General features: G+C 35.8%; 58 protein-coding genes and 1 tRNA gene (2 of these 59 running past the window's edge). 27 read left to right on the top strand and 32 right to left on the bottom strand.

Annotated features, from left to right (window positions below):
• Nucleotides 1-904, top strand: the 3' portion of a protein-coding gene (locus tag RQM59_RS07975; RefSeq protein WP_349241573.1) for a DUF6607 family protein. The gene continues 5 nt to the left of window position 1, outside the view; 904 of the gene's 909 nt are visible here — the last part of the coding sequence; the start codon falls outside the window, past its left edge; the stop codon is at nt 902-904.
• A 47-nt stretch (nt 905-951) separates the two neighbouring features.
• Here the strand turns inward: RQM59_RS07975 and RQM59_RS07980 are convergent.
• Nucleotides 952-1,033 (bottom strand) — tRNA-Leu (locus tag RQM59_RS07980).
• Nucleotides 1,034-1,146: 113 nt separating this feature from the next.
• Here RQM59_RS07980 and RQM59_RS07985 point away from each other — a divergent pair.
• The gene (locus RQM59_RS07985; protein ID WP_349241574.1) at nt 1,147-2,535 is read left to right on the top strand and encodes a dipeptidase; all 1,389 of its coding nucleotides are present in this window, start codon (nt 1,147-1,149) and stop codon (nt 2,533-2,535) included.
• A gap of 24 nt (nt 2,536-2,559) precedes the next feature.
• On the opposite strand, the gene RQM59_RS07990 is transcribed toward RQM59_RS07985, so the two are convergent.
• On the bottom strand, nt 2,560-3,189 hold the full coding sequence (locus RQM59_RS07990) for a peptidylprolyl isomerase (RefSeq protein ID WP_349241575.1): 630 nt from the start codon (nt 3,187-3,189) through the stop codon (nt 2,560-2,562).
• A 120-nt stretch (nt 3,190-3,309) separates the two neighbouring features.
• On the opposite strand from RQM59_RS07990, the gene RQM59_RS07995 reads away from it, so the two are divergent.
• The 3 genes from RQM59_RS07995 to RQM59_RS08005 all read left to right on the top strand — a co-directional run bounded on the left by RQM59_RS07995 (nt 3,310) and on the right by RQM59_RS08005 (nt 6,697).
• Complete coding sequence (locus RQM59_RS07995; protein WP_349241576.1) at nt 3,310-3,681, top strand: BlaI/MecI/CopY family transcriptional regulator; 372 nt, start codon at nt 3,310-3,312, stop codon at nt 3,679-3,681.
• Nucleotides 3,678-5,396 carry a M56 family metallopeptidase gene (locus tag RQM59_RS08000; protein ID WP_349241577.1) on the top strand — a complete coding sequence of 573 codons (1,719 nt, stop codon included), beginning with the start codon at nt 3,678-3,680 and terminating at the stop codon, nt 5,394-5,396. The genes RQM59_RS07995 and RQM59_RS08000 overlap by 4 nt, the downstream gene beginning before the upstream one ends.
• Nucleotides 5,397-5,596: 200 nt before the next feature.
• Nucleotides 5,597-6,697, top strand: a complete 1,101-nt coding sequence (locus tag RQM59_RS08005) for a DUF4407 domain-containing protein (RefSeq protein WP_349241578.1) — start codon at nt 5,597-5,599, stop codon at nt 6,695-6,697.
• On the opposite strand, the gene RQM59_RS08010 is transcribed toward RQM59_RS08005, so the two are convergent.
• Together RQM59_RS08010 and RQM59_RS08015 are read right to left on the bottom strand one after the other, a co-directional pair.
• Nucleotides 6,698-7,276 carry a PhnA domain-containing protein gene (locus RQM59_RS08010; protein ID WP_349241579.1) on the bottom strand — a complete coding sequence of 193 codons (579 nt, stop codon included), beginning with the start codon at nt 7,274-7,276 and terminating at the stop codon, nt 6,698-6,700.
• Nucleotides 7,277-7,326: 50 nt separating this feature from the next.
• The gene (locus RQM59_RS08015) at nt 7,327-8,334 is read right to left on the bottom strand and encodes a beta/alpha barrel domain-containing protein (protein ID WP_349241580.1); all 1,008 of its coding nucleotides are present in this window, start codon (nt 8,332-8,334) and stop codon (nt 7,327-7,329) included.
• 171 nt (nt 8,335-8,505) lie between these two features.
• Here RQM59_RS08015 and RQM59_RS08020 point away from each other — a divergent pair, with 171 nt between their 5' ends.
• Nucleotides 8,506-9,009 carry a GNAT family N-acetyltransferase gene (locus tag RQM59_RS08020; protein ID WP_349241581.1) on the top strand — a complete coding sequence of 168 codons (504 nt, stop codon included), beginning with the start codon at nt 8,506-8,508 and terminating at the stop codon, nt 9,007-9,009.
• 1 nt (nt 9,010) lies between these two features.
• Here the strand turns inward: RQM59_RS08020 and ade are convergent, their stop codons facing one another.
• A complete protein-coding gene (gene ade, locus RQM59_RS08025) occupies nt 9,011-10,633 on the bottom strand; it encodes an adenine deaminase (RefSeq protein WP_349241582.1) in 1,623 nt (540 codons plus the stop codon).
• Nucleotides 10,634-10,722: 89 nt separating this feature from the next.
• Between ade and RQM59_RS08030 the strand changes: the two genes are divergently transcribed.
• The 3 genes from RQM59_RS08030 to RQM59_RS08040 all read left to right on the top strand — a co-directional run bounded on the left by RQM59_RS08030 (nt 10,723) and on the right by RQM59_RS08040 (nt 15,170).
• Entirely contained in the window at nt 10,723-13,998 is a 3,276-nt protein-coding gene (locus RQM59_RS08030; RefSeq protein ID WP_349241583.1) for an amidohydrolase family protein, read from the top strand.
• A 107-nt stretch (nt 13,999-14,105) separates the two neighbouring features.
• On the top strand, nt 14,106-14,549 hold the full coding sequence (locus RQM59_RS08035; protein ID WP_349241584.1) for an SRPBCC family protein: 444 nt from the start codon (nt 14,106-14,108) through the stop codon (nt 14,547-14,549).
• A 192-nt stretch (nt 14,550-14,741) separates the two neighbouring features.
• A complete protein-coding gene (locus tag RQM59_RS08040; protein ID WP_349241585.1) occupies nt 14,742-15,170 on the top strand; it encodes a nuclear transport factor 2 family protein in 429 nt (142 codons plus the stop codon).
• 100 nt (nt 15,171-15,270) lie between these two features.
• Here the strand turns inward: RQM59_RS08040 and RQM59_RS08045 are convergent, their stop codons facing one another.
• Genes RQM59_RS08045 through RQM59_RS08070 form a run of 6 tightly spaced genes read right to left on the bottom strand, consistent with a single transcriptional unit; the run spans nt 15,271 to nt 24,065 of the window.
• Nucleotides 15,271-16,515, bottom strand: a complete 1,245-nt coding sequence (locus RQM59_RS08045; protein WP_349241586.1) for an NAD(P)/FAD-dependent oxidoreductase — start codon at nt 16,513-16,515, stop codon at nt 15,271-15,273.
• Between the two features lie 12 nt (nt 16,516-16,527).
• Nucleotides 16,528-18,792 (bottom strand): S9 family peptidase, encoded by a 2,265-nt coding sequence (locus RQM59_RS08050; protein ID WP_349241587.1) that lies wholly within the window; start codon nt 18,790-18,792, stop codon nt 16,528-16,530.
• Between the two features lie 25 nt (nt 18,793-18,817).
• On the bottom strand, nt 18,818-19,828 hold the full coding sequence (locus RQM59_RS08055) for a 4-hydroxyproline epimerase (RefSeq protein WP_349241588.1): 1,011 nt from the start codon (nt 19,826-19,828) through the stop codon (nt 18,818-18,820).
• Entirely contained in the window at nt 19,821-21,554 is a 1,734-nt protein-coding gene (locus RQM59_RS08060; protein ID WP_349241589.1) for a DUF885 domain-containing protein, read from the bottom strand. Before RQM59_RS08060 ends, RQM59_RS08055 begins: the two co-directional genes overlap by 8 nt.
• A gap of 11 nt (nt 21,555-21,565) precedes the next feature.
• Nucleotides 21,566-23,149 (bottom strand): aldehyde dehydrogenase (NADP(+)), encoded by a 1,584-nt coding sequence (locus RQM59_RS08065; RefSeq protein WP_349241590.1) that lies wholly within the window; start codon nt 23,147-23,149, stop codon nt 21,566-21,568.
• A 1-nt stretch (nt 23,150) separates the two neighbouring features.
• The gene (locus RQM59_RS08070; RefSeq protein WP_349241591.1) at nt 23,151-24,065 is read right to left on the bottom strand and encodes a dihydrodipicolinate synthase family protein; all 915 of its coding nucleotides are present in this window, start codon (nt 24,063-24,065) and stop codon (nt 23,151-23,153) included.
• A 157-nt stretch (nt 24,066-24,222) separates the two neighbouring features.
• On the opposite strand from RQM59_RS08070, the gene RQM59_RS08075 reads away from it, so the two are divergent.
• Nucleotides 24,223-25,062 (top strand): AraC family transcriptional regulator, encoded by an 840-nt coding sequence (locus RQM59_RS08075; RefSeq protein WP_349241592.1) that lies wholly within the window; start codon nt 24,223-24,225, stop codon nt 25,060-25,062.
• On the opposite strand, the gene RQM59_RS08080 is transcribed toward RQM59_RS08075, so the two are convergent.
• Nucleotides 25,059-25,451 (bottom strand): MmcQ/YjbR family DNA-binding protein, encoded by a 393-nt coding sequence (locus RQM59_RS08080; RefSeq protein ID WP_349241593.1) that lies wholly within the window; start codon nt 25,449-25,451, stop codon nt 25,059-25,061. The two genes, RQM59_RS08075 and RQM59_RS08080, sit on opposite strands and share 4 nt — an antisense overlap.
• A gap of 88 nt (nt 25,452-25,539) precedes the next feature.
• Here RQM59_RS08080 and RQM59_RS08085 point away from each other — a divergent pair, with 88 nt between their 5' ends.
• The 5 genes from RQM59_RS08085 to RQM59_RS08105 all read left to right on the top strand — a co-directional run bounded on the left by RQM59_RS08085 (nt 25,540) and on the right by RQM59_RS08105 (nt 29,199).
• Nucleotides 25,540-26,217 (top strand): hypothetical protein, encoded by a 678-nt coding sequence (locus RQM59_RS08085; RefSeq protein WP_349241594.1) that lies wholly within the window; start codon nt 25,540-25,542, stop codon nt 26,215-26,217.
• On the top strand, nt 26,192-26,932 hold the full coding sequence (locus tag RQM59_RS08090) for an SGNH/GDSL hydrolase family protein (protein ID WP_349241595.1): 741 nt from the start codon (nt 26,192-26,194) through the stop codon (nt 26,930-26,932). Before RQM59_RS08085 ends, RQM59_RS08090 begins: the two co-directional genes overlap by 26 nt.
• Nucleotides 26,933-27,033: 101 nt before the next feature.
• On the top strand, nt 27,034-27,531 hold the full coding sequence (locus RQM59_RS08095) for a hypothetical protein (protein WP_349241596.1): 498 nt from the start codon (nt 27,034-27,036) through the stop codon (nt 27,529-27,531).
• A gap of 51 nt (nt 27,532-27,582) precedes the next feature.
• Nucleotides 27,583-28,356 carry a sulfite exporter TauE/SafE family protein gene (locus RQM59_RS08100; RefSeq protein ID WP_349241597.1) on the top strand — a complete coding sequence of 258 codons (774 nt, stop codon included), beginning with the start codon at nt 27,583-27,585 and terminating at the stop codon, nt 28,354-28,356.
• A gap of 36 nt (nt 28,357-28,392) precedes the next feature.
• Nucleotides 28,393-29,199: a hypothetical protein gene (locus RQM59_RS08105; protein ID WP_349241598.1), complete on the top strand. Its 807-nt coding sequence runs from the start codon at nt 28,393-28,395 to the stop codon at nt 29,197-29,199.
• Nucleotides 29,200-29,205: 6 nt separating this feature from the next.
• On the opposite strand, the gene RQM59_RS08110 is transcribed toward RQM59_RS08105, so the two are convergent.
• The 4 genes from RQM59_RS08110 to ruvC are packed head-to-tail and all read right to left on the bottom strand — an operon-like array spanning nt 29,206 to nt 32,376.
• Nucleotides 29,206-29,952: a cyclase family protein gene (locus tag RQM59_RS08110; protein ID WP_349241599.1), complete on the bottom strand. Its 747-nt coding sequence runs from the start codon at nt 29,950-29,952 to the stop codon at nt 29,206-29,208.
• Between the two features lie 2 nt (nt 29,953-29,954).
• Nucleotides 29,955-31,082 carry a radical SAM family heme chaperone HemW gene (hemW, locus tag RQM59_RS08115; RefSeq protein ID WP_349241600.1) on the bottom strand — a complete coding sequence of 376 codons (1,128 nt, stop codon included), beginning with the start codon at nt 31,080-31,082 and terminating at the stop codon, nt 29,955-29,957.
• Between the two features lie 3 nt (nt 31,083-31,085).
• Complete coding sequence (locus tag RQM59_RS08120; RefSeq protein ID WP_349241601.1) at nt 31,086-31,823, bottom strand: DUF3667 domain-containing protein; 738 nt, start codon at nt 31,821-31,823, stop codon at nt 31,086-31,088.
• A 1-nt stretch (nt 31,824) separates the two neighbouring features.
• Entirely contained in the window at nt 31,825-32,376 is a 552-nt protein-coding gene (gene ruvC, locus RQM59_RS08125) for a crossover junction endodeoxyribonuclease RuvC (protein ID WP_349241602.1), read from the bottom strand.
• A gap of 233 nt (nt 32,377-32,609) precedes the next feature.
• Between ruvC and RQM59_RS08130 the strand changes: the two genes are divergently transcribed.
• From RQM59_RS08130 to RQM59_RS08140, 3 genes are all read left to right on the top strand, one after another.
• Nucleotides 32,610-33,350, top strand: coding sequence for a lysylphosphatidylglycerol synthase domain-containing protein (locus RQM59_RS08130; RefSeq protein ID WP_349241603.1), 741 nt, complete (start codon nt 32,610-32,612; stop codon nt 33,348-33,350).
• Between the two features lie 38 nt (nt 33,351-33,388).
• Nucleotides 33,389-34,480 carry a glycosyltransferase gene (locus RQM59_RS08135; protein ID WP_349241604.1) on the top strand — a complete coding sequence of 364 codons (1,092 nt, stop codon included), beginning with the start codon at nt 33,389-33,391 and terminating at the stop codon, nt 34,478-34,480.
• A 242-nt stretch (nt 34,481-34,722) separates the two neighbouring features.
• Nucleotides 34,723-35,445: a DUF1223 domain-containing protein gene (locus tag RQM59_RS08140; protein ID WP_349241605.1), complete on the top strand. Its 723-nt coding sequence runs from the start codon at nt 34,723-34,725 to the stop codon at nt 35,443-35,445.
• On the opposite strand, the gene mnmC2 is transcribed toward RQM59_RS08140, so the two are convergent.
• Entirely contained in the window at nt 35,442-36,107 is a 666-nt protein-coding gene (gene mnmC2, locus RQM59_RS08145) for a tRNA (5-methylaminomethyl-2-thiouridine)(34)-methyltransferase MnmC2 (protein WP_349241606.1), read from the bottom strand. The two genes, RQM59_RS08140 and mnmC2, sit on opposite strands and share 4 nt — an antisense overlap.
• 5 nt (nt 36,108-36,112) lie before the next feature.
• Nucleotides 36,113-36,619 carry a DUF4920 domain-containing protein gene (locus tag RQM59_RS08150; protein WP_349241607.1) on the bottom strand — a complete coding sequence of 169 codons (507 nt, stop codon included), beginning with the start codon at nt 36,617-36,619 and terminating at the stop codon, nt 36,113-36,115.
• A gap of 117 nt (nt 36,620-36,736) precedes the next feature.
• Here RQM59_RS08150 and RQM59_RS08155 point away from each other — a divergent pair, with 117 nt between their 5' ends.
• The 6 genes from RQM59_RS08155 (at nt 36,737) to RQM59_RS08180 (ending at nt 41,632) form a co-directional block, all read left to right on the top strand.
• On the top strand, nt 36,737-37,795 hold the full coding sequence (locus tag RQM59_RS08155) for a branched-chain amino acid aminotransferase (RefSeq protein WP_349241608.1): 1,059 nt from the start codon (nt 36,737-36,739) through the stop codon (nt 37,793-37,795).
• A 3-nt stretch (nt 37,796-37,798) separates the two neighbouring features.
• Entirely contained in the window at nt 37,799-38,734 is a 936-nt protein-coding gene (locus tag RQM59_RS08160) for an MBL fold metallo-hydrolase (protein WP_349241609.1), read from the top strand.
• A 104-nt stretch (nt 38,735-38,838) separates the two neighbouring features.
• Complete coding sequence (locus RQM59_RS08165; protein ID WP_349241610.1) at nt 38,839-39,807, top strand: NHL repeat-containing protein; 969 nt, start codon at nt 38,839-38,841, stop codon at nt 39,805-39,807.
• On the top strand, nt 39,800-40,573 hold the full coding sequence (locus tag RQM59_RS08170; protein WP_349241611.1) for a VOC family protein: 774 nt from the start codon (nt 39,800-39,802) through the stop codon (nt 40,571-40,573). The genes RQM59_RS08165 and RQM59_RS08170 overlap by 8 nt, the downstream gene beginning before the upstream one ends.
• Before the next feature lie 55 nt (nt 40,574-40,628).
• A complete protein-coding gene (locus tag RQM59_RS08175) occupies nt 40,629-41,213 on the top strand; it encodes a TetR/AcrR family transcriptional regulator (RefSeq protein WP_349241612.1) in 585 nt (194 codons plus the stop codon).
• Between the two features lie 53 nt (nt 41,214-41,266).
• Nucleotides 41,267-41,632 (top strand): hypothetical protein, encoded by a 366-nt coding sequence (locus RQM59_RS08180; RefSeq protein WP_349241613.1) that lies wholly within the window; start codon nt 41,267-41,269, stop codon nt 41,630-41,632.
• Between the two features lie 76 nt (nt 41,633-41,708).
• Here the strand turns inward: RQM59_RS08180 and RQM59_RS08185 are convergent, their stop codons facing one another.
• From RQM59_RS08185 to RQM59_RS08210, 6 genes are all read right to left on the bottom strand, one after another.
• Nucleotides 41,709-42,095: a pyrophosphohydrolase domain-containing protein gene (locus RQM59_RS08185; RefSeq protein ID WP_349241614.1), complete on the bottom strand. Its 387-nt coding sequence runs from the start codon at nt 42,093-42,095 to the stop codon at nt 41,709-41,711.
• A 10-nt stretch (nt 42,096-42,105) separates the two neighbouring features.
• Nucleotides 42,106-42,786: an HAD family hydrolase gene (locus RQM59_RS08190; RefSeq protein WP_349241615.1), complete on the bottom strand. Its 681-nt coding sequence runs from the start codon at nt 42,784-42,786 to the stop codon at nt 42,106-42,108.
• A 1-nt stretch (nt 42,787) separates the two neighbouring features.
• Nucleotides 42,788-43,510 carry an SDR family NAD(P)-dependent oxidoreductase gene (locus RQM59_RS08195; protein WP_349241616.1) on the bottom strand — a complete coding sequence of 241 codons (723 nt, stop codon included), beginning with the start codon at nt 43,508-43,510 and terminating at the stop codon, nt 42,788-42,790.
• 224 nt (nt 43,511-43,734) lie between these two features.
• Nucleotides 43,735-44,652 carry an ion channel gene (locus tag RQM59_RS08200; protein WP_349241617.1) on the bottom strand — a complete coding sequence of 306 codons (918 nt, stop codon included), beginning with the start codon at nt 44,650-44,652 and terminating at the stop codon, nt 43,735-43,737.
• 78 nt (nt 44,653-44,730) lie between these two features.
• Complete coding sequence (locus RQM59_RS08205) at nt 44,731-46,761, bottom strand: dipeptidyl-peptidase 3 family protein (protein ID WP_349241618.1); 2,031 nt, start codon at nt 46,759-46,761, stop codon at nt 44,731-44,733.
• A 42-nt stretch (nt 46,762-46,803) separates the two neighbouring features.
• Nucleotides 46,804-47,364, bottom strand: coding sequence for a DNA-3-methyladenine glycosylase I (locus RQM59_RS08210; RefSeq protein ID WP_349241619.1), 561 nt, complete (start codon nt 47,362-47,364; stop codon nt 46,804-46,806).
• 115 nt (nt 47,365-47,479) lie between these two features.
• Here RQM59_RS08210 and RQM59_RS08215 point away from each other — a divergent pair, with 115 nt between their 5' ends.
• Complete coding sequence (locus RQM59_RS08215) at nt 47,480-47,911, top strand: DUF6146 family protein (protein ID WP_349241620.1); 432 nt, start codon at nt 47,480-47,482, stop codon at nt 47,909-47,911.
• On the opposite strand, the gene RQM59_RS08220 is transcribed toward RQM59_RS08215, so the two are convergent.
• From RQM59_RS08220 to RQM59_RS08250, 7 genes are all read right to left on the bottom strand, one after another.
• On the bottom strand, nt 47,904-48,398 hold the full coding sequence (locus tag RQM59_RS08220) for a dihydrofolate reductase (protein WP_349241621.1): 495 nt from the start codon (nt 48,396-48,398) through the stop codon (nt 47,904-47,906). The genes RQM59_RS08215 and RQM59_RS08220 overlap by 8 nt on opposite strands.
• A 36-nt stretch (nt 48,399-48,434) precedes the next feature.
• Complete coding sequence (locus tag RQM59_RS08225) at nt 48,435-48,620, bottom strand: hypothetical protein (protein WP_349241622.1); 186 nt, start codon at nt 48,618-48,620, stop codon at nt 48,435-48,437.
• A gap of 73 nt (nt 48,621-48,693) precedes the next feature.
• Nucleotides 48,694-49,518: a thymidylate synthase gene (locus tag RQM59_RS08230; RefSeq protein ID WP_349241623.1), complete on the bottom strand. Its 825-nt coding sequence runs from the start codon at nt 49,516-49,518 to the stop codon at nt 48,694-48,696.
• Between the two features lie 102 nt (nt 49,519-49,620).
• Nucleotides 49,621-51,360, bottom strand: a complete 1,740-nt coding sequence (locus RQM59_RS08235) for a NupC/NupG family nucleoside CNT transporter (RefSeq protein WP_349241624.1) — start codon at nt 51,358-51,360, stop codon at nt 49,621-49,623.
• 14 nt (nt 51,361-51,374) lie between these two features.
• Nucleotides 51,375-51,986, bottom strand: a complete 612-nt coding sequence (locus RQM59_RS08240) for a bifunctional nuclease family protein (protein ID WP_349241625.1) — start codon at nt 51,984-51,986, stop codon at nt 51,375-51,377.
• Between the two features lie 89 nt (nt 51,987-52,075).
• Nucleotides 52,076-53,038 (bottom strand): electron transfer flavoprotein subunit alpha/FixB family protein, encoded by a 963-nt coding sequence (locus RQM59_RS08245; RefSeq protein ID WP_349241626.1) that lies wholly within the window; start codon nt 53,036-53,038, stop codon nt 52,076-52,078.
• 18 nt (nt 53,039-53,056) lie between these two features.
• The gene (locus tag RQM59_RS08250) at nt 53,057-53,803 is read right to left on the bottom strand and encodes an electron transfer flavoprotein subunit beta/FixA family protein (protein WP_349241627.1); all 747 of its coding nucleotides are present in this window, start codon (nt 53,801-53,803) and stop codon (nt 53,057-53,059) included.
• A 207-nt stretch (nt 53,804-54,010) separates the two neighbouring features.
• Between RQM59_RS08250 and RQM59_RS08255 the strand changes: the two genes are divergently transcribed.
• Together RQM59_RS08255 and RQM59_RS08260 are read left to right on the top strand one after the other, a co-directional pair.
• Nucleotides 54,011-54,988: a pyruvate dehydrogenase complex E1 component subunit beta gene (locus RQM59_RS08255; protein ID WP_349241628.1), complete on the top strand. Its 978-nt coding sequence runs from the start codon at nt 54,011-54,013 to the stop codon at nt 54,986-54,988.
• 61 nt (nt 54,989-55,049) lie between these two features.
• Complete coding sequence (locus RQM59_RS08260) at nt 55,050-57,554, top strand: DUF5686 family protein (RefSeq protein WP_349241629.1); 2,505 nt, start codon at nt 55,050-55,052, stop codon at nt 57,552-57,554.
• Between the two features lie 10 nt (nt 57,555-57,564).
• Here RQM59_RS08260 and RQM59_RS08265 read toward each other — a convergent pair whose 3' ends face one another.
• Nucleotides 57,565-57,671, bottom strand: partial view of a serine hydrolase domain-containing protein gene (locus RQM59_RS08265; RefSeq protein ID WP_349241630.1) — the 3' portion only. Its footprint extends 1,567 nt past the window's final position; only the last 107 of its 1,674 coding nucleotides appear in the window; the start codon falls outside the window, past its right edge — the gene reads right to left on this strand; the stop codon is at nt 57,565-57,567.

Here is a 57,671-nt window from a genome sequence, read left to right on the forward strand (position 1 = left end):
ACGTCTAACAGTATTAATCGTGATTACGCTAATCACTTCATTTCAAGCAAATTCACAACGAAAAAAGGTAAAGGATCAAAAAGCTATAAAAAGCATGTGTGGTTGTTACGAGGTAGGATTCAACTTTGCCGAAACATTCCAATATTCTAAAGATCCAGACTACAAGCCTTCCAAAATCAAGCATGACAAGGCTTTAGAATGGGTGCAACTGGTAGCTGATGAGAAAAACAAAATTGTGATGCAGCATCTACTTATAGTCGGTCCGTCAAGCAAGAGAACAGTTATTAAACACTGGAGACAAGATTGGCTCTATGAGAATACCGATTTCTATATGTTCAATGGTAATAATGTCTGGAATTATAAAAAGCTCCCAAAGTCTGCCGTTAGAAAACAATGGACCCAAAAAGTATATCAGGTAGACGATAGTCCTCGATATGAAGGAACCGCTACATGGATTCACGCAGATGGGAAAAGTTACTGGGAAAATGCGACTGATGCTCCATTGCCTAGAAGAGAATACACTAAAAGGAATGACTACAATGTTACCGTACGAACCAATAAACATGTTATAACCAACGAAGGATGGGTTCATGATCAGGATAACAATAAAGTAATACGTCAGAAAGGGAAACAAGATATAATCTTAGCCCAGGAAAAAGGGTATAACACGTATAAAAAAGTAGCAGATTCTAAATGTAAAGCGGCACAAGATTGGTGGAAAAAAAACGCATCCAATTGGACTATTATTAGAACTAAATGGGATGAAGTATTTAACAACGCACAAAACCTCCAACTTGAGAAAAAAGTAGACGGTAAACCATTATATCGTTATCTATTTTCAAAAGACTTCAACTTTACAGAAAGTAAAGTATCTGAGTTAATTGACTCTTTTGTGATTAAATAGCACTAAAGCAAAAAGCCTTCTGAATTTTCAGAAGGCTTTTTAAGTTGTACAGGCGGAGAGACTCGAACTCTCACACCTTGCGGCACTAGATCCTAAGTCTAGCGTGTCTACCAATTCCACCACGCCTGCAACTAACCAAAATCAAATTTATGATTTCGGACTGCAAATATAAGCATTCATCTGAATTCGCAAAGCGCTTTCTTCTGATTTTTACTATTTTTGAGAATCTATAAAAATTATCTATGTCCGACATAAAAAATTACATCCAGGAGCATAAAGACCGTTTCATCAATGAACTTGTCGAGCTCCTAAAAATTCCTTCTGTAAGCGCAGACTCTGCCTTTAATCAAGATGTTTTAAGTACAGCGAATGCCGTAAAAGAAAGTTTGGAAAAAGCAGGTTGCGATCATGTAGAAATCTGTGAAACGCCAGGTTATCCTATTGTATATGGCGAAAAAATGATTGACCCATCGTTACCGACAGTGTTGGTATATGGTCATTACGATGTGCAGCCGCCAGACCCATTAGATCTTTGGGATTCTCCGCCTTTTGAACCTGTGATCAAAAATACAGAACTGCATCCTGAAGGTGCTATTTTTGCCCGTGGAGCTTGCGATGATAAAGGGCAAATGTATATGCATGTAAAAGCGTTGGAATATATGACCAATACAGGAAATCTTCCTTGTAATGTGAAATTCATGATCGAAGGTGAAGAGGAAATAGGTTCTGAAAGTTTGGGTTGGTTCGTGAAAAGAAATCAAGAGAAACTATCAAACGATGTGATTCTTATTTCCGATACGGGAATGATCGCCAATGATATTCCTTCCATTACTACTGGATTACGTGGGTTGAGTTATGTTGAAGTTGAAGTAACTGGACCCAATAGAGATTTGCATTCCGGATTATATGGTGGTGCTGTAGCCAATCCTATAAATATCCTAACGAAGATGGTCGCTTCGCTACATGATGAGAACAATCATATTACCATTCCAGGATTTTATGATAAAGTTGAAGAACTTTCCACCGAAGAACGTGCCGAAATGGGAAAAGCGCCATTTTCTTTAGATGCTTATAAAAGTGCATTAGACATTAATGATGTCTATGGAGAAAAAGGGTATACTACTAACGAGAGAAATTCAATCAGACCTACCTTAGACGTCAATGGAATCTGGGGTGGTTATATCGGTGAAGGAGCAAAAACAGTGATTGCCTCGAAGGCATATGCCAAAATATCCATGCGACTGGTACCAAATCAGGATTGGGAAGAGATCACCGAACTATTCACAAAACACTTCGAAAATATTGCTCCAAAATCAGTTAGTGTAAAAGTGAATCCACACCATGGAGGCCAGGGGTATGTAACTCCTATTGATAGTTTAGGCTATCAAGCAGCGAGTAAAGCCTATGAACAAACATTTGGAAAGACCCCAATTCCGCAAAGAAGTGGTGGAAGTATCCCTATTGTTTCTTTATTTGAAGATGAATTAAAAAGTAAAACTATTTTAATGGGATTCGGATTAGATAGCGATGCCATTCATTCTCCGAACGAGCACTTTGGAATTTTCAACTATCTAAAAGGCATTGAAACTATACCCTATTTCTATAAATATTTTACAGAGTTATCTAAATAAAAAGAGCCGCACTCGCGGCTCTTTTTATTTAATGATATATGCTTTTTTGATATAATCTATTTCTGGGTAGTTCTTTCTCAGGAAAGCATTTCCTCGTGCTTGAATAGAGTCTTGTTTCCGTCCTAGCTTATCACCATGTTTATCATAAAACTTAAGTACGTTTTCGGATCCAACTGTCACTTTTGCAATTACAGGAAAGCCAGTTACTCCAGCATAAGCCAACGTATCTAGGCGGTGATTATCTTTTAGGTTGATAAAAATCTGAGTACCTCTTGTTTTTACTCCCCCTCTTGCAAAAGCAATCGTCATTTTATCATTCTTCTGCAATACCGGTTCATCATTTACTTTTACCGCATTCCATCCTTTGTTCACTAATGAATCATTGTGAATTCCAAATTGCGCCACAAAATTAGGTACTACTCTAAAAATAGCTATATCCGTATAAAAACCATTCGTTATAAGCTGATACAAACGATCAACTCCTTGTGGAGACCATGCTCTTTTAGCTTCAATATCGAAGTTGCCCTGTGTGGTTTCAAATCGCGCCTTAAAGGTTTCTGGAGCCTTCTTTTGGGTCCATTTTTCTTTAAAAACTTTCTTGCTACAAGAAGCTATTACAACTACTATCAGGATATACAATACTCTTTTTGACATTAGGATCGATTTTTGATGCTGTCAAAGATAAGAAAACAGCGCTTAACATTTTTTTAACTCTACATTTGTAGAATTAAAATATTTTATTCTATATTTGTAGAGCATAAAATTAGAAAGACCATGCAATTATCAAAAGCCGAAGAACAACTCATGCAATATTTATGGAAGCGAAATAAAGCTTTTATGAAAGATCTCTTGGAAGATTTTCCTGAGCCCAAGCCAGCAACTACAACTGTTGCAACCTTGTTAAAGAGAATGACTCAAAAAGAATTCATCAATTACAAGACTATTGGAAAATCTAGAGAATACTTTCCCTTGGTCAAAAAATCAGATTACTTCTCGAAGCATGTGAATGGGCTAATTAAGAATTTTTTCAACAATTCGGCTTCTCAATTTGCGTCGTTTTTTACTTCTGAAACTGATCTCAGCAATGAAGAACTAGAAGCCCTTCGCAAAATTATAGATGAACAGATAAAGCACAACAAAAAATGATCATATATCTGCTAAAATCGGGACTATGTTTGGCGCTTTTATTGGCGTTCTATCACTTTTTTTTAGAACGTGAAAAGATGCATCGATTCAATCGTTTTTATCTGCTAGGTAGCGTATTATTCTCATTTATTGCTCCTAGTATTATCATTTATGTAGAAGCAACTCAACGTGTTGCTGTACCCGTTGAATTTGTTAAAAGTACGGTTGCTAAGGAACTTAGTTTCTTTGATCAATATGTTACCATTCAAAATATAATACTTATCACCTATGTTTTCGTATCATCTATATTCTTGATACGTTTTATAAAAAATCTATATCATATTATTCATAAAATTAGAACAAATACAGTGGTCAAAAGTAAATTTGCCAAGTTCGTTCCTGTTCAAGATGAGATCTTACCTCATACCTTTTGGAATTATATTTTTATCAATAGCGATGAATACAAAAAAGGTGAGATTGAAGAAGAGCTCTTTACGCATGAACTAGCACACGTAACACAAAGACATACCATTGATGTACTTATTATTGAAGTATTGCAGATCTTGTTTTGGTTTAACCCTTTGTTCTTTGTACTGAAAAAAGCAGTACAACTCAATCATGAATTTTTAGCAGATGACAAGGTCATTTCTGCACATCACAATATAACCGAGTATCAGTCTTTGCTATTAAACAAAGCTGCTTGGAAAAACGAATATTACTTGGCCAGTAATTTGAATTATTCACTCACAAAAAAAAGATTATTAATGATGAAAACACCCAATTCAAGGGCAGCTATCTTAGTAAAGAAGTTAGCCTTAATACCCATTTTAGCTGGTTTAGTATTTTTATTTGCGGATCGTGTTGAAGCGCAAACTAAAAAGAAAAAACCGGAAGTTGTGGAAGTAGCCAAAATTAAAAGGGCTACGGATAAGCAAATGAAAGAGTACAATACTCTAGTGAACAAAGCACTTTCTAAGCAAATATTCAAAAAGAAAGATTATCAAAGGCTGCGCTATTTATATAGTTTAATGTCTAAAAAACAAAAAGCTACGGTAAAAAACGTGAAGGATGTGATACCCCCACCTCCGCCGCCACCAGAAAAAATTAACGTAAAGGAAGTACAAAAAAAAATCGGAAAGCTTCCAAAACCTGTAAAGATCGAGGTAATAGATAGAACAAAAAAAGGGAAGAAAATAAAGGTTCGAGAAATTCCACCGAAACCTGTCAAGATTGAAGTGATAAAAAAAGGAGGGAAAGCAGAAAAAATCATAGTAGAAGAACTTCCGCCGAAACCCAAAAAAGCGAAAAAAGGGAAGAAGCACAAAGAGCACAAAGAGAAGGAGTCTGAAAAAGAGCATGATGAACATGAAGAATTGATCGAAATAATAGAAGAAACTCCGGTACACGAATCAGAAAGAGAAGAGGTAGTAGATCTGTTAGAAAGTCCTGAAGTTGAAGAGGAGCATGAAGAAGAGCGCGAAGAATCTCCAGAAGTTATTGAAATTCAGGAGGAAACTACGATTGATAAACTCAATTCGCTTTCTAACATAGAAATTTTAAACCTTCCTAAAGGGAAGTATGATAAGAAAATTACATGCTTTTATAACGGCAAGAAAATTTCGCTTAAAAAAGCTGGAAAAATTTTAGCAAAAGATCAAAAAAGAAAAGCTAAAACATTAAAAATCAATACTGTAAAAGATAAAAGTGGACACGCTACATTATACATTACTGACTAATTTTTAGAAATTTAACATCTCCCAAATACTAATTCTAAGTTAGATACCGTTCTAGGGGAGTATTATAATTTAGTTTTTCTCAGTTTTTACAAAAAACACTATCTCCATCACAGTGAGATAGTGTTTTTAACTTTTTGTTAAGTAACAAATTATCTACAAGCACGTTATAGCCTTATAACCAATCCTTAAAACCTTTTCTTGTGCTGAAAAAATTTTTCCTTCTATGTTCCGGTGTCGATCAAAACATTATTAATGATTGCTCTAATGGTGAGCAAAACAAATATGCCGGTATAGGTGCTACTGTTTTCTTTACCGCGGTTATGGCAATGCTGGCGGCTAGCTATGCTTTATACACCGTTTTTGATAATGCATACACGGCAATATTCTTTGGCATCGTTTGGGGGTTATTGATCTTTAATTTAGATCGATATATTGTTTCTACTATTAAAAAAAGTGATTCTAAATGGAAAGAATTAGCGCAAGCTTCTCCTAGAATTTTATTAGCAATGATCATTGCATTGGTTATTTCGAAACCGTTGGAACTTAAAATTTTTGAGAAGGAGATCAATCAAGTATTGCTGACTGAAAAGAATCAAATGACCTTGGACAACAAGGAACAAATCGCGAAACAATTTGAGCCCGAGATAGCAGCACTCAATAACGGAATTACCGCACTTAAAGGAGAGATTACAGCAAAAGAACAAGAAGTAAATGACCTTTATGAAACATATATTGCCGAGGCAGAAGGTAGAAAAGGAACCTTACTTCTTGGCAAAGGACCTGTATATAAGGAAAAAAGAGACAAACATGATGCTGCACTTCTCGAACTAAGTCAACTAAAACAAGAGAATGCTGTTAAAATACAAAACAATGAAGCGGCAATAGGGCAATTGCAAGCCGATCAGAAGCAAGCCGAACTAACCACACAACCCATTATATCAAACTTTGACGGTTTTATGGCTAGAATTAATGCTTTGGGGAAACTCCCATGGCTGCCCTCATTTTTTATATTCCTATTATTTCTAGCCATAGAAACGTCTCCAATTTTTGCTAAAGTGATTTCTCCTAAAGGAGAATACGATTTCAAATTGGAAGATGAGGAGACCGCAATTAAAACTTGGGTGGCGCAAAAGGTACATCAACGTGAAGAAATGCTGCAGACCGATGTAGCTGTTAGCAGTAAAGTGTATACGGATCTAAAAGAAGATGAGGAGTTATATAATCACAAACGCCAAAAAGCAAACGAGTTGATGCAATTACAGGCCGATTCTTTCTTTGAAAAGCAACAAAAATTATTGTAGTTATATCTTTTTAACGTAGTCCGTAATAATCACTATTTGGGTTGCTCCTACTTTACCTTCAATATACTTGGCATTGTCATGGTCCAATGAAATTCTACGAACTGCTGTTCCTTGTTTTGCAACCATACTGGATCCCTTTACTTTTAGATCTTTGATCAAAACTACAGAATCTCCAGCTTGCAAAATGGTTCCGTTTACATCTCTATGAATGATCTTTTCACTTTCATCCAAACCTTCTCCTGTGGCTTCCGCAAAACGTAAATCTGCATCTTCAAGATATAGCATATCCAACAAGTCCTGAGGCCAACCTTCAGCTTTTAATCTAGATAACATTCTCCAGGCAATCACCTTTACCGCTCTAAATTCACTCCACATAGCCTCATTTAAGCAGCGCCAATGATTGGCGTCGGTGGTCTCGGAATTTTCAATTTGATTTGTACATGTTGCACATGCGAGTATACTTCCATCTACACCACCAGTAGAAACTGGAGGCACCTCATAAATAAATAGTTCTTTAGTTGAAGCACATAATTCACATTGATTTCCACTTCTATTTTGTAAGTCTTGAAGTAAACTCATTCTAGGTAATTTTGATGTGCAATGATACAGCTATTCTAAGAAGCGACAAATTATCTCCCAGTTAAAGATTTAGGAATTCGTCCATTTTTGATAGCTTCTGATCGTAACCTTCTTCCTACAATCCGCTCATTCATTTCACCAATCTCCAGTACTTTATCTACATCTAGATTCGTTTCAATTCCCATCTCGTCTAACATCACTACTAGATCTTCAGTAGATACTAATCCAACCAAATTAGGGTCTTTATAATAATAAGATCCGGTTCCTGCTACTGGAACACCATCCACAAAATTTGCAGGCTGACCTCCTATTCCGCCCATAGTAGATTCATAATGTGTCATCCCTGCCTGCAATGCTGCCAAAACATTGGCAAGCCCCCAGCCTCTGGTGGTATGAAAATGCACTATTTGTTTATCGGTCATGCCCACCTTTTCCTGAAGCATCGAATAATAGCGGTATACTCTGTCTGGAGAAGCAGAACCATCATGATCTGCATGTTCTACATCATCCGCTCCGATATCAAACCAACGCTGTGTATATTCTACAGCTTTATCTAAATCTGTTGGACCCTCAATCGGGCATCCCCAAATGGTACTTACAGTTCCGTTCACTTTCATTCCAGCATTATGTGCCTTTTTTATTTCCTCTTCTGCCATTTTCCAGTATTCCTTTAGGGACAATCCAGAATTTTTACGATGATGAGATTCGCTCGTAGACACCATCAATAAAATTCTATCTGGTCCATAACCATCTAACTTGGCTTGAATTGCTCTCTCTACCGATTTTTCTCTAATCGTAACTGCAGTTAGACATGCTTCTGGTAATAAATGGGAAATCCTTTTTGAGTTTCGTACTTTTTTAAATACTTCATCAGCATCTAAAAACTGAGGCATTCCTTTAGGGTTTCCAAAGTTGGTAACCTCCAAATTTTTAAAACCTGCCAGCAATAAGTTTTCTATCATCCAAACCTTTGCTTCAGTGGGTATAAATTTTTCTTCATGCTGATATCCATCTCTTACGGTGATATCGCCTATAGTTACTTTTTTTGGGTAGTTCATAATACCAAGACTTTAAGCGAATAAATGTATAGATAAGCACAGAATAAACCGTTAAAAAGAAATGAATAATTCGCCCATTTCATTATGAAAAAAATAAAAATAAAATCTATCAGTGAGAATACTTGAATTTCTCCAAAATTCCATTATTTTTAATCAACCAACTCCATTGTTATGATCTTAGAAACCAGACGTCTGTTAATTACCGAATTAACTGCCGATGACGCTTCATTCATTTTTAACTTAATGAATGATAAAGAGTGGAAACGATTTATTGGAGATCGAAATATCCACACGCTTCAAGATGCCGAAAATTATTTAATGGAACGATTAATTCCCAGCTACGAAAATTGGGGCTTCGGATTCTATAAGGTTGCCGATAAGAGTACCGATACGCCTTTAGGAATATCAGGTTTTGTAGACCGAAAAGAATTAACACATGTAGATGTAGGTTTTGCCTTTTTACCAGAAGGACGAAAAAAAGGATATGCCTTCGAAAGCACGCAAGCACTTTTATTTTATGCGAGTGAAGAATTGAAGTTAAAAACCATTCTGGCAATAGCGAATAAAGATAATGAGAACTCACATCGACTATTGAAAAAACTCGGGTTTCGTTTTCAGAAATATGTCAAACTATATGATGAAAACGACGAGATTAGCTTGTTTACTAATAGATAATCTATTTTATTTCTAAAGAAGTAAATTTAAAAGTACTTCCATCAAAAAGTCCTTTATCACTCAATTTCAGTGATGGAATAACTAACAGTGCCATAAAAGATAAAGTCATATAAGGTGCTCTTAAGGTACTTCCCATAGTTTTAGCCATTTTATCCAACGCAGCGTATGCTTTTCCTATTTCTTCGGCTGGTTTGTCGCTCATAATACCAGCAACGGGGAGTGAAACAATCTCTTGTTCTCTATCGTTTACAGCACAAACACCTCCTTTATTTTCAATGATTAAATTTACTGCTTTGCAGATCATTTCATCCGAAACTCCCACAGCAATAATGTTATGAGAATCATGTCCCACAGAACTAGCAATAGCTCCTTGCTTCAATCCGAAATTCTTGATAAAAGCTATGGAAGGCTCTGAATTATGATATCTATTTACAACGGTCATTTTAAGAACATCTTCAGCAGGATTAGAAATTAGATTTCCATCTTTTGTCATACTTTTTGCCGCTATTTCATTCGTGACTAATTCACCATCTAGTGCTTCAATAACACGAATCTTTTCTGAAGCAGAATTAAATTCAAAATCACTAATGTTCTTCGGTGAAGTATTGAAGTTATTCAATACTTCAAAATCTACATGCTGCACAAAAGAGGTTCCATTTTCAGCCACCAGCGTGCCATCAATATAGGTTTGCAAAACTTTAAATTCCTCTAAGTTATTAACCACAATCATATCTGCCATATCACCTTCCTTTAAGGTTCCTACATCTAGATTATAGTGTTTTACAGGGTTAATACAGGCGGCCTGCAATACTTTAAATACATCCACTCCCTTTGCCACAGCTCGTTTACATAATTCATTAATGTGATTTAATAACAAGTCATCTGGATGTTTGTCATCTGAACAGAACATCATATGCTCATAATGTTCAGGCAGCAGGTCAATTAATGCTTCGAAATTTTTGGCAGCACTTCCTTCTCGTATAATGACCTTCATCCCTTTTTGCAACTTTTCTAAGGCTTCTTCGTAAGTAAAACACTCATGATCTGTAGTGATTCCTGCTGCTATATATTTTGTAATATCAGCTCCTCTCACTCCAGGAGCATGTCCATCAATCGGTTTGTGGTACTGTTTTGCCCAGGCTATCTTTTTCATCACCTCTTCATCATCAAATAAAACACCTGGATAATTCATCATTTCCGCCAGGTATTTAATTTCAGGATTCGCCATCATTTTACGAATATCTTCAGAATCTATAACGGCACCTGCACTTTCAAAAGAGGTTGCAGGCACACAAGACGGGGCTCCAAAGTTGAACTTTAAAGGAACCTTTTTTCCATTCTCGATCATAAAATCTACTCCAGCTACTCCTAAAACGTTCGCAATTTCATGAGGATCGGAAACGGTAGCAATTGTTCCGTGGGTCACCGCTATCTTTGCGAACTCAGAAGGCACTAACATAGAGCTTTCAATATGAATATGTGCGTCTACAAATCCTGGCAAAATATAGTTTTCTATAGTATGATCTGAAGCACGGATATTCGTAATTTTTCCGTTTTCAAATACTACCTCACCTTTAAAAATATGCTTATTTGCAATGTCTACGATGTTACCTTGAATGATCATGCTCTTTTTTTTGATTTATACGAATGTACAAATAAAGCCGAATAAAATTAAACACTTATATTTATGTTCTTTTTAAAAACAAATTTATCATGAAGCGCATACTTCTTTTATTTGCACTCCTTTTTTCTTTTTCATTTAACGGATTCTCTCAAAAAAAAGACAAGAAGAAATGGGATGTCAACAATCCTCATCAAGATTGGAAATATAAAACGTTCAACCTACAAACGGATGAAGGAACCTGGATGAACCTAGATGTTAGTCCGGATGGAAAAACTATTGTCTTTGACATACTTGGTGATATATATTCTATGCCAATTACAGGCGGAAAAGCAACTGCTCTAAGAACCGGATTGGCTTATGAAGTGCAACCTAAATTTAGTCCCGATGGAAAATACATTTCTTTTACGAGTGATGCCGAGGGTGGGGATAATATTTGGATTATGACCGCAGATGGGAAAAATGCTAAATCTATTACTCAGGAGAAGTTTCGATTGCTCAACAACTCGGTATGGGCTGCTGATGGTAAATCTATTATTGCAAGAAAACATTTTACGTCTCAAAGATCTTTGGGTGCTGGAGAAATGTGGCAATATCCGTTGCAAGGAAAAGGTGGTTTAAAATTGACCAAGCGTAAGAACAATCAACAAGATGTAAATGACCCATCTATATCTCCCGATGGAAAATATCTCTACTATGCGGAGGACATGTATCCTGGAGGGTTCTTTCAGTATAATAAAGACCCAAACAAACAGATCTATGTGATCAAAAGATATGATTTTACCACTGGAAAGACCAAAACAATCACTGGAGGACCGGGAGGTGCAGCAAGACCTGTTGTGTCAAGAGATGGTACGTTGCTTGCTTTTATAAAAAGAGTTCGCGAAAAAAGTGTTTTGTATATACATGATCTAGCAACCGGTGAAGAAACTCCAATCTACTTTGATTTGGATAAAGACCAACAAGAGGCATGGGCTATTTTTGGTGTCTACCCTCATTTTAATTGGATGCCCAACAATAAAGATATCGTGTTTTGGAGTGGCGGGAAAATCCACACGGTAAACATCGATTCTAAGTTAGCAAAGAATATTCCTTTTGAGATCAATGCAGATATTAAACTGGCAGAAACGCACCGTGTAAAACGCAAAGTTTTCGAAGACACCTTTACTTCAAAAATGATCAAGGATGCTAAAACATCTCCAGATGGAAAGCTATTAGTGTTTACTTCTTTAGGGCATATTTATACAAAAAGCTTACCTAACGGAACACCAAAACGAGTAACTAACTTAACAGATTTTGAAGCAGATCCTAGTTTTTCATCAGATGGAAAAACCATTCTTTTTGTAACCTGGAATGATGAAAACTTAGGCGCTATCTATAAAGTGAATGTTAATGGAAGTGGTTTGACAAAACTAACTAAGAAAAAAGGAATCTACAGAACTCCTGTCTATGATGGTTCGGGTAGTAAGATCGCCTACCGAAAAGAAGGTGGAAATGGGGATCAAGGATTTGACTTTACCAAAGAAACTGGAATTTATACTATGAATCGAAATGGCGCATATCCGAAACGTATTTCAGAAACGGGTCAACACCCAATGTTCTCCGCTGATGGAACCCGTGTATTTTTTCAAACGGGTGGCACTTTCTTTGGGAGCCTAACAAAACGATTGAAAAGTGTGAATTTAAACGGAAAAGATGAAAAAAGTCACTTTAAATCGAAGCTGGCAAACAGAATTGTTCCCAGTCCAGATAACAAGTGGGTAGCCTTAATTCATTTACACAAAGTATATATCGCACCATTTGTGGTAAACGGAAAAGAGCTAAATGTCGATGCAAACACAAAATCGTTTAAAGTGGAAAGTTTATCTAAAAAAGCTGGGATTAGTATTCACTGGGCAGGATCGAATGACAAAGTGCATTGGACCCTAGGTGATGAATACTTTACCAAGAAAATTGATAATAACACCAATAATCCATTTTCAAAAACCAACCTAAGTTCGGATGACGTTAAGGGAATTAAAATCGGTTTGGAAGTAAAAACAGATGTTCCAGATGGACGTGTTGCATTTACCAACGCTCGTTTAATCACAATGGACGGAGATAAAGTTATTGAAAACGGAACTATCATTGTTTACCAAAATAAAATAGAAAAAATTGGACCATCTAATGCTGTAACGGTTCCTACCGATGCTAAAACATATGACATGAAAGGGAAAACCATTATGCCTGGTATTGTTGATGTACATGCACATGTAGGAGCATTCAGAAATGGGTTAAGCACCCAAAAGCATTGGCAATTCTATGCAAATTTAGCTTTTGGAGTTACTACTTCTCATGATCCATCGGTACATACCCAAGCTGCATTTACATTGGAAGAATTACAGCGTAGCGGTAGCACGGTTGGGCCAAGATTGTTTTCTACAGGATTCATTTTATATGGTGCAGAAGGCGATTTTAAAGCGGTGATCAATAACCTTGATGATGCTCGTTTTGCTATTGAAAGGACAAAAGCTTTTGGTGCTAAATCTGTAAAGAGTTACAATCAACCCAGAAGAGAACAGCGTCAACAAGTAATGCAGGCAGCCAGAGAATTGGGTGTAAATGTCGTTCCCGAAGGAGGTTCTACTTTCTATCATAATATGAGCATGATCTTTGATGGACACACAGGCATCGAACATAATATTCCGGTGAACCCTGTTTATAAGGATATTAAATCACTATGGAGTAATAGCAAGGTTGGGTATACCCCAACATTAATAGTAAATTATGGTGGTATGAACGGAGAAATGTTCTTCTATCAAAACAGTAATGTCTGGGAAAATAAAACCTTATTGAAATATACACCAAGACATGTGGTAGATGGCAGATCACGTCACCGAATTATGATTCCTGAAAAAGAATATCACAACGGACACATGCTTACATCAAGAACAGTAACAGAATTGTCCAAATTAGGCGTTAAAGCGAACTTAGGAGCGCATGGTCAGTTGCAAGGATTAGGAGCACACTGGGAACTTTGGATGTTGCAACAAGGGGGTATGAGTAATTTGGAAGCCTTAAAAGCAGCCACTATTAATGGAGCTGAATATATCGGTATTGGAGATGAGTTAGGCTCTTTAGTAGAAGGAAAATTAGCCGATTTGATCGTGCTGGATAAGAATCCTTTAGAGAATATTCAAAATACCAACTCAGTTACACATACCATGGTAAATGGGCGTTTATATGATATTTCTACCATGAATGAAATAGGAAATTATGATAAAAAGCGTAGTAAGTTCTACTGGGAAAATGGAAAATATAATCAAGGGGTACCATTCAATGTAAACACCATGAGCTTTACTAAACATACGTGTAGTTGTAGAGAATAAATAGTATTCTTTTAAAAATATACAAAACGTATCTAAGGTTACTTTAGATACGTTTTTTTATATTTATCAGCGATACTACTTAAACAAGTCTGTTTTACCATAATTAAATGAATTTTTCAATTACCATAAAGGATACCATACGAATTAACGCGGATAGAGAAACGGTCTGGAACTTTACGCAAGACCCTTCCTTAAGAAGTGTCTGGGATCGCACGGTAACCAAGTGTGAATTGCAACAAAAGAGACCTCAAAAAGTGCTCCGATTAAAAATGCTTGGTGGCATCCTTACGGACCTAACGTATAAACTTTGTAGGAAACCTATAAAAACAAGTTTAAAACTCACAGAAACAAGGTCATGGTTATTTAAAGGAGGAGGTGGATCATGGAAATACCATGAGTTCGACGGTCATACGGAGTGGGTACAAACCAACACACTTGTTTTTAGACATCGGTTGATGTACTGGTTATTTTCAAAACCCATATATCTTATTCTGGAAAAAATGACGGCTAGATCGATGCGAGATGCTAAAAAGCTCATCGAAAATAATTAAACCTGGCCTACATATCTTTATACATGCCTTACCTAAACCCTGTCAAAAACTTGCTCACCAGATAGTTAAGATGATGTTAATATATCTTCGGCACCCATTCAAGCATGTTTTATTTTTTACCTTTAAAGGGGAACTGGACTCCTATTAAGAATATCTAAATGCAGTTTCAAAATGAACCAAATTAAATAAGTAATGAAGAAATCAATTTTAACATTTTTATTGCTGTTTTGCTTTTACATGTATTCATATGGTCAAGACAAAACCAAAATAGAAAGAGCCGCTCTAGATTATATTGAAGGATTTTATGTGGGAGACACCACTAAAATTAAAAGAAGTATTCATAAAGACCTATCCAAAATAGGCTATGGACGCAGAAGTAAAGGGTATAAGGAACATATTATGACCTATGAAAAAGCACTTAACTTTTCACGTGATGTTGCCAAAAATCCGCAATATGCAGCTCCGAAAGGTGCTGTAAAAAAGATTGAAATCCTGGATGCTCAAGATAAAATAGCTTGTGTAAAATTAACCGTGTACTGGGGCATTGATTATTTACTAATGGTAAAGCATGATGATAAATGGATGATTACCAAAGTAGTTTGGCAGGCCGTTGAAAAATAATCGCTCTTTCCTTTCCAACTGTATGTCATTTCGAGCGTAGTCGAGAAATCTTTCTGATTTGACTTAAACGATCTCTCAACTCCGCTCGAGGTGACATGAATTAAAATTTTCTATCAGGATGGTACGGGGTTAGATCTAGAGAAGATTTTTGTTCCGAAATAATTTCAGTTATTAATTTCCCTGTGACTGGTCCCATACTCCACCCCATCATGGCATGGCCCGTGGCAATCGTCAGGTTTTTACAGTTGGAAGAACGACCTATATACGGCAATCCATCAGGTGTTAGTGGACGCAATCCGCATTGTGCGTCTGCCTTTTCTTCTTGAGTGATTTTTAAACCCGAAAAATAACTTTCTCCCGCATTTGCGATTGCATTTACACGCACTGGATTGATCTTATGATTAATGCCTCCAATCTCCATAGTTCCTGCAAAACGGGTAAATCCGCTCATGGGAGTGACCGCCACTTTAGCTTCACATAAAATGGTGGGTAGTGTAATATTCGTTTCTCGAGCCACATTAATCCGGTATCCTTTACCTGCCTGCAATAACATTTTAATTCCTAATTTTTTGCTTAGCAATGAGGTCCAACTACCTGCTGCCATGATTACCTCATCAGCATGGATCTCTTGTTTATCAGTAATCACTTTTGAAATAGTATTCTTTGTTAGGGTAATATCTCTCACCTCCTCTTCAGCAATGATTTCTATGCCTCTAGACTTCAAATACGCCAACATATCCTTCATAAAATCATCTGGTGTCATATGCGCATCTGAATGAAAATAAACGCCCCCTTTAACATCTAAATTAGCTTTTGGTTGCAGCTCATCAACCTGTTTTTTAGTAAGGTGCTCTACCTTCAGCCCTAATGCAATTGCTTTTTGACCAACTTCCCATTCTTCTTCACCTACTTTTTCATCTTTATAGGCCATTAATAGGCCTTTATGTTCATAGTGAAAATCAAAATCTCCAGAATCTTTCATTTCCTTATATAGTTCTCTACTGAACACATTGATGTCCTTAATGATCGGAATAGATTGCTCCATTTTCCTTTTATTGGCAGATCTTTTAAAGGCCCACCCCCATTTTAAAAAATCAGGATCCAAGCGGGGTTTTACATAAAATGGACTCGTCGAATCTAACATCCATTTTAATCCTTTGGTTATGATTCCTGGAGCGGCCAAAGAAATAATATGGCTGGGTGTAATATACCCCGCATTTACATAGGAAGCTCCACCAGAAAAATTGGACTTATCTATAATAGTTACTTTATATCCTTCTTTCTGAAGGTAGTATGCGGTACTCAATCCTATAATACCTCCTCCAATAATTACGCAATGTTTCATTAGGTCACGTTGTTATTCCCATTCGAAATTCCAGATGGGTTCTGTACCTCGTAAATTTTTTACAAAGTAGTTCCATCGTTTCTTAATAAAATATAATCGATGATCTCCCTGATAACCATGTCGTTGACTTGGTAAAATCAATAGGTCAAAATCTTTATCTGCTTTGATCAAAGCTTCTGCTAACTTAAATGTAGCCGATGGGTTTACATTGTCATCTAAACCTCCATGCGTGATCAATAATTTCCCTTTTAGATTTTTCGCATTCGTAATATTCGACACTTCTTCATAAGTTTCATCTACTGGCCACCCTTGATACATTTCGGGCCACCAAGCTTTTTCCATTCTAAAATCATGATCCGCTGAGCTGGCCACTCCAACCTTATAAAAATTAGGGAATGTCAGTAAAGCTCTTCCTGTATCAAATCCACCAGCCGAATGTCCGTAAATTCCTACACGATCCCCATCGATCCAGGAATGTTCTTTTGCCAAGTATTTTATCGCTAATACATGATCTTCTAAGTTGTTTCCCATATTCTTATAAGAATGATCGTGAAATTCCTTCGATCTCCCAGAGGTGCCTAATCCATCCACTCTGACAACAATAAAACCTAATTCTGCTAACGATTGATTACTAAAAACACCTCCAAAAGACTTTGGAAAACGCTGCGTATGAGGTCCTGTATAAGTAGCATCTATTATTGGATACGACTTACTTGCATCGAAATTTGTAGGCTTCCAATATGCGCCGTATATAGTAGTCTTTCCATCTTTGGCAGTGGTACTGAAAACTTCTGGGACTTTGTAACCTCTTGATGTCGCATCTGAAATATCAGCTTGAGTGAGCTCAGCTACAATCGTTCCTGTTGCCGCTTCTCGCAATACTGTTTTTGTGGGAATTTGAATAGTAGAATAGTTATCTACAAAATAAGCTCCATTTTTTGAAAAGTTAATAATATGATGCGTCTTTTCTGGGGTCAACAGTGTAACTTCTCCACCGAAGTTCACCTTATACAATTGTTGATGATATAGGTTGTTTTCTGTCTCTTTTCCCGAGGCTAAAAAATAGACTGTTTCATTCTCTTCATCTATATATTGAATCGAATTGACGTAATAACTCCCTTCAGTCAATGGCTTTATCTGACCTGTTTTTATATCTAAGATATACATCTGACGCCATCCACTTCGCTCTGATAAGAAGATGATCTTACCTTTTTTTTCCAGTGGTCTAAAATCAAAATTATCTATCCCGGTGTCGCTGGTCTCTTCAATTAAAGTCCGCTCCGTTCTTTTATTCAAGTCTACCTCTTTTACGTACTGCTTGAGATATCCTCTTTCTGCATAACTGGCGAATGCCACGCCCGATGTTTCCGACCAATTCGCGTTCACACTATTGATATGCGTAGCTGTAGGTAGTTTTGTTTTTACCTCCCTTTTCGTTTGAACGTTAAAGAACACCGGAGTTAAATGCACCATAGTGGTGTCTCCTGGAGATCCGCGATAGTATGAAAGCAGTTTGGGTTTATACAGAGAATCAATACTCCAATCTAACAGATACATTTTTTCAGCATTCCTGGTATCGACTACACTGGTAGCTATCCATTTGGAATCTTTGGACCAATTAACATAGAAACGCTTAGGGCGTTCACCATTTTCTCCTTCCATTTTGTCATACCAACCATACCATGAAGCATATTCATAGCCTCTTTTCCCGTTCTTACTTAATTGGTATACTCTTTTGGTTTTGGTTGATTTGATAAAGAGATTATAGTTTTTTGTATATGCTACCCATTTACCATCTGGAGAGGTACTCTCATATGGATTATTCGATGCTTTCTTTTCTTTAGCTTTTTCTGTAAGTTGATACGTTTGCAGATTCAGTTCAAACTCTTTGCTATCCCATTTGAAGGCTATTCCATTTTCCGTTCGTTGAATTTCGGATAGTGACAGCCTATTACTGTCAACTTCCTTTTCTGTATACTTAGCAAGACTTTTTGCCAATTTAGTCGCATCAAAAAGGTCCTTTACCTCACCATCTTTAAAGTTAACTGTTCTATAAGTTTTCCCTTGTGAGCTATGATCAACAAACCAAATGCCTGAATCATCATTAAACCAATACACATCTGTAAATAAATTGAACGCTGTTTTATTATTATAGTTCGTATACATAAAGCTCACAGCACTTTCGTATTCTTTTTTCGAGATTTCGTTCTTGGTGTCGGAACATGATATGATCGTCAATATTCCTAACGCGATGAGTAGTGGTTTTACAAATTTCATATGTATTTGTTTTAATTTAGTTCTTTTAGATCACATGGAAACCATGTGCGTAGGGATCGTCTTCTTCATCAATAATAATTGTATTGTATCCATATACCTTTGCCCAACCTTTGACACTTGGTATGATTGCAGGAAAACCTCCTAACGTTGTTTCCTCTTCTACGCAGCCAATAAATGTACTTCCAATAAAACTTTCGTGGATATAGTCTTCACCTTTTTGTAGCTTTCCTTTGGCATGCAACTGCGCTAATCGCGCTGACGTTCCAGTGCCACAAGGAGATCTGTCTATTGCTTTTTCGCCATAAAAAACAGCATTTCTACCTGAAGAGTTTGGATCTATCGTATCGCCAGTCCATAGTAAATGCGTGACATTACGAATACTTTGATCTTCAGGATGAATAAATTGATCAGGATATTTTTCTTTAATGCTCTCTCTAACCACTTGAGAATATTGAACGATCTTACTAGCTGAAATATCTTGGATTCCTGAAAAGTTTTCTTGTGGATCAAAAATAGCATAGAAATTTCCGCCATAAGCAACATCGAAGTTCAACTCTCCTAACTCTGGGCAATCAATAGTCAATCCTTGAGCCGCTAAATAACTTTTCACATTGGTCAGTTTTACCCAATCTACCTTTTCTGCGGTCTGTTGGTATTCAATTTCTACTAACCCTGCTGGCGCTTCCATACGAATCTTCCCAGGAACTTTGGGTTTGAGCAATCCTTCTTGAATAGCAATGGTAATGGTTCCGATAGTGCCGTGTCCGCACATAGGCAATGCTCCCGAAGTTTCAATAAATAAAATAGCAAAATCATTCTCAGGATTGTGTGGAGGGTATAAAAAGGAACCACTCATCATATCATGTCCTCTAGGTTCGAACATTAATCCAGTTCTAATCCAGTCATACTCTTTGATAAAGTGTTGTCTTTTTTCACTCATCGTATCACCTATCAAGTTTGGGTGGCCAGTTTTAACCACTCTTACTGGATTCCCACAGGTATGTCCATCTACACATTCAAAGGTTTTTCTACTCATCTAATTTCTTTGCTATATAATTATTTATTCTAGATTCAAGAATTGCTAAGGTAACCGTTCCTTGGCCCAAAATAACTTCATGAAATTCTCGTATATCGAATGAACTTCCTAACTTCTCTTTTGCTCTTTTCCTCAATTCTCTAATCTTCAACTCTCCAATTTTATAAGACAGCGCTTGACCTGGCCATGAGATATACCTATCCGTTTCTGTATTGATCTCGTGTAAAGACAAAGCGGTATTAGAACTCATAAAGTCCACAACCTGCTGACGGGTCCATCCCTTCGCATGTATTCCAGTATCTACCACAAGTCGACAAGCACGCCACATTTCATACGTAAATTTCCCAAAATGCTCGTAAGGCGTAGTATACATTCCCATTTCGTCTGCTAAAAATTCTGAATACAATCCCCAACCTTCACCATAAGCAGATAGATACAAATTACGTCTGAATTGAGGTATGCTATCTCCTAATTCATTGTTTAAAGATCCTTGCAGGTGATGTCCAGGTACGGCTTCATGAACAGTTAATGATGGCAATGTATACAAAGTCCTACTTGGAAGATCATATGTATTTACCCAATAATATCCAGGATTCGTACTATTTTTAGAGGTCCCAATATAGCGTCCACCAGTATACTTTGGAGCAATCGCATCGGGCACTGGAGCTACACCATACGGTTTGCGTGGTAATGTTTTGAAGAATCTTGGTAATTGAGCATCCGCTCTTTTAGACATGTCTCGAGCGATCATCAATAACTCTTTGGGAGTTTTTGCATAAAATTGTTTATCCGTTCTCAAAAATTTTAGAAAGTCAGCAAAACTTCCTTTAAAGTTTACTTCCTTGATGATCTTTCGCATTTCTGCTTTTATTCGAGCCACTTCTTTCAACCCTATCTGATGAATATCTTCTGCCGTATATGTAGTACTCGTTGTATAAAAGTTGATTCTATTTTGGTAATACTCTTTTCCATTTGGAGTTTCTGAAACACCTAATGTAGTTCTAGTTGCTGGTAGATATTCTGTCTCAAAAAAGGTTTTAATCTTCTTGAATTGAGAAACTACATTCTTTTCAATAGCTGTTTTGGCCTCACGTAAAACAGAGTCTTTTTGAGCCTGCGACAAGCTTTCCGGCAAAGTTTTAAATGGGCTATAAAAAAAGCTCTTTTGATACTCTTCCACGATATGATCGTTATAGGTGGATTCATATCCTTTAAAAATAACTTTGGGTTGAGAAACCCCTTTTTTGAGTCCTTCTCTCAAATTAACAAAATGTTGGTCGACAAAATCGGGAATCGCGTTAAGCGTATTCAAATAATCCTTAACGGCTTCATAACTAGACAAAGGTCTTACCTGATAGTTCAAATTACTATGGAAACCTGCATCAGAAAGTAACGGGTTCAAAAATCTCTCGAATTTGTAAAATTCAACTTTATCCTCTAATACAAATTTTAAAAGTTTCGCGGAGATTCTTTCCGTTTCTTTAAGGGCTTCCGTATCTATTTCAGCAAGTTCTTCTAACACAGATGTCGCGAACTCGGCTTCGGCTTTGTAATAGTCTCGTGTAAAAAGACCTAAAGGATATGACTCTTCATCATATCCTTTATGATCTTGATAACTATCAATCAAATTAGCTAGTTCCTTTGATGAACTACTTTGTTCTTTCTGACCACAGCTGATGATCATTATACAAATCAGAAATAGTATTACATTTTTTAAGTAGTTCATGGTATCTATTTTTAAATATTCTTGCGACTTAACTCTCCATTGATGGTTCTATTTATAGCTAATGGATTTTCATTCTTTAACTCATCCGGTAACAGTTCATTCGGCCAATCCTGATAACTAAATGGTCGTACCCAACGTTTAATAGAATGAATTCCAACCGCAGTAAATCTACTATCTGTGGAAGACGGATATGGTCCTCCATGCACCATGGATGGGCATACCTCAACACCAGTTGGGACTCCATTAAAAATGATTCTCCCTACTCTATTTTGCAACGCAGCAATAATATTTGGATAGTTTTCAGCTTCGTCATTCTCTGAAATGACAGTTCCTGTTAATTGTCCTTCTAAACTTGAGATAATTTCTTCTAATTGTGCTGCATTTTCACATTGTACTACCAAAGAAAATGGTCCAAACACCTCATGATGTAGTGTAGGGTTCTCTAAGAAAGTCTTTCCTTTAACAGTGGTAACAACTTGTCTTGCAAAATTTGTTTTTACCTCATCATCATACTTGGCTACCACATTAATATTTGCCTGAGAAAGTGCCTTGTTTTTATTGTGCTCATAAGCTCCAATGATATTAGGGTGTAACATTACAGAGGGCTCAATTTGTAAGATCTCTTTTCCTAACTCTTGGGTGAAATTAGTCAAAGCATCTCCTTTTATTCCTAATAATAATCCTGGGTTTGTACAAAACTGACCTGTCCCTAATGTAATGGATCCCGCATAGGTTTTCGCTAAACTATCACCTCTTTTTTCTAGTGCTTCTGGCAATATTACTACCGGATTGATACTTCCCATTTCGGCAAACACAGGTATCGGTTCTTCTCTTTGAGCTGCCATATCGTACAAAGCTCTTCCACCTCTAATACTTCCCGTAAATCCGACAGCCTTTACTCCAGGATGCATTACCAATTTTTGCCCTATTTCAATACCACTACTATTCAAGTTCGAAAAAACTCCGTTTGGCATTCCCGTTCTTTCGGCAGCTTTTATAATGGCCTGCGAAACCAACTCTCCAGTACCTGCATGCATAGGGTGAGATTTCACAATAACCGGACACCCTGCTGCAAAAGCTGCTGCAGTATCGCCTCCAGCCGTTGAGTATGCAAGTGGGAAATTACTAGCTCCAAAAACAACTACTGGACCTAATGGAACTAACATCTTGCGAATATCAGATCTAGGCATTGGCTTTCTGTCCGGTATAGCTGTATCTATGGTTGCTTCTATCCATGATCCTTGTTCAACTAATGTTGCAAAAGATCGCAATTGACCAACTGTTCTACCTCGTTCTCCTCTAGCTCTACCTTCTGGCAACCCTGTTTCAGAGCAATAGACTTGAACTAGTGTATCGTCTAAAGCCAGAATCTCATCTGCAATGGCATTTAAAAAAGCTGCTTTTTCTGTTCCAGAGATGCTTCTAAATTTCTTAAATGCGGTCGTTGCTAATTCGACTGCATGGTTCACCTCATCATTCGACGCTTCTGTATAAATGTGATCATTCTCACCATTTAATATTGGATTAAAAGTTTTGAAAGTAACTGCACCTTCTGCCGATGTTCGATTTCCTATATGGTTTTTTCCGGTAATCATATTATATATTTTTATAGTCAGGTAACGTAGGCCTATTCTTTAAACTAGATTCAATTACGTTTATGACATGAGTGCGCTCTTCTCCAAATAATGGCAAGCGAGGAGCGCGAACATTTTCCGTTCCAATTCCAGTATATACTTCTGCCAGTTTGATATTCTGTACCAATTTAGGGTTTATATCTAACTCTAACAATGGTAGAAACCATCTATAAATTTCTATAGCTTCTTGAATTCTACCTGCTTTTTGCAATTCATAAATAGCCACTGTTTCTCTTGGAAAAGCACAAACAAGTCCTGCAATCCATCCATCCGCTCCCATTAATAAACTTTCTAAAGCCACAGTATCAACACCTGTCATGATTTTTAATCGATTTCCAAAATTATTCTTGATTCTAGTGACATTCGAAATATCCCTGGTAGATTCTTTTACAGCCTCGATGTTATCACACTTCAATAATTCATCAAACATTTCCAAAGTGACTTCTACCTTATAGTCCACAGGGTTGTTATATACCATAATCGGTAATGAAGTATTATTAGCCACTGCCTTGAAATATTCAACGGTTTCTCTGTCTCCTGCTTTATATCGCATGGGCGGTAGCATCATGAGTCCGCTAGCACCATCTTCTTCTGCCTTCTGAGCAGCGGCAATCGCTCCTTTAGTAGATTGCTCGGCGACATTCATTAATACCGGAACTTTTCCTTTAACATTGTCTACGGTAAACTGAGTTAGCTTTCTCTTTTCTTCATCTAATAAAGTACTCGCCTCTCCTAATGTTCCTCCTAAAACTATTCCATGCACACCAGCGTCTAATTGTGCATCAATATTGATTTGAAACATTTCCAAATCTAAGGTATCATTGTCTGTAAATTTTGTGGTAACTGCAGGCATTACGCCTTTCCATTGTATGCTCATTTTTTCTTTTTTTTGAGTACTGTAAAGTTAGTTTTGACATGTGTAATTAAGTAATCGATATTTATCCATTATTAATAGTATATTATCCTAATTATTAAATCAAACACAAATTAAGAATAGTATTTGCATATATTTGATGTAGAATTATATGATTCCAATGAAAGTTTTACCATTTCAAATCCCCAAACCTGAGTATGATGCTCTTATCTATCAAGAAGATCATGAGTACATTTTTTATGATAAGTTTCATCAGCATAAAGAGATACAGGTAAGTTTAATTGCTAAGGGCTCTGGCACCTTAATTGTGGGAGATACTATTAACGATTATAAAGAGGGTGATGTGTTAGTTATAGGTGGGAATCTACCACATGTATTTAAGAGTGATAATGGTCTAACGGATAAATCATTGATGCTTACACTTTTTTTCACCAAGAGTGCTTTTGGTGGTTCTTTTTTCGAATTGGAAGAATTAAGAACGCTACACTCGTTTTTCAAGAAGGCCGAAAATGGGTTCAAAGCAATTTCCACGGCCGCATTAAAAGAACTTTTTACTTCGCTTAAGAAAGCTTCTAAGTTTGATCGTTTTGTCACTCTTTTAAGGATCGTAAAGATACTTTCAAGTACTAAAACTAAAACACTCTCCTCTTTTGTTTACGAAAAGAAATACACCGATATTGAAGGGAAACGCATGCAAGATGTTATGGAACACACTATGAATCACTACCAACAATATATAACATTAGATGATATTGCTACAGTTGCCAATATGACAAAGAATGCCTTTTGCAAATATTTTAAAAAACGAACAAACAAGACCTATTTTCAATTCTTGAGTGAATTACGGGTCGAAAATGCCAGTAAACTTTTAACTAGTAATCACGAATTATCGATAGCAGAAATAGCCTACCAATGTGGCTTTCGAAATCTATCTAATTTCAATAGGCAGTTTCTATCCATAAAAAAGAAAACACCTTCTAAATATCGAATAGAACATTAGAGTTTATCGAATTCAGTTTTCAATTTCCTGGTGAATCCGTTTACCACCAAATTGTACGAATGGTCAATCAATTCTTTTACAAAATTATCTGGGACATCTTGATTGTTGACGACAGTATTCCAATGCTTAGTGCGTGTATATTTTGCGTCTGGTTTTCTTCCTTGTTGGAAACCTCCAATGATACCCTCATTAGATGCTCGCAGTTCTAATGCCCATTCTGGATCTAATTTAAGTATGGCCACGTCATGTCTTTGCTCCCACCTATCTAAAGGTACCATAATGAACATCTTCCCCATCACTTTAAATACCAACGTATCATTGTCAAATGGAAATTCTTCTGTAGTTCCCTTCTTTGAAATGCAATACTGTCGAAGTTGTTCTATATGCATGATTTTTAATTTATTGTAAATATCCTCAATTTGTTATTCCCGAACAAAAAATATATCTTGCCCGTCAATTAACCTTAAAAAATATGCTATGACACTAGATCAGCAACTTGCATTTTGCAAAAAATGCACCAATCGAAAAATGGACTTTCAACAAGGAATTCTTTGCAATTTAACGGATCGAAAACCTGATTTCACAGACGAATGCCCTAATTTTAATTTAGATGAACACGTAAAAGAAGTAGTTTCTGAAGAAGCAATTGCTGAAGAAAATCACAAGATTATTGCAAATATTTCAGACAAACATTTGGACAAATTTAGAGGAGAACAAAACTTTCAAATGGCTTTATTTTCTGGAATTCTTGTAGGTCTTATTGGAGCGCTTCTATGGGGAATGATTACAGTCTCTACAGGTTATCAAATAGGCTACATGGCCATAGCCATTGGGGCTGGAGTAGGATTTTCTATGCGCTATTTTGGTAAAGGCGTGGATCAAATATTCGGAATTACCGGGGCCATTATCGCCGTACTGAGCTGTGCTTTAGGAAATTTATTGAGTATTGTTGGTTTTGCTGCGGAATATGGGGATTTATCTTATTTTGATGCTTTAGCACAAATCGATTATTCAGTACTATTTGAAATAATGGGAGAATCGTTTAGCTTTATGGATGTCATTTTTTATGGTATCGCTGCTTATGAAGGTTATAAATTTGCCTTTAGAGCTTTTACACAAGAAGAAATTAATGAAATCGCTGAATCAAGCAAGTAAAAAACTGTTTCTAAGTATAGCCGTTTTGCTGCTATTTGCAGATTTAGACGGCTATGCTCAAACAAACAAAGATTCACTAAAAATCTTATTTGTGGGTAACAGCTATACCTATTACGAGCAAATGCCAAAAATGGTTGCTCATATCAGTAATGGTACTCAGACAAAGCTTATTACTCAAAGGAGTGCTCCTGGCGGTGCTAGACTTCGAGAGCATTGGTTAGGCCTCCGCGGAATGAAAACCAAAGAGCTCATTCGAAAAGGGAATTTTGACATTGTGGTTCTTCAAGGACAGAGTATGGCTGCCTTGCGGCGCCCTGATACATTAAAAAAATATGCGAAACTATTCTCAAGCTTTATAAAAAGGCATAATGCCAAACCATACTTCTATGGTACGTGGGCTCGAGAAAGTACGCCAAAACTTCAAAAAAACATTACCCGAGTATATACCGAGATTGCTAGCTCTAATAAAGGAGTGTTCGTTCCTGTCGGCGAGGCATGGGCGTATGCGAGGAAACTGCGTCCAACTATTCGTTTATATGCTCGAGATGGGAGTCACCCCAATAAACTAGGAGCTTATTTAACCGCTTCGGTTTTTGTAGCGACTATTTTAAGTGAAATACCCAAAAAATCCGATAATGTTAAAGGCTTGTTTCCAGCCGATAAGCGGGACATACTTTTTTGCAAGAAAGTGGCTCGACGTTTTATTCAAATGTAAGTGTCTTAGGTATTCACTTCTGACTTAAAGTATTGTTAATTAACAATTTCTTGCAGTTTCAATACCTCTCTTTTCTAATTTTGAAGACAAATCAATTCATCATGACACGATTTATTCTATTCTTATTGTTGTTTTGTGCACATTTATCTTTTGCGCAAAAGAAAAACGTTTTTCAAGATGTTCTGAGCATCGTTAAAGAAACTCAAAAAGTGATTTCTGTAAAAAAAGGAGAAAAAATAGATACCACCTATTTTAAAACCTTGTTCCTACCTACGGCTCGTTTTACAGTAGTTGGTGAAGAAAATGGTAAAAGATTGCACGAAACTATGAATCTAGAAGCCTTTACCGCTACATTAACAGATGAATATTATAGCAAAGGTTACTTTGAAATAGGTAAAGGACAAATCATAGAAGAGTACAATGGGATTGCTCAGGTAATCCAGAGTTTTTACGGCAAAGATTCTGAGGGTATTGAAGGATGGGGTCTAGGAAGTTATCAATTGATCTATTCTGAAGGGCGTTGGTGGATTGCCAACATGATCTGGACTATGAGCTCCAGTGGAAAAGAGGGAATACCTAAGAAATATTTAAAAAATTAATATTCTTTAGGTAGAAAGATTTCTTAATTTAGAAACCTATAAAACCTACCTATGGAAATCATTCTTATCTGCGCAGTAGCATTTATCGCAGCTATCTTAACATTCTTTTCAGGCTTTGGACTAGGTACCATATTAACACCTGTTTTTATGGCATTCTTTCCAGTAGAACTTGCCATTGCCTTAACTGGAGTTGTTCATTTTTTCAACAACCTCTTCAAGATTATTTTGGTTGGAAAGAACTCTGATAAAAAAGTGTTGATCCGCTTTGGAATTACCGCGGTGATCTTTGCTTTTTTAGGAGCCTGGGTATTATTTCTGATTCCAGATGCACAACCGTTATTTAGTTATGAACTATTCGGAAAAGAATTCTTTGTATATCCGGTAAAATTTGTGATTTCTGTATTACTCATATTCTTTGCTGTTTTGGACCTGATTCCACGTTTTCAAAAAATGGAATTCGGTAAAGAAAAACTACCATTAGGAGGTGCTTTAAGTGGATTCTTTGGTGGACTTTCAGGGAATCAGGGAGCCTTACGAAGTGCGTTCCTTATCAAAGCAGGTTTGTCTAAAGAAGCCTTTATTGGAACCGCAGTCGTCGTTTCTACCTTTGTAGATTTTACACGTTTGGGGGTATATGCTACCAAGTTTTCGAGTTCAGGTTTGTACGAAAACATGACCTTAGTTGCAGCGGCTACAATCGCTGCTATTTCTGGTGCTTATCTCGGAAACAAACTACTTAAAAAAGTAACCTTGAAGTTTTTACAAACCACGGTTGCTATCATGCTTATTTTACTTTCCGTAGCACTAGGAGCTGGGTTTATTTAAAATTGATTATTTTTAAAATAAATCCATGCTGCGATTATGAAAAAGACAATGGTTCTTGCTTTACTTTCTATAGCTTTCTATAACTGCTCAAATGAGCATTTAAAGAACGATTTTATTGGTATTTGGGATGATCGTCCCACTGGCTTTCAAAATCAATTACAGCTTTATCAAGACTCCGTCGTCTCATGGTCTTATTGCAGAAAATCTATTGGAACCTGGGAAGTAAATTCAACTAAACTATTTCTTCATTTCCCTAATGACCCGAATTATCCTAATCATGATGGGACTTCAACCTTAAAATACCGATTTAATAAGACCAAAGATTCACTGTTTGTAATTGTCGAAGACGATAGCCTTGAACATGTAATGATGAAAGTGACTGATAATTGGTCTCATTATTTAAAGGAGTATAATTTAAAAATAGTCATTCCCAATGCCAATATATTAACATCTTTACATCAAATTGATTCTTACAAATATCCAACACTTTATATTGGCTGGAAAAATAACTGTTTAACGGTAAAAGGAGGAGAAGATTCTTCTAAACCTCTGAAAACGATAGATGATTATGCCGAGTCTCTATTAAAAGGTTACATGGGTAGGAAGGTTGAAGAAAATATCCATCCAATTACGCTGGTAATCGATAAAGAAGTTTCTAACGCTCAAATTGATTCCATAAAATCTATCGTCAATAGCCTAAAATTTAAAGACACTTATTATTTTACGGTTTATAATTTAAAAAATATGGAATTAAAATACGGTTATATTAATCCTGACTGCAATCAAAACTTTGATTGGTATTGGTACGGATTATATGACTGGAATGGATTAGACCAAGATTAAAACTCACTATTCTAATTTATACAACATCGGTTTACTTGGACTGGCATCATTCTCAATCGGTGCAATCATCAGGTTTAAGAAGTAGGTTCCATCTTCCACTGTATTCGGTACAAAAATAAACTCCGTGATCGTCGCATCTAATCGCAACTTCCCTGAAGTGTTCCAGAATGCATTATGAGATAATAGATTCCCATCATCTTTTTCTCTATCTACAGAAGGTAGATCGATCAACAAGTGCTTAATACCTTTTTCCCGCAAATAAATCGCAGCTTCCTCGAGCATGTAAGGTGGATTCGTATTTGAGTATTGCATTGATTTTTTATCCTCTAAATTCGGTAGTGTTCGAATCACGATCGCATCACGTTTTTTGTTTCCTAAAGCATATTGTAATTGTCTTTTAGAAATAAAGAAATCCTCATCTTTTGCCTCTGGTGCAATGGTAACTACTTCTGTCAAGAAAAAGTGTTGTTTTAGATGCTGATTGATCGAATGCACCGTTTCCGTAATATGTCCTACCGTTTCTGTATGTGTTACGTGTGAATGTGGATTAAATTCTATCATATTAAAATTCACATCAAACCCTTGAGCTACACTACCTGTCCACTCATCTGTAGACACTGGATAGATCTTAGGTGGCCCAATATACCAGGCATTTACATTCTCTTTTTTAGGATCTAGCGCAATAGAAATATCAATTGGCTTTGTAAGGTCTATGGAGTATTTTCTGGAATTATAATGTATTTGTGCTATCAAGGTTAGTTCAGTTTAAATAAGTCTGAGGCAATGCCATCGGATAAAAATTTTCCTTTTTGCGTTGTCTTCAATTTTTCATTTTCAATATACAATAAATCTTCGGAAAGATACTTATCAGATTGCGCTAATAAATACCCTAAATAATCTTTCCCAAAGTCAATCTCAACCTTCTCTAAAGAAACACCCCAGATCGTTCTCAAGCCAGTCATGATGTATTCATTGTATCTATCCGTTGTCGATAATAGCTCTCTTTCTATCGGTAGTTCATCCCCTTCCAGAGAATTAATATATTTCGCATTATTCCTCACGTTCCACCCTCTTTTTTTGCCATCAAAAGAATGTGCTGAAGGCCCGATACCTATATACGATTTTCCTTGCCAGTATGCAGAGTTGCTCTTACTATAAAAGCCCTTCTTTCCAAAATTTGACAATTCATAATGATCAAAATTCTGTGCATCTAACATATCAATGAGGATATGAAACTGTCTTTCGGCTTGTACATCATCTGTATCTTGAATCTTCCCTTTTTTGATCAATGCTTCTAGTGCGGTTTTAGGCTCTACTGTTAATGCATAACTAGAAATGTGTGGAATCTTAAAGTCCAAAGCCGTCGCTATGTTTTCTTTCCATTTTTCATCTGTTAATCCGGGAATTCCGTAGATGAGATCTATCGAAATGTTTTCAAAATGTTTCACTGCAAGCGATAGACATTCTTTTGCTTCATAGGCATTATGCGCCCGATTCATAAGTTGTAGATCCTCTTCAAAAAAAGACTGCACGCCAATGCTTAGACGATTTATTTTACTACCTGCTAACTCCAAGATCTTCGACTCCTCTAGATCGTCAGGATTTGCTTCTAAGGTTATCTCAGGATCATCAATAACCGTATGAAATTTGTACACCGCATCAATGATCTGATCAATTTCAGATTGATGCAACATACTAGGAGTACCTCCTCCAAAATAAATGGTCTCCACTGTCTCTCCACCCAATTCGTTTTTACGTAATGCTATTTCTTTGACTATCGAAATTATTAGAGCATCCTTCTTTTTCAATGACGTTGAAAAATGAAAATCACAATAATAACAAGCTTGTTTGCAGAACGGAATATGGATATAGATTCCTGCCATAACTCAATTCTTTAACCAAACAATCAAAAATGACAATGCATATCCTAAACCTGCATAAAAAGCAAAGGAAAGAATGTAGGTAAATACTAACTTTACTATGGTCAGGAAACTCCGATTTTTAAAGTAGGAAGTTAGTGCATAGATCATATAGATCACAAAAATGAGCATCGGAATCATTTTATACCGTGGATCTACATATTTTAAATAAAACATCGCGATGGTTCCAATAATGCTATAAACTCCTACCAAATAGAAAGCGATCGCTACGTATTCTGCAAAACTATTTCTTCGACTAAAAAATGTCTTTAAAAACAACGCCATGGTAAATACATAGAGGAACATAATATTGTTAATGTTTGTAACCATGTATTTTCCCGCTTTCATAAATATGGAGCTCTCAAAATTCTTCGGTCCGTTAGCTACTGCCCCTTCCATTGGATCGTATTGAATGAGAGATCTCAAAACAATATAGATCACCGTTGCAATAATGAAAAACGAAACGGGCTTATAATAGGTCTTTCTCCTACCGGATAAATATTCTCGAAACAACTTCCCAGGGTTAGTGATGAGTAGTTTTTGCGTCTTCATTAGCGGGGCATTTACTGAAAATACCATATCCACGAAATCCTGAAATGTTTCTTTAAAAGTAATTTTACCTATGCCTTCACGCTGACCACAATGCTGGCAAAAATCGCCTTGAACTTCTTGATGACAGTTATTACAGGTATTTTGAGAATTCATATTATGTTACTTTTTTAGGATTTTGTTTTACAAAACTTGCCCATCCGGTATAGTTTTTTCCTTCTACTATTTTTCCAGCATTATAAAAATGGCATACAGCTGCCGCTAAACCGTCTGTTGCATCTAAATTTTTAGGTAATGTTTTTAAGCCCAATAAACTTTGCAGCATTTTCGCTACCTGTTCCTTACTCGCATTTCCGTTTCCAGTAATAGCCATCTTAATTTTCTTTGGCAAATACTCTGTTATGGGAACTTGTCTGGACAATCCAGCGGCCATGGCTACCCCTTGCGCTCTTCCAAGTTTTAACATAGACTGTACATTTTTCCCGTAAAAAGGTGCTTCAATGGCAATTTCATCGGGATGATACGTTTCGATCAATTCGATGGTTCTTTCAAAGATGAGCTTTAGTTTGACATAATGATCATCATATTTCTTTAACTGCAATTCGTTCATTTGAATGAACTCCATTTTCTTACCAACTACTTTAATGAGACCAAACCCCATGATGGTTGTTCCCGGATCAATTCCTAAAATGATTTTTTCTACACCCAAATTTTACGTTCTTTGTGATTGTGTTGCGCTCGATATCATACAAATCTAAACAATTCTTATGGCTTGTCTCAAAACTAGCAATAGTTATTGGTTGTTGTTACTTTATTTATGATAAAATTGCACATAATAAAAATATTAAATTCGACAATTTTTGGTATTTTTTAGTCAATTTTGACGTTTTTTCAACAAAAAACATCCTTTTATTGTTGTTTTTTACTCTTTTTAATTGGATTTTGGAAATTACTAAATGGCAGTTTTTAGCAAAGAAAGTTCACCCTATCTCATGGTCAATTGCCGGCATTCAAACATTAGCATCGTCTACATTAGCGATGGTCACTCCGGTCAGGACAGGCGAGTACGGTGTAAAGATTTTGTACTATCCAAAAGAGGAAAGAAAGGAAATAGCACTGGCTGCATTTATTGGAAACATATATCAATTGGTCATTTCATTAGGACTGGGGGTTTGGGGCATAGTATACTTGTTTAAATACTTTGATACAGGGTTTATTTCCACTATTTTTCTCATTTTTCTCACAGGAATCTTAGCAATATTGATCCTTTTCTTTTTTAAGCATAGGTTTCATTTTTTCGGCACCTGGTTATCAAAATTTTTTATTGGTTTTAACTTCAGAAGTGAACCGCAGAACAGAAAGGCGTTTTTGTTATCCTTGATCAGATATCTCATATTTTCTCATCAGTTTTATTTCTTGATCACTCTTTTTGAAATTGACATGAGTTATATTGAAGCTATGGCATGTATCACTTCCATGTATGGACTCACTTCTGTTGTACCTATTCTACCAGTGTTCGATTTTCTATTAAAAGGATCGGTATCCATTCTAGTTTTTTCTTTTTTCAACGTGAATCCAATTATGATTATAACAATAACAACCTTAATGTGGATCTTAAATTTTGCCATTCCTGCATTAATAGGTAGTTTTTTCATGTTGAAATTAAAACCTGCTTTAGAATGATCGCAGTATTGATTATCATAACATGTTATTGTATCCTTATGATACGTTTTCTGATCGGCTTTGATCGGGTTTCTGAATTTAAATTTCTGAATACATCATCCAAAGTGTCTTTTTCGGTTATCATTCCTTTTAGGAATGAGTCTGAATCCCTCCCTCAATTATTAGCATCTATTAAAGGCTTGAATTATCCTTTAAAGCATGTCGAGTTTATTTTTGTCGATGATGATTCCACAGATAATTCAGTATCCATAATAACTAAATATGTTAAAGGCCTTGAAGATTCAACGAAATCCAACATTCGTATTTTAAAGAATGTTAGAGCTTTTGCTTCGCCCAAAAAAGACGCCATTCAGACTGCAATTCAGCATGCTGCACACGAATGGATCATTACCACGGATGCCGATTGCTCACTGCCAAAAAATTGGCTACAATGCTATAATGCCTATATCCAAAAACACGAGGTGATTATGATCGCTGGACCTGTAAGTTATCATAAAGGGTCTTCTTTTTTAAGTATTCTACAATATATCGAATTTCATACACTACAGACAGTTACTATTGGTAGTTTTGGTATAGAAAACGCCATAATGTGCAATGGTGCTAATTTGGCGTATACCAAATCAGCCTTTTCATCAGTAAACGGTTTCCAAGATAATAACACCATAGCAAGTGGAGATGACGTCTTTTTATTCGAAAAAATGTATCGACTGGATAAAAAGAAAGTACATTTTTTAAAATCGGAGGCCGCCTTAGTAACAACTCTTCCCGAAAAAAATTGGAAGGGATTTATAGAACAACGCGTGCGTTGGGCTTCAAAATCTTCTCATTATAAAAATTCCTTTACCAAGCTAGTGGGCCTGCTAGTTGTTCTGGGAAATCTGGGATTTGTTACAGGCTTTCTCTTAACTATATTTCAAGTGTTTACGCTTCAGTTTTTACTCGTTATTTTCGTACTAAAAGCAACAGCAGATTTTCTGTTATACCAAAAATTCAATAGGTTCTTTACAAGAGAGCAAAAACCTTCATTCTATATCATAAGTAGTTTTGTGTACCCTTTTGTGAGTACTTTTATCCTAATACTCACTGTTTTTTCAGGTTACACCTGGAAGGACAGGCACTTTATGAAGTAATTATTTATTAAATAAATTTGCCATTATTCCTTCAGCGTTGTACCATATTAGTAATACGATGATCAATAAAATAACTAACATCAAACCTCTTTTTGAGTTCGTTTTTTTACGTTTGCCGAATCTTCTTTTAAATTCCATGAAGTGAAGTTTTTTGCTAAGATAAAAATTTAACGCTTTTGATAACGTTAGAGGGGTAAGGGTTTTTATTTATCTCGACTGATTGGTTAATAAATACAATTTATATGCGATATTTTTTCTTTTTGTTATTAGGAACAAGTCTAATTATTTCTTCAGAAGAAACAAGAATTAAACCAGACACATCTTTTGTAGTGATGCAGTTATTTACTTCACAAGGATGCAGTAGTTGTCCTGCGGCGGATGTTTTGGCTGAGGAAATCAAAAAAGAATATAACGATAAAAATGTGATGATCTTATCGTATCATGTTACCTACTGGGATCGATTGGGGTGGAAGGATCCTTTTGGGAAAAAAGAATACACTGAAATGCAATATGCCTATGCTACTAAATTTAAAGAACGTAGAGTGTACACACCTCAAATTGTAGTCAATGGAAAAGAACATTTCATAGGTTCTGATGAATATATACTCCGAAAAAAAGTAAAGCAATATTTAAGGAAGAGGACTACTAATACAGTACAATTAAACTCAACGAAAAAGGGAAATCAATTGGAAGTAACATTCAAGGTTAATGGAGAGATAAAAGATAAAAAGGTAGTACTTGCCTTAGTTCTTGACAAAGAAACAACACAAGTGAGACACGGTGAAAATGCACATAAAAATCTTAGTAATAGCAATATAGTTATTGTTCAAAAAGAACACTCTTTACAAAAGTCTCAAGGTAACATGAAGATTGACATTCCCAAGAAGTATTCCAATATGCGTTTAATCACTTTTGTTCAGGATGAACAATTGAATATTACAGGAGGTAATCAGATAAAAATTTAAGCTTCTTTTACAGCACGTAACATTTCTCTCTTACCTGGAGGCCCAGGCAATCGCTCCACAGAAAACCCAACAGATTGCATTGCCCTGCGCACGCTTCCCTTTGCTGAATACGTAACCAAAACACCATTAGGTCTTAAAGCTTGATACATCTTTGTAAAAATAGCTTCTGTCCATAGTTCTGGTTGAACTCTAGCTCCAAAAGCATCGAAATAAATCAGGTTGAATACATTTCTATCGGCGATCTGACCGAAAAATTGCTGTCTTTTTTCTAGTGAGAAAAAAGGTGAAATAGCGTGCAATTTATTCCAAGACTGAGCATGCAACTGTTCAAAAACAGTTGCATGCTCTTTAGCCTTTAATGCTTCAACATAATTTAGTTTTGAAACCTCATCAGATGCTACGGGATACGCTTCTACTCCGATATAATGAACATTCAACGTTCTGTCACTAGCTTCCAGAAAAGTGATTAGTGCATTCAATCCAGTTCCAAACCCAATTTCCAATATGGAGATATCTTGCTTTTCAAACAGACTTAAGCCTTGTTTAATAAATACATGATAGGCTTCCTGAATAGCGCCATGTTTAGAATGATATTGTTCATTCCAATCTGGTAAATGGATCGTTGTAGAGCCATCCGCAGTAGTAATGATCTCGCGTTTCAAAACGATTATTTCTTCATCAGTACTCCTGATGCTTCAAAAGCGAACTCTACTTTAGGTTCTGTGATCTTTTCAATTTCTTCTTTACTCTTCCCAGCATCTTCGGCATAATGCTTTAAGTCCGCTACAGAAGTTTCTTTTACAAATGCCATTCCATCAACAACAACTTCTCTTCCTTTAGAATCTAAGGGCATAAAAAATCCGTAATCTTTAAAACGCACCATTGTTTCGGTTCCGTCAGCTAAGGAAAGTTTCATCCAGCAGCCTTTTTTAGAACATACTTCATTAATACTTGATGCAAATTTAACCTGAACAGAATCTCCTACTTTCATGCTTTTAAATTGAGCAAGCATTTCTTTGGAGTTTAGCGCTTCTTTATCAGTGATTTCCTCACCAAACTTGTCGTAGTCTATTGCTACTTTTTCCTTTTTAACTTCTTTGTTTTCAGATGTTGACGTTTTACAAGCAGTAAAGAACATTCCTACTACCGCTAATAATAACACATACTTTTTCATGATTCGATATTTAAATGATTCCTACAAAGATACAGCTTAGAATTAAAAATCTGTATGTAATGACTCCCAAAAAATGCGACAAATTTCGTACCTTTGCAGAACAAAAAATAAGGTTACATGGTTACAGAGATTCGAGTAGAAAAGGTAGAAACTTCCAAAATAAATACAGTAAATTTTGAACACTTACCTTTCGGTAAAATCTTTACGGACCATATGTTTGAGTGTGACTTTGTGAATGGTGAATGGCAACAACCTGTTATTAAACCATACGGGCCGCTTCAGCTAGATCCTTCTGCCAGAGTTTTTCATTATGGTCAGGCTGTTTTTGAAGGCATGAAAGCCTATAAAGATGACAACGATAACATCTTGTTATTCAGACCACATGAAAACTATTTACGAATCAATATTTCTTCTAAACGATTGGCGATTCCTGAGTTTCCAGAAGATTATTTCTTTGAAGGCTTAAAAACTTTATTGCACTTAGAAAAAGATTGGATCAAAAAAGGACGTGGAAATTCATTATATATTAGACCTTTTGCCATTGCGAGCGAAGGTGCCATTTCTGCTTCGCCTGCGGAAAATTATAAGTTCATGATCATTTGTTCGCCAGCACAGTCTTACTATGAAGAAGAAGTACGCGTATTATTCTCTGAAAAATATAGTCGTTCTGCAGATGGTGGTGTTGGATTTGCAAAAGCAGCTGGAAATTACGGTGCTCAGTTTTATCCAACGAGCTTGGCTCAAAAACAAGGATTTCAACAAATCATCTGGACGGATGCGAGCACACATGAATATTTAGAAGAAGCTGGAACGATGAACATCTTCTTTAGGATTGGTGACACCTTAATTACTGCTCCAAGTAATGATCGAATTCTGGATGGAGTTACAAGAAAATGTGTCATTCAGTTAGCAGAAGATAACAACATGGAAGTAGAAATTAGAAGAGTACGAGTTGCTGAAATTAAAGAGGCTGCCAAGAACGGTACTTTACAAGAAATCTTTGGATCTGGTACTGCTGCGGTAATCAATCCGATTGCAGGATTTGGTCATGGAGGCGAGACATTTGAACTACCAAAATTAGAAAACTCTTATGCTAGTTTCTTTAAAGAGAAATTAATGGATATTCAATACAATACCGGAGTGGATGATATCCACGGTTGGTGTTATAAAGTATAATCATTGAAAAAAGCCTGTATTCTTTTCTTATTAATATTATGGAGTTGCCATACAACTCCTGAAAAAATACAGCCTACTTCTCCGCAACAATACATTACTGTTTTAGGAACGGCCCAAGATGCTGGGTATCCACATATTGGGTGTCAGAGAGCTTGCTGTGCTAATTTTTACAACGGCACACAGCAACAACAGCGTGTTGTGTCTTTAGGTTTGGTTGATAAAGTGAATCAGCAAAAATGGTTGTTTGAAGCTACGCCAGACATTTCTACTCAGTTAGCTGATTTAGAAAAACAGGTAAAAAAAGATTATTTAATTGATGGCATCTTCTTAACCCACGCTCATATTGGACATTATACTGGACTTATGTATTTTGGAAAAGAAGCTTTAGGCAAAAAGAATACAAAGGTATATGCTATGCCTAAAATGAAAAGCTATTTAGAAACAAATGGTCCATGGAGTCAGTTAGTAGCGCTTAACAACATTAAGCTTTCTGCGATTGAAAATGACAGTACTATTACCCTTAATAGCCATTTAAAAGTTACTCCTTTTATTGTACCTCATCGAGATGAGTTTTCAGAAACAGTAGGATACAAAATTCAAGGACCTAACAAAACGGCTTTGTTCATTCCTGATATTAACAAATGGAGTGTTTGGAAAAAAGACATAGTAGCGGAAGTAAAAAATGTAGACTATGCATTCTTAGACGCAACATTCTTTAAAAATGGAGAAATCAATCGACCTATGTCCGAAATACCACATCCATTTATCGAGGAAACAGTCGCTTTATTTCAAAACGAAACTAAAGAAGTGAAGAATAAGGTCATTTTTATTCACTTTAATCATACCAATCCTGTACTGCAGCCAAATGCGAAGGAGAAAAAAGCGTTAGAGAATCTTGGGTTTCGATTTGCTGTCGATGGACAAGTTTTTGAATTGTAATTTATTTTTTATCGCTTTCATTGATTTTTAAGAAAATTTTGACAACGGTTTTTCATTTGATTCTTTAGATTTATACAATCTCCGTTAACCTCAGAAACAATCAAATGAAAACTCAATTAGTAAGTATTTTCCTCATATTCATGCTCTGTCTTTATAACTGTGAGAAGGTTCCATCAACAAAAGATTTTATCTTGGAGGAAGTCGACCTTATTCCTGAAGGAGTTGCCGTAGATTCGCGAACTGGGATCATTTATATTGGCAGTACTTACAAAAGAAAGATCGTCCAGATTACACCGGATGGAACGGTGTCGGATTTTATATCTCAGGAGCAAGATAGCGTTTGGAGTATCTTGGGAATGAAAGTAGATGCTGAAAATGGCTTACTATGGGTTAATACAGCGCATATTCATGAAGTAATGCCTCTTATAAATCCATTACCTAATAAAGATTGGCTTACCACCATTTCTGTTTTTGATATTGAAAAAAAGAAGCTGATCAAAGAATATCAATTACATGAACCAAAATCAGCATTTAATGATTTAACCATAATGCCTGACGGAAGTATTTTTGCAACAGAATCTGCAAATAATGAAATTTATTGGATCAGTAAAAAGAATGACAGCTTAGCACTATTTCTTGCGTTAAAAGATTATCGCTTCCCAAATGGAATTGAGTATGTTGAAAAAGCTAATGCCTTGTTTGTCTCTACCATCCAAGGTATTCTAAAAATAGACATGGATAGTAAAAAGTATCAACTGCTAAAGGAACGCGACACTAAACATGCCAAGGGAATTGATGGTTTGACATTTTACAAAGATTACTTTATAGGTCATCAAAGTTCAAAAATATCTAAATTTTATGTAAATGAAGACTTTACTGAAATCACCAAAGTTGAACTCTTAGATTCTGGAGAAGATTTTGATGCTTCTACAACCGGTGAAGTTTCTAAAAGTGATTATTACTATATTGTAAACTCACAAATTCAAAGTGGTATTGATTTTAAAAATAGAATCATTAAACCTTTAGATAGTTTAGAAAAAGTAATTATTAGAAAAAAACGATTAAATGACTAACAAGCTACTCGGTTCTGCTCCTTTATTCTTTGTTACTGATATTCATAAGTCAGTTGATTACTATTGTAATGTATTAGGTTTTACAAATACCGGACTATGGGGAGATCCTGCTTTCTTTTCTATGCCGCGAAGAGATAACATGATCGTGATGTTACAGGAAACAGAAAGCAAGCAGGTGAATAATAACGAAAAATCTTGGGATGCCTATTTCTGGGTAGAAGATGCGGATGCCTTATTTACAGAATTTACAGACAAGGGTGTTATTATCGATTATCCTCCTGAACATAAAGAAGCGTATGGATGCTATGAATTTGCTATTAAAGATCCAGACGGATATACATTAGCATTTGGTCAAGAAGTTGGAACCAGCCAGTTTGATCAATATGCAGATGCCCAAGAAACTATATTTAAGTTCACAAGCCCTGTGTTGGCGTCAGAAAATGTTGCGCGTGATGCGGCATGGTACGAAAAAAACGTAGGTTTTGAAAATGTCTATAATAGCACGAATTATCAAGAAGGTCCTATGGATTATGCAGTACTCAAAAAGCACAATCAACTGATTCATTTACAGTTTCAGTTTCCAAAAGACATGACCAGCACTGACTTGAAATTTGAGGTTCAAAACTTGGCATACATACAACAGCAACTACTAGAACAAAAAGTCATTACTAAAAAGAATGTCTATCCTAATACTGCCTGGGAAACCAACGAAATTCGATTCTTTGATCCTAGTGGAAACAGAATTACAATTCTCGAAAGTATTTAAATCAAAAATTACTGAAACATTTGCATATATGACGACTGGTCATTATATTTGAAATGTGAAACGAAAGATCCATAGAGAAGATATTGTTAAAACAGGGCTAGATCTGATGTTCTTGAATGGATATCATCATACTGGAGTTAAGGAAATTACAGATAGCATTGACATTCCCAAGGGTTCCTTTTACAATCATTTCAGTAGTAAAGAGGAATTTGGTTTGGCCGTTTTGCAACATTATTGTGACAATGGAGTTCAATTTCATGAAAAAGGTTTACTGCAATCAAAAGAATCTCCTTTGACTCGAATGAAAGCTTTCTATAAGGGTATGATCAAAGGTTATGTGAAAGATCTTGACTTCAAATTGGGTTGTGTTATGGGCAATTTTTCTCAAGAACTGGGAGATACTAATGAACGTTTTAGACAGGTACTGGATGATGAGTTTAACAAGTGCGAACATATTATTGTACAATGTTTAAACGAGGCTAAGCAATCAAAAGAAATCGATAATAACATTGATACCAAATCTATGGGAGCATTTATTCTTAATAGTTGGCACGGAGCCTTGGTCAGAATGAAATCTACAGCCAATGGAAAACCTTTAGACGATTTTTACAATTTAATCTTTACTCAAATATTAGTTTAATTTTTTTACATCAAAAATATGACGACTGGTCATATTAATTTAATTTTATTCATATGAAAACAAAAAACACATCCATTAAAAAACCAATTCCACTAAGAATTATTTTTATCTTAAATGCTTTAATGATGATTCTCCCATTTGTCTTTTATTACGTATTTACAACTAATAATATTCAGGTTGGAGATTTAAATCCTATATGGATGGTCTATACAGGTATTGCATATATTATAAGCTTTGTCCTATTAGTCTTTACTATTTTAAAAAGAAATAGTAATGCTGCAAAAGCAATCTTTCTTGTAAACATTATGATTGCTATTCCTGCTGGAGCTTATATCGGAATGCTCATCGCTATCGTTTCATTACTTCTGATCTTTTTTAATGCTAAAGTGAAAGAATACTTTGGCAATAACTATAATTGAAAATTTCGCGTTACTAGGTGAAATCTGTGGGGAATATCCTAGATAAAAAAGAGTGCGCTAAAAGCGCACTCTTTTTCTATTTATTTAATATACTTTCTATATCTGGTTTAAAATAATTTGGTCCTTTCAGTACTTTTCCATCTTCTCGATAAATAGGTTTTCCATCTTGACCAAGCTTACTCATATTACTGCGCTGGATCTCATTGAACACCTCTTCTATCTTGTCCTGCATTCCGTGTTCTATAATAGTACCACATAAAATATATAACATATCTCCTAAAGCATCTGCGACTTCAACCAGATCATTATTCTCTGCAGCTTCTAAATACTCTTCATTCTCTTCTTTCATCAGGTTAAATCGAAGCATATTCCTATCGGAACCTATATGTGCAGTAGGTGTGTTTTTAATCCCAAGTTTAAACGCTGAGTGAAATTCATGTACTGCTGCTATCTTATTTTTCATGTACTATATATTATTTAATTCCTAATTGTGTTTCAATGTTTTGTACCTCAAAATCCTGCCAATCCTTGATATGAACGGTGAGTCCTTCTTTTCGAAAATCTTCTAGATTCTTTTCTAGAATTCCTATAAAATGGATGTTGAGATTCCGTGCGGTTTTCAAATCCCAAATTCCATCTCCTACAGAAATGATCTGTTCAAATATATCTACTTTATAAAAACTTTTGGCACTTTCTATCGCTCTTTTTACAATCGCTTCTCTCTCGAACACATTGTTCGATCCAACCACCAATTCCGGTACAAAGGGAATCCCAGCTTGCGCAAGTTTTAGACATGCTGGTTCCAATAATGATCCTGTGGCAAAACACACTGCATAATCCGTATGATCCATGAAGTATCGCACTGCTTTTTTTGCGCCTTTTATCTCAGTAGTTTTTGCTAATTTTTGAATCTCCAGAGTCATTTTATTTTCGAACTTAAGGATGAAAGAAAAGTCAAATTTTTGCGGAAGATTACGTTCATAATTTTCCTTTAGAATATAGCTATCTGTATGGTGCACATAGTTTTTCCAATTTTGATCAATATCATGAATCCCAAAATGACGCATGGTGTTCACATAAGCGGTCTGATGTTGATCTTCACTTTTAGTCAGCGTATCGTCAATATCAAAAACCACTAGTTTCTTTTTCTGCATACTATGTTGTTTTTTTTAATAACCATGCCGGCACTATCTTTAACACAAAGGCGATAATCGCCCATCGTTTAGAGATATAAGCGACACGTTTCTTCTTTTTGATCGCTCGATATATTTGTTTTGTTGCTTTCTCCAGAGAAACCATCCAGAAGATATCATCTCCTAACGCCATTGCCGTATCCACAAAACCAGGCCTGATGTCCGTAATAAATACTTGTTTTGTTTTGATAGACTTTGTTTTGATATACAGTCCCTCCAGATAGGATTTCTGGTATGCCTTTGAAGCAAAATAAACAGGTGCGGCTCTGCTTCCTCTTAAAGATGCTATTGAAGTGATCCCGACTAAATGTCCAAAACCTTGTGATTTAAACAAGTTGTAAACAATCGTATATAGTTTGGTTACACCTGCTATGTTGGTTTCTATCGTCTGTTCTTCTTTATCCCAATGCAACTTCGGATTTATAAACCCTACTCCAGAAGATTGAATCACCAAGTCTAAATGGCCAAATTCGGCAACAGTTTCATCGAACACTTTTTGTACCTCTTCGACTTCTCGAATATCGTTTTGTTTAATCAGGATTTGATCTGGATACTTAGCCTTCAACTCTTCTAGCTTCTCCAATCGTCTTCCTGTTATTGCTACCTTATATCCATCTTCTATCAATTTCTCAGTAAGTGATCTTCCTATGCCAGAAGTGGCTCCAAAAACGATGGCTGTTCGCATTTAATTTGTAATTTTGCTAAAAATACAAATTATGTTCACCACTGGTAGAATAATTTTCATCATATTCTTTGTGCTTGCCTTTGTTGCTTTAATGATATTCAGTTATCGGAAAGATGCAAAAAACCACAAACGGTTTTATAAAAATGCAGGATTTAAAGTAGCTATTTATGGAACGCTTGTAATTGCAATTTTTGTTATTTTGAGATACTTTACCAGTAATTAAATTACATAGGATTTACTTCATTTAATTTGTCGTGATCCAACACAGTATTCCCTTCTGCGTCAAAAGCAAAAGAAGGCTCAAAATGCACATTCATAACCATTTTTTCGAACTTATAGGAGTGAATATTGTACACTTTTTGTGCAAAAGATTCTTCATGATAATTTAGTAAGATATAGATTTCGGCATCCAGCTTGGTCAAATCTCGATCAAGATACTTGTATAAGGGACTATCTTCTTTTATTTCATGTACAATTGTCCAAATTGTAGGTAAATACATAATCTTATTACGCTCTAAGGTAAGCTGGTAAAAATTACGTTTAAAATCATCCGAATCACTTTTATCTGTAATCGATAACATTACCGTGATCTCTGGCTCTATCATTACCGTTTTTCTACTATTCATTAATCGAAACATTAGAGCCTTCCCATCTTTAAAGTCTCGAATAATAAATTGATCGCTAAACTTAATAGCTGCCTTAGGTTTTGAGAAACGTCCATAGAGTAATCCTGTTATAAAAGAAAAACCTAATAAACCTATCATCGCTTCAAAAGCCGCAATAATATTTGCGATCATTCCTTGCGGAGCGATTCCTCCATATCCTACCGTCGTTAGGGTTTGAGCGCTAAAAAAGAAACCATTTAATAAATCTTCCCAAAAGACTCCTTTTGATGGTGTTATTTGTTCGATGCCTATAGCCACATAAATAAATGCAAAAAGAACATTCAATAAGGTATACAGGCAAATGACCAATGCAAAAAACCGAAACCAAGAAATTTCCGTAAAATAGGTATACAGATCATCCAAACTTCTCTTTCTATTAACGTGAATCACATTAGAAGTACCATCATTATTAATGATACTCTTTGCATTCTTAAAAGAACTATATCCAAATCCAGGATCCTTAACTTTTTTTGCCATGTACTTTCTTTCTTGCTTTAAAAGTACAAAAACCGATTCTTAATAAGAATCGGTTTTTGTACTTACTAAGAATGTTATTTATTGTTTAGGTTTTAAAAAACTATAGTTTTTTGCATAGAATGTCATTTGTTCTTCAAAATCTTTAGGTTGATTTACGGTAATATTGGTAATATTCCCATCAGCATCTACTACTGGTTCTAAAACAGGGTTTACAAAACCGCTGTATGGAGCAGCTGTAAATTGTTTGTTTCTATCCAATACTTCTTTATGAATTGCCTGATCAACCTTTACACCATAACCTTCTACTAACGCCTTAGCAGCTTCAAAATCACCTTCAGATTTGATGCGTTGTGCTTCTCGTAACAAACGCCCGAAGATCTCACGAAGCTTGTCATAGTCATTGATCTTGAAATAGGTCTTTCCATCTCTAGTAACTTTTTCGATTACATTGTCTTTTGCGCCTTGCTCAAATGCCCAAGCCGACACCCATTGACGGTTTACCATATGATCTTCTTCAATATCATCTCCTAAATTAATTCGAATCAATTGAGTCATCAAACCATTTCTGATATACCCATCATAGGCTGCCTTTCCTAGTTTTTCCCAGTCATCTGTCAATCCTAATTCTTGCATTTTAGGATCCATCAAATAATACAACCCGACTAAATCTGCTCTACCCTCTTCCATGGTCGATGCATAATTCTGTAAAGTTTCTTTTGGCTGCCCTACTCCATCATTGATAACACCAGAAGCATGCCCCACTACCTCATGCAAAGCGGTATGCAATTTATCAGCAACCTTTCCATAAGCAATTTCCAGGTCTATTTCTTCTTGGTCATGCGCAAACTCTTTTAATCTTCCTGTACCTCCGGCATTATTATAGGCTCCTACAATATTTCCTAAAGAAACAGATTTAGATCCATGCTTTTGACGAATCCAGTTATTGTTTGGAAGGTTTACGCCAATCGGCGTACTTGGCGAAGCATCTCCTGCTTCCCCTGCCACATTGATCGTTTTATAGGTTACTCCAACTACATTTTTCTTTTTATGTTCTTCCTGTAAAGGAGAATTGTCTTCAAACCATTGTGCGTTTTCCGATAATACGGCCATTTTACGAGACATGTCAAAATCTTTGATCTCTACAATTGTTTCGTACGATCCTCTATATCCTTTTGGATCGTTATATACTTCAATGAATCCATTAATCCAATCGATATTTCCTTCAGTTGATGTTACCCAAGCAATACAGTATTGATCCCAAACATCTAAACTTCCTGTCTTGTAATATTCTATTAAAAGACCTAAAGCCTTGGCCTGTTTTTCATTTTCAGCTACACCTTTTGCTTTTTCTAACCAACCAATGATTTCATCAATAGCGGAACCATACATTCCTCCCGATTTCCATACTTTCTCTACTAACTTTCCATTCTCCCTAACTAATTTTGAATTTAGCCCTGCTTCAATAGGCATTCCTTTTGGCCCCTTATAGGCTTTTGCATAAAAGTCAGCTACTTCTTTATCCGTAACATCTGGTCCATAAAAATTGATTGCCGAAGCTAAAATATTATCTACGCCCTTCTTCTTATTTACTTTTTTATCATCCTTATCATTAAAAATAACATCTGTAGCGTCAGCACTTAATCTTGTATTCGAATTTTTAAGCAAGGTATTCACAAAATAGTCCCTACTAAAGTCAGGTTTTATTTTTGCATTTGAATAGTGGTGATGAATACCATTTGAGAACCAAACTCTTTTTAAATAGGTTTTAAACGCTTTGAAATTATCTGTATTCTTATCACCTGTAAAATTAGCATTGACATTTTCTAAAGCCCTTCTAATTTCTAAGTTATGACGATAGTTCTGATCCCACATAATATCTCTTCCCGCTAAACCTGCTTGTGTAATGTAATACACTAATTTTTTCTCTTTAAGTGTTAGCTCATCAAACCCAGGAATCTGATATCGAAGTACTCTAATATCCGCAAATTGCTCTACAACATGATTAAATGTTCCATCTTTTTTATCCGCTGCTTCCTCTTTTTTATCATTTACACATGAGACCAATAGTCCGCTAAAAAATAGTGCAACAAGTATCTGTTTAATTTTCATTTTATGGTTGATTTTGATTATAGTTTATAAATGTACATTTTTTTATACTTCTTTATATCGAAAACAATCGGTAGTATGATCATTTACCATTCCTGTGGCTTGCATATGCGCATAGATAACCGTCGATCCAACAAATTTAAACCCTCTTTTCTTTAGATCTTTTGAGATTGCATCAGATAACTCCGTAGTAGCTGGCACTTCTTCTCTTTTCTTAAATACATTGGTAATTGGTTTGCCTTCTGTAAATTTCCAGATGTATGTTGAAAAAGAACCAAATTCTTCTTGTACTTTCATAAAGGCTTGCGCATTAGAAATGGTAGCTCTTATCTTTAATTTATTGCGAATGATTCCAGCATCTTGCAACAAGGATTCGTATTTTGACTCTGGATATGTAGCAATCTTTTTGTAATCGAAATTATCAAACGCTTTTCGAAAGTTTTCTCTTTTTTTAAGTACAGTAATCCAGCTCAATCCTGCTTGAAAAGTTTCTAGAATCAAAAACTCAAACAAGCGATCATCATCATATACTGGAACACCCCATTCTTTGTCGTGATATTCTATATATAGCGGGTCATCACTCACCCAAAAACATCTTGTTTTCATATAATTAATTTAGCTCTTAAAGATAAGTTTTCCTTATAAAACGTTAAAATTATATGTTAATGATACTACTTTCATTTTTTTTTCAGAAATTTAATGTATCATAAACTATTTGATAATGAGAGCTCTAGTTAAAATAATTTCAATTTTCTGTTTGAGTATGCTCGTATTGGCATGTAATAGCTACAAGGTTGAAAGTACCTCATCTAAAGAAGAGCCTGTTGTCATTGCTAATGACAGTTTAGAATATGAAATTATTATTATTGATGACGGATTTAATGGCTTTTTGAACTCTATTGCTAAACCTCCTGGGTTTCATAATCAAGTGTACATGGAGCAAAAGAATCGAAATTATGTAATTACCTGGAACTACAGGGCCAGAAATCCTTTACGGTTCGATAATCTGATCTATCAAAATGAAATAGATTATGATCCTCATATAGATTATGGGTATGACGTCAATTATAAATTGTTCAACTATTTCCAGTTTGCCCAACGAAAGTATAGAATGTCCCTACTAGAAGGGTATTCAAATCAAGTAATTAGGTAGTCTTCTTTTGATAGCTTATAAAGCTATAGTCAAATTTGTTTTTCTCGTCAGCTTCATGATCTTCTCTGGAGATTATCTCCCATTTCTTTGAATCAATTTCTGGAAAAAAAACATCTGCCTCAAATTGCTCATGCACCCTAGTAATATCTAATCTATCTACCAAATCATTTTGAAGACATTGTTTATATATTTCTGCCCCTCCAATAATAAAAACGTGTTGCTGTTCTTTGGAGATTTCAAGGGCTTCTTCTATACTATGTGCCACAATACACCCTTCCTGAGTATATGATTTATTTCTGGTAATAATAACCGTTGTTCTATTTGGAAGCGGTTTCCCAATAGATTCATAGGTGTTTCTTCCCATAACGATATAATTACCAATGGTGACTTTTTTAAACCTCTTTAGATCGGCAGGCAAATACCAAATAAGATCATTGTCTTTTCCTAATTCATTTCGGCTTCCTATCGCGGCAATAATGGTAATCATTCTGAGTAAAAATTGGGTTTAAAAGAAAGAGGTTCTTTAATTCATATCCTTGAGCCAAACCTTGATGTAACTATTAAAGTTCTCTTTTTCAGTAATGGTATCATCTGACGAAGCCTGTATATGATCTATTAAGGTTTTGATAGCTGTCAAAACATTTTCATCATCAATATCAGCGATCTTATCGTAGATATAATCCTTAAGTAAATCTGTAGAAATATCCATAGTGTTAATTTTCAACTAAATTATGAACTAACTTGCTGCTAAGCAATCTTTTTCCAATTAAAAATAAGTTAATTTATACGGCTACCACACCTTTTATGTGTGGATGTGGGTTGTAATTCACCAACTCAAAATCTTCAAAAGTAAAATCTTCAATATTTTTCACTGCTGGATTCATTTTCATAGTTGGCAATGGTCTTAGATCTCTAGACAATTGTAGCTCCAATTGTTCCATATGATTACTATAGATATGAGCATCTCCAAACGTATGGATAAACTCGCCAGCTTCATACCCACATACCTGCGCCATCATCATTGTAAATAAAGCATAGGAAGCTATGTTAAACGGCACCCCTAAAAAGATGTCAGCACTTCTTTGATATAACTGACAAGACAATTTTCCATCCGCCACATAGAATTGAAAAAAAGCATGGCACGGAGGCAAAGCGGCCTTACCATCAGCTACATTCTCTGAAAAAGACACGGAAGTATCTGGCAACACACTAGGGTTCCAAGCAGAAACTAGCATTCTTCTACTATTCGGGTTGTTTTTCAATGTATCGATCACGTCCTTTAACTGATCAATCTCATCGCTATTCCAATTGCGCCATTGATGCCCATATACGGGACCCAAATCGCCATTTTCATCTGCCCATTCGTTCCAAATGCGCACACCGTTTTCTTGTAAGTATGTTACATTTGTATCTCCCTTAATAAACCATAGAAGTTCATATACAATAGACTTCAGGTGCAACTTTTTAGTAGTTACCATGGGAAACCCCTCACTCAGATCAAAGCGCATCTGATGACCAAATACACTTTTGGTTCCTGTTCCTGTTCTATCTCCTTTTTCGTTTCCGTTTTCTAAAACGTGCTTAACTAAATCGTGATATTGCTTCATAGTTCCATCATTTGCTTGAATCTCAAAATTAAAAAAAGCTTCAATTCAAATGAATTGAAGCTTCTATTTATCTTATAAAGTTATTAACGATTTGTTTATAGATTAACCGATGATCATTCCAGCAATAGTCGCTGACATCAATGATGCTATCGTACCTCCAATCAAGGCCTTCATTCCAAATTCGGACAATACCTTTCGTTGACCTGGTGCCAGGGATCCAATACCTCCAATTTGAATTCCGATGGATGCAAAGTTTGCAAAACCACAAAGCATATATGTGGCCATAATAATCGACTTATTATAATTCAAATGCATTACATTGGTAACATCTTTTAATTCTGCCAATTGTATATATCCTACAAATTCGCTGGCAGCTAATTTAATTCCTAACAACTGCCCCATCATAGCCATATCTTCACCTGCCACACCAATCATCCACATCAACGGTGCAAATATATATCCCAAAACAAATTCTAGTGATAATTCTTGATACACTGTATTGGTCGCAATGATTTCATTCAAAGAAGTAAAATGCCAACCAAAATATTCTATTCCATCGAAGCTTCCTATTCCTCCTAAAACACCATTAATTAACGCAATAAATGCTACAAATACCAATAACATTGCCCCAACATTCATGGCCAATTTTAATCCTTCTGTGGTCCCATTGGCAATCGCATCTAATACATTAGATCCTATTTTTTCTTGAGAAACTTGTACATCCGTATTAACTTTTTCTTTCTGCGGATACAGAATTTTTGAAATTACGATAGCACCAGGCGCCGCCATTACGGAAGCGGCTAGTAAATGTTTTGCATATAATAATTTTAATACAGGATCATCACCTCCCAAAAATCCAATATAGGCCGCTAGTACTGCTCCTGCTACCGTAGCCATACCACCGATCATAACCAGAAGCATTTCTGATTTATTCATCTTTTCCAGATAGGCCTTGATTAATAACGGTGCTTCTGTTTGTCCTAAAAAGATATTTCCTGCCACGGATAAACTTTCCGCTCCTGATATTTTGAGCACTCTACTTAATGACCATGCCATTATTTTTACGACCTTTTGGATTATTCCTAAATAAAACAATAATGAGGTTAATGCTGAAAAGAAAATAATGGTTGGTAATACCTGAAAGGCAAAAATAAACCCAAAGGTGTCCATATCCGATATTAGACCTTTAAATAAAAATTCACTACCAGATTGGGTAAACTCTAATATCTTAACAAAACCTTTTCCAATGAAGTCAAAAACTGCTTGAACAAACGGTATTTTTAACACACCTATAGCGATCAAAAGCTGAAAAGCTAAGCCCAAACCTACTGTCTTCCAATCAACACCTCTTCTATTAGAACTAAATAAAAATGCAATAAATAATAAAACTAGCATCCCTAGCACACCTTTCCATAAACTTGTTACAGAAAACCCTTCGCTAGGCAAAATTTGATTTGAACTCAAGTTTTTTTCAACTACAACAGTTTTAGGAATCACATCTTTGTTAGAAAATTTGAATACAACATCTCGCTCGGAAAAAACTAAAGTGGAGTCTGTTTGTTCGATGATGTTATAATATCTAACCGTGTCTTTTGGCTGTGTATAATTAAATATTAAAAGATTATTTTGAAGTATATAAGTTCCTTCAGCCTTTAAGCTATCCTTTGCTACCAAAGAGTAATTGAATTTCCCTTCTTTTAAATAAAATGCATCCGATGCATCAACATCTACAATAGATTTACCGCCTTTTTCTATTGCAGAAAACCTCCAATTATTTTCTACAGACTGAGAAAATCCTAAAAAAGAGATACAGCAAAAAATAAGTATGAGTAATTTTTTCATGAAATCATAAGGTGTTAAGATCGCTTGCTAATCTCATCTCTGATCTTAGCAGCTAATTCATAATTTTCGTTGGATACAGCTTCATTCAGTTGCTGGTAGAGTTCGTCTAAAGAAAGTTTAGAGAAAACATCATCAGACATTGCTACATCTTCAAGATGTACTTCTACCTCTTCTGGTTCTAAAGAATCTTCCTTTAAGGACAATTCTTCTTCGATTTTCAAATAGATTCCAGCCTTGTCTAGGATATTTTCATAGGTAAAAATAGGCGCCTCAAATCGAACTGCAATGGCAATGGCATCAGATGTCCTAGTATCAATCACCTCTTCAACACCATCTCTTTCACATACCAAACTAGAAAAGAAAATACCGTCTACCAATTTGTGAATGATAATTTGCTTGATCTTAATTGAAAACCGATCTGAAAATGTTTTAAACAGGTCGTGCGTTAGTGGCCTTGGCGGTCTTATTTCTTTCTCCAAAGCAATCGCTATAGATTGCGCCTCAAAAGCGCCAATTATAATCGGCAGAGTTCTGGTTCCTTCCATCTCACTTAAAACCAATGCATACGCACCACTTTGAGTTTGACTGTAAGAAATTCCTTTAATCGTTAATTTTATTAAGCTCATACAATCTCCATACATAAAAAAAGGCTGTCCAACCATGGCAATCACCAAAAATTAGACAGCCCTTTTACTAGGGCACAATTTAATAAAAATTATGAGTTCTGTGCCTTAAATTCTTTTAGTTTGCTAATTAACTGAGGGACAACGTCAAAAGCATCTCCAACAATTCCATAATCAGCTGCCTTAAAGAAAGGTGCTTCAGGGTCTGTATTGATGACTACTTTTACTTTAGACGCGTTCACTCCTGCTAAATGTTGAATCGCTCCAGAAATACCAATTGCGATATATAAATTAGAAGCTACAGGTTTTCCTGTTTGTCCTACGTGTTCACTATGTGGTCTCCATCCTAAGTCAGATACCGGCTTAGAGCAAGCTGTAGCTGCACCTAAAATATCTGCTAGTTCTTCCACCATACCCCAATTTTCTGGCCCTTTTAACCCTCTACCTCCTGACACAACAACATCTGCATCCGCGATGGTCACTTTACCAGTGGCTTTCTCTATATTGGTTGACGTTACTCCAGACTCGGTAATAGCGGCTTCAAAACTTTCTACAGACGCTGAAGTAGCACTTTCATGAACTCCATATGAATTCTTCGCTAATCCAATTACTTTATTCTCGGTACTTATTACCGTATTGTTGAATCCTTTATTCGAAAAGGCTTTTCTCTTTACCGTAAACGGACTTGTACTACTTGGTGCTGCAACTACATTAGATGCATATCCTGCCTCCAATGCTACTGCCACCAATGGCGACACATATAATCCATCTATGCTTGAATCTATAATTACCACATTGGCTCCTTTAGAGGCTGCAACCTGTTTAATGACCGATGCATAACTCTTCGCATTAAACACTGATAATTGCTCATTATTTACTGTAACAATAGTCTCTGCTCCATAGTTTTGTAATTCGGTAGCCTCATCTGCATTTATAGTCAATGCAATAATGTTGGTCCCTAATTGCTCTGCTACTTTCTTTCCATAAGAAACTACTTCGAAAGCAGATTTTTTAAATTTTCCATCGGTGGAACTTGCGTATACTAAAACTGACATATCTTTATTTTCTTATGGTTAAATCACTTTTGCTTCATTGTGTAATAAGTTGATTAATTCATCAACATTATCTGCATCTACTAACTTCACAGCTCCTTTTGGCGCTGGTTTTTCAAATAATTGAGAAGATGTAGCGTTTTCAGAACCAGAAGATTCTACCACGCTTAATGGTTTTTTACGTGCCATCATGATTCCTCTCATATTTGGAATACGAAGATCCGACTCTTCTACAATTCCTTTCTGCCCTCCAATAACCAAAGGCAATGATGTAGAAACTGTTTCACTACCCCCATCTATTTCTCTAGTAGCTGTAACATTAGTTCCATCTACTTCCATACCAACACAACCATTTACAAAGTTGAAACCTGTTAATCCTGCTAGCATTCCTGGTACCATCTGACCATTATAGTCACTTGATTCTTTCCCTGCCAAGACAAGGTCATACCCTCCACTGTTTACCACAGCAGCTAATTCTTTAGCAACAGAAAAACCATCCGTTGGTTCAGCATTTATTCTAATTGCTTCGTCAGCTCCAATGGCCAATGCCTTTCTTAAAGTAGGTTCTGTAGTAGCATTTCCAACATTTACTACAGTTACTGAAGCTCCTTGTTTTTCTTTAAACCACATCGCACGAGTTAACACAAACTCATCATACGGGTTGATTACAAACTGAACTCCATTTGTATCAAACTTTGTGTCATTCTCAGTAAAATTGATTTTTGAAGTGGTATCAGGTACATGACTGATACATACCAATATTTTCATTCGATTTTATTTTAATTTGATGGCTACGAAGGTACAGTTTATTTTTCAAAAATACTATGCATGCATAGTATTTATTTTACACTGAAATCCTTTCGAAAACGTTATCGCAAAATTATAATCTATTTTTTTGAGTTTCTAATTTTGATACCAAAATTTTTGATAGAAATTTTCATACTTTTGTCTTCAATAAATTTTGATCATTAGTACATGAAAACAGTTCAGTTTAGAGAAGCGATTTGCGAGGCGATGAGTGAAGAGATGCGCACGGACGAAAGTATTTATTTAATTGGGGAAGAAGTAGCCGAATATAATGGTGCTTACAAAGCAAGTAAAGGAATGTTAGACGAGTTCGGCGCGAAACGTGTGATTGATGCTCCTATCGCAGAATTAGGTTTCGGTGGTATTGCTGTAGGTTCTGCTATGAATGGCAATCGACCTATTGTAGAGTATATGACCTTTAACTTCTCGTTAGTTGGAATCGATCAGATTATCAACAATGCAGCAAAGATTAGACAAATGTCTGGTGGGCAATTTAATTGCCCCATTGTTTTTAGAGGACCAACAGCTTCTGCAGGACAACTAGCAGCTACACACTCTCAGGCTTTTGAGAGTTGGTATGCGAACTGTCCGGGTTTAAAAGTTGTTGTGCCTTCAAATCCGCACGATGCTAAAGGGCTATTAAAAGCGGCTATTAGAGATGACGATCCTGTTATTTTCATGGAATCTGAGCAAATGTATGGAGACAAGATGGAAATCCCAGAAGGAGAATACATCATTCCAATTGGTGTTGCCGATATTAAAAGAGAAGGTTCTGACGTAACTGTTGTTTCTTTCGGAAAAATAATCAAAGAGGCATATAAAGCTGCAGAGGAACTTGCAAAAGAAGGAATTTCAATAGAAATAATTGACTTGAGAACTGTACGTCCAATGGATCACGCAGCGATTATCAAATCAGTACAAAAGACAAATAGACTTGTAATTTTAGAAGAGGCTTGGCCATTTGGCAGTGTTTCTTCAGAAATTACATTTAGAATACAAGATGAAGCGTTTGATTATTTAGATGCTCCTATTAAGAGAATTACGACTGCAGATACACCTGCGCCTTACTCGCCAGTTTTATTAGAAAAATGGCTTCCAAATAGTAATGACGTGGTAAAAGCTGTAAAAGAAGTTTTATACAAATAAATCGCAAAAATTTGCGTTATGTAAACTTCATTGGCAATGTTGTTGATGAAGTTTTTTTATTATGAAGAAATTTTTACTCTTTATATTTCTTACTTTTTCGGTTGTTATATCTTATTCTCAAACAAAAGTAAGCGGTAAAGTTTTTGACGAAAATAATGAGCCTATTGCATATGCTAATGTGCTTTTCAAAGGGTCTGTGCAAGGAACAATTACCGATGAGAACGGAAAATTCTACCTTGAGTCTTCAAAAAATTGGCCAACCTTAGTTTTTTCATTCATTGGATTTGAGACTGTTGAATTAGCTTTGACAAAAAAGGTTACCTATAATATTAAAGTAATTCTTAAAGAAGAAGCCAACAAACTTGATGAAATTGTCATTGCTACTGGTAAACAACCAAAAAAGAATAATCCAGCTATAGACATTTTACGCAAGATATGGGAACGCAGACGTAAGAACGGTGTTAAGCAGTTTAAACAATATCAATATAACAAATATCAAAAAGTTGAATTTGACCTAAATACTATAGATAGTGTCTTAATGAAAAAAAGACTGTTTCGTGGTTTGGAGTTTGTATTTGACAATGTTGATACTTCAAGAGTAACAGGAAAAACCTATCTACCCATTTTTATAAATGAATCTGTATCTCACGTGTATGGAGACAACGTTTTAAATAAGGAAAAGGTTGAGTTGAAAGGGAATAAGAATTCAGGTTTTAGTAATAATCAAGCTATCATTGATTTTATAGATGATCTATATAACGAATATGACATCTACGACAACTACATTAAATTTTTCTACAAAAGTTTTGTAAGTCCTTTATCCAGAACAGGAATTAGCAATTACAACTATGTATTAGCCGATAGTACTTTTATAGATAATAAATGGTGTTATAATATTATCTATTACCCGAGAAGAAAGAATGAACTAACATTTAAAGGAGATTTTTGGGTAAATGACACCACATTTGCGGTGAAAGAGATCAACATGCAAGCCTCTAAAAATGCCAATATAAATTGGGTGAAAGACATCTATATAGAGCAGGAGTTCGACATTCTAAATGATTCTGTATTCTTACTGAAAAGAGATTATTTCATGTCAGATTTTGTCTTGAATAAAAAGGAAAAATCTCGAGGTGTGTATGGTAAAAGAACAACATTATATAATAATTATGTTTTTGATAAATCACTAGATCCGAAGTTCTATTCAAGGAAAGATTACAATCAGGATGCTACGGTTTATAACCAACCTGATTCATTTTGGGAAGCCAACAGATTAGAGGCTTTGAATGAAGATGAAAAAGGGGTATACAAAATGTTGGACACCTTAAAAACAGTAAAAAAGTTTAAGCGACTGTATACCATAGCGGCAACATTATCTTCTGGGTACTACGAATTCAAAGATCTGAACTTTGATTACGGACCTATCTTCTCTACTTATGGATTTAATGAAGTAGAAGGTGACCGCATTAGAGTCGGTGGAAGAACATATTTAGGCTATGACGATCCCTGGAGAATAGAAGGGTATACCGCCTACGGTTTCCGAGACAAAAAGTTTAAGTATGGTATTCAGGGAAAGGTACTATTAAACCGAAAGAATAGGTTAATTCTGGCTGGAGGGAACAAGCGAGACGTAGAACAAATTGGTGCTTCATTAACAACTTCCATTGATCTTTTAGGAAGAAGTGATGGTTCTTCTTCGGTCGTTGGAACCGGTGTTAATGATCGTTTAACTAATGTAAATGTCTCAATGCTCTCTTTACAAGCTGAGCCGCTAACAAACTTTGTTGTCAGCGTTGCAGGTCTTCATCGATCCTTACGTTCCGCATCACCAACTTTCAGTTTAGACTACAACGATCCGGATGCTACATCTGGAGTTTCTTCTGAAATAAATCAGTTTGAAGCCATTTTATCTGCTTCCTATTTTCCTGGAAGAAAAGTATCTGGTTTTGGCGTTGAACAACAAACAAATACGGATAGGTTAAGAAGTATCTTTTTACAAGTTACTAAAGGAAGTAAGGGAATCTTAAATGGAGATTTCGATTACACAAAAGTGCAACTGTCATATATACAACCCTGGCTTATTGGCGGATTTGGAAGAACTTGGACCTCTCTAGAAGCGGGAAAAACTTTTGGAGAAGTACCTCTAGGTTTACTGAGTGTTGTTCCTGGAAATCAAACCTATTTTGCTTTCTTTAACACATTCAATCAATTAGATTTTTATGAATTCGTTACAGATACATATGCTTCGTTCCATTTAGAACATAATTTTAATGGAAGACTCTTCTCAAGAATTCCTTTAATTCGAAAGTTAAACCTGAGAGCTGTGGTCGGGTTTAGAACAGCATGGGGGCAATTATCAGACAAAAACGTTTTACTAAACACAACTAGTAATCCTTCACAAATTATCTTACAAGCACCTAACAAAAGCCCTTACTATGAGTACAGTATTGGTATTGCTAACATTTTTAAAGTTCTGCGCGTAGATTTTAACTTTAGAGGAAATTATCTAGACAATCCTGGAGCAAGAAAGTTTGGGATTACCTTTGGTACAGGATTTAATTTTTAAGGTCAATTCTCTAGTTTTTAAACACTAAGTTTTTGACTCGATTATTGCTTGCTTTAAACCCAATTACTTTTCCTCTTTTATTTCGCAAAAACTTCAACTCCTGAATCGCCCTTTTCT

The organism is Asprobacillus argus (assembly GCF_032248395.1).
Lineage (GTDB): Bacteria > Bacteroidota > Bacteroidia > Flavobacteriales > Flavobacteriaceae > Polaribacter > Polaribacter argus.

Bases quoted from the DNA above. Each gene is read 5' to 3' on its own strand.
- RQM59_RS07985 (WP_349241574.1), top strand. From the start codon at position 1,147: ATGTCCGACATAAAAAATTACATCCAGGAGCATAAAGACCGTTTCATC.
- RQM59_RS07990 (WP_349241575.1), bottom strand. From the start codon at position 3,189: ATGTCAAAAAGAGTATTGTATATCCTGATAGTAGTTGTAATAGCTTCT.
- RQM59_RS07995 (WP_349241576.1), top strand. From the start codon at position 3,310: ATGCAATTATCAAAAGCCGAAGAACAACTCATGCAATATTTATGGAAG.
- RQM59_RS08000 (WP_349241577.1), top strand. From the start codon at position 3,678: ATGATCATATATCTGCTAAAATCGGGACTATGTTTGGCGCTTTTATTG.
- RQM59_RS08010 (WP_349241579.1), bottom strand. From the start codon at position 7,276: ATGAGTTTACTTCAAGACTTACAAAATAGAAGTGGAAATCAATGTGAA.
- RQM59_RS08015 (WP_349241580.1), bottom strand. From the start codon at position 8,334: ATGAACTACCCAAAAAAAGTAACTATAGGCGATATCACCGTAAGAGAT.
- RQM59_RS08020 (WP_349241581.1), top strand. From the start codon at position 8,506: ATGATCTTAGAAACCAGACGTCTGTTAATTACCGAATTAACTGCCGAT.
- ade (WP_349241582.1), bottom strand. From the start codon at position 10,633: ATGATCATTCAAGGTAACATCGTAGACATTGCAAATAAGCATATTTTT.
- RQM59_RS08030 (WP_349241583.1), top strand. From the start codon at position 10,723: ATGAAGCGCATACTTCTTTTATTTGCACTCCTTTTTTCTTTTTCATTT.
- RQM59_RS08035 (WP_349241584.1), top strand. From the start codon at position 14,106: ATGAATTTTTCAATTACCATAAAGGATACCATACGAATTAACGCGGAT.
- RQM59_RS08040 (WP_349241585.1), top strand. From the start codon at position 14,742: ATGAAGAAATCAATTTTAACATTTTTATTGCTGTTTTGCTTTTACATG.
- RQM59_RS08045 (WP_349241586.1), bottom strand. From the start codon at position 16,515: ATGAAACATTGCGTAATTATTGGAGGAGGTATTATAGGATTGAGTACC.
- RQM59_RS08050 (WP_349241587.1), bottom strand. From the start codon at position 18,792: ATGAAATTTGTAAAACCACTACTCATCGCGTTAGGAATATTGACGATC.
- RQM59_RS08055 (WP_349241588.1), bottom strand. From the start codon at position 19,828: ATGAGTAGAAAAACCTTTGAATGTGTAGATGGACATACCTGTGGGAAT.
- RQM59_RS08060 (WP_349241589.1), bottom strand. From the start codon at position 21,554: ATGAACTACTTAAAAAATGTAATACTATTTCTGATTTGTATAATGATC.
- RQM59_RS08065 (WP_349241590.1), bottom strand. From the start codon at position 23,149: ATGATTACCGGAAAAAACCATATAGGAAATCGAACATCGGCAGAAGGT.
- RQM59_RS08070 (WP_349241591.1), bottom strand. From the start codon at position 24,065: ATGAGCATACAATGGAAAGGCGTAATGCCTGCAGTTACCACAAAATTT.
- RQM59_RS08075 (WP_349241592.1), top strand. From the start codon at position 24,223: ATGAAAGTTTTACCATTTCAAATCCCCAAACCTGAGTATGATGCTCTT.
- RQM59_RS08080 (WP_349241593.1), bottom strand. From the start codon at position 25,451: ATGCATATAGAACAACTTCGACAGTATTGCATTTCAAAGAAGGGAACT.
- RQM59_RS08085 (WP_349241594.1), top strand. From the start codon at position 25,540: ATGACACTAGATCAGCAACTTGCATTTTGCAAAAAATGCACCAATCGA.
- RQM59_RS08090 (WP_349241595.1), top strand. From the start codon at position 26,192: ATGAAATCGCTGAATCAAGCAAGTAAAAAACTGTTTCTAAGTATAGCC.
- RQM59_RS08095 (WP_349241596.1), top strand. From the start codon at position 27,034: ATGACACGATTTATTCTATTCTTATTGTTGTTTTGTGCACATTTATCT.
- RQM59_RS08100 (WP_349241597.1), top strand. From the start codon at position 27,583: ATGGAAATCATTCTTATCTGCGCAGTAGCATTTATCGCAGCTATCTTA.
- RQM59_RS08105 (WP_349241598.1), top strand. From the start codon at position 28,393: ATGAAAAAGACAATGGTTCTTGCTTTACTTTCTATAGCTTTCTATAAC.
- hemW (WP_349241600.1), bottom strand. From the start codon at position 31,082: ATGGCAGGAATCTATATCCATATTCCGTTCTGCAAACAAGCTTGTTAT.
- RQM59_RS08120 (WP_349241601.1), bottom strand. From the start codon at position 31,823: ATGAATTCTCAAAATACCTGTAATAACTGTCATCAAGAAGTTCAAGGC.
- RQM59_RS08135 (WP_349241604.1), top strand. From the start codon at position 33,389: ATGATACGTTTTCTGATCGGCTTTGATCGGGTTTCTGAATTTAAATTT.
- RQM59_RS08140 (WP_349241605.1), top strand. From the start codon at position 34,723: ATGCGATATTTTTTCTTTTTGTTATTAGGAACAAGTCTAATTATTTCT.
- RQM59_RS08150 (WP_349241607.1), bottom strand. From the start codon at position 36,619: ATGAAAAAGTATGTGTTATTATTAGCGGTAGTAGGAATGTTCTTTACT.
- RQM59_RS08155 (WP_349241608.1), top strand. From the start codon at position 36,737: ATGGTTACAGAGATTCGAGTAGAAAAGGTAGAAACTTCCAAAATAAAT.
- RQM59_RS08165 (WP_349241610.1), top strand. From the start codon at position 38,839: ATGAAAACTCAATTAGTAAGTATTTTCCTCATATTCATGCTCTGTCTT.
- RQM59_RS08170 (WP_349241611.1), top strand. From the start codon at position 39,800: ATGACTAACAAGCTACTCGGTTCTGCTCCTTTATTCTTTGTTACTGAT.
- RQM59_RS08180 (WP_349241613.1), top strand. From the start codon at position 41,267: ATGAAAACAAAAAACACATCCATTAAAAAACCAATTCCACTAAGAATT.
- RQM59_RS08185 (WP_349241614.1), bottom strand. From the start codon at position 42,095: ATGAAAAATAAGATAGCAGCAGTACATGAATTTCACTCAGCGTTTAAA.
- RQM59_RS08190 (WP_349241615.1), bottom strand. From the start codon at position 42,786: ATGCAGAAAAAGAAACTAGTGGTTTTTGATATTGACGATACGCTGACT.
- RQM59_RS08195 (WP_349241616.1), bottom strand. From the start codon at position 43,510: ATGCGAACAGCCATCGTTTTTGGAGCCACTTCTGGCATAGGAAGATCA.
- RQM59_RS08200 (WP_349241617.1), bottom strand. From the start codon at position 44,652: ATGGCAAAAAAAGTTAAGGATCCTGGATTTGGATATAGTTCTTTTAAG.
- RQM59_RS08205 (WP_349241618.1), bottom strand. From the start codon at position 46,761: ATGAAAATTAAACAGATACTTGTTGCACTATTTTTTAGCGGACTATTG.
- RQM59_RS08210 (WP_349241619.1), bottom strand. From the start codon at position 47,364: ATGAAAACAAGATGTTTTTGGGTGAGTGATGACCCGCTATATATAGAA.
- RQM59_RS08215 (WP_349241620.1), top strand. From the start codon at position 47,480: ATGAGAGCTCTAGTTAAAATAATTTCAATTTTCTGTTTGAGTATGCTC.
- RQM59_RS08220 (WP_349241621.1), bottom strand. From the start codon at position 48,398: ATGATTACCATTATTGCCGCGATAGGAAGCCGAAATGAATTAGGAAAA.
- RQM59_RS08225 (WP_349241622.1), bottom strand. From the start codon at position 48,620: ATGGATATTTCTACAGATTTACTTAAGGATTATATCTACGATAAGATC.
- RQM59_RS08230 (WP_349241623.1), bottom strand. From the start codon at position 49,518: ATGAAGCAATATCACGATTTAGTTAAGCACGTTTTAGAAAACGGAAAC.
- RQM59_RS08235 (WP_349241624.1), bottom strand. From the start codon at position 51,360: ATGAAAAAATTACTCATACTTATTTTTTGCTGTATCTCTTTTTTAGGA.
- RQM59_RS08240 (WP_349241625.1), bottom strand. From the start codon at position 51,986: ATGAGCTTAATAAAATTAACGATTAAAGGAATTTCTTACAGTCAAACT.
- RQM59_RS08245 (WP_349241626.1), bottom strand. From the start codon at position 53,038: ATGTCAGTTTTAGTATACGCAAGTTCCACCGATGGAAAATTTAAAAAA.
- RQM59_RS08250 (WP_349241627.1), bottom strand. From the start codon at position 53,803: ATGAAAATATTGGTATGTATCAGTCATGTACCTGATACCACTTCAAAA.
- RQM59_RS08255 (WP_349241628.1), top strand. From the start codon at position 54,011: ATGAAAACAGTTCAGTTTAGAGAAGCGATTTGCGAGGCGATGAGTGAA.
- RQM59_RS08260 (WP_349241629.1), top strand. From the start codon at position 55,050: ATGAAGAAATTTTTACTCTTTATATTTCTTACTTTTTCGGTTGTTATA.